At 72.4% G+C, this 57140-nt stretch carries 51 protein-coding genes (1 of these 51 running past the window's edge); 22 read left to right on the forward strand and 29 right to left on the reverse strand.

The genetic code is table 11. From position 1 onward, the window contains the following. The 7 genes from FKN01_RS33185 to FKN01_RS15250 form a co-directional block, all read right to left on the reverse strand. The coding region (locus FKN01_RS33185) for an adenosylhomocysteinase (RefSeq protein ID WP_260696903.1) at positions 1 to 167 on the reverse strand (167 nt) is incomplete at its 3' end. 205 nt (positions 168 to 372) lie between these two features. Further along, on the reverse strand, positions 373 to 1428 hold the full coding sequence (locus FKN01_RS15225) for a cation diffusion facilitator family transporter (RefSeq protein ID WP_143620640.1): 1056 nt from the start codon (positions 1426 to 1428) through the stop codon (positions 373 to 375). Between the two features lie 87 nt (positions 1429 to 1515). Next, a complete protein-coding gene (manA, locus tag FKN01_RS15230) occupies positions 1516 to 2709 on the reverse strand; it encodes a mannose-6-phosphate isomerase, class I (protein ID WP_143620642.1) in 1194 nt (397 codons plus the stop codon). 67 nt (positions 2710 to 2776) lie between these two features. Then, complete coding sequence (locus FKN01_RS15235; protein WP_143620644.1) at positions 2777 to 3913, reverse strand: SIS domain-containing protein; 1137 nt, start codon at positions 3911 to 3913, stop codon at positions 2777 to 2779. A 67-nt stretch (positions 3914 to 3980) separates the two neighbouring features. Then, the gene (locus FKN01_RS15240) at positions 3981 to 4163 is read right to left on the reverse strand and encodes a Trm112 family protein (protein ID WP_018103989.1); all 183 of its coding nucleotides are present in this window, start codon (positions 4161 to 4163) and stop codon (positions 3981 to 3983) included. Between the two features lie 606 nt (positions 4164 to 4769). Beyond that, positions 4770 to 6167 (reverse strand): phosphomannomutase/phosphoglucomutase, encoded by a 1398-nt coding sequence (locus FKN01_RS15245; protein ID WP_143620646.1) that lies wholly within the window; start codon positions 6165 to 6167, stop codon positions 4770 to 4772. Positions 6168 to 6227: 60 nt separating this feature from the next. After that, positions 6228 to 6605, reverse strand: coding sequence for a DUF3499 domain-containing protein (locus tag FKN01_RS15250; RefSeq protein WP_143620648.1), 378 nt, complete (start codon positions 6603 to 6605; stop codon positions 6228 to 6230). Positions 6606 to 6926: 321 nt separating this feature from the next. Here FKN01_RS15250 and FKN01_RS15255 point away from each other — a divergent pair, with 321 nt between their 5' ends. After that, entirely contained in the window at positions 6927 to 7355 is a 429-nt protein-coding gene (locus tag FKN01_RS15255; protein ID WP_143620831.1) for a metallopeptidase family protein, read from the forward strand. Positions 7356 to 7375: 20 nt separating this feature from the next. Here the strand turns inward: FKN01_RS15255 and FKN01_RS15260 are convergent, their stop codons facing one another. The 3 genes from FKN01_RS15260 to FKN01_RS15270 all read right to left on the reverse strand — a co-directional run bounded on the left by FKN01_RS15260 (position 7376) and on the right by FKN01_RS15270 (position 13307). Continuing rightward, complete coding sequence (locus tag FKN01_RS15260; protein WP_143620650.1) at positions 7376 to 8911, reverse strand: DUF5719 family protein; 1536 nt, start codon at positions 8909 to 8911, stop codon at positions 7376 to 7378. Then, entirely contained in the window at positions 8908 to 12741 is a 3834-nt protein-coding gene (locus tag FKN01_RS15265; protein WP_143620653.1) for a glycosyltransferase family 2 protein, read from the reverse strand. The genes FKN01_RS15260 and FKN01_RS15265 overlap by 4 nt, the downstream gene beginning before the upstream one ends. Positions 12742 to 13043: 302 nt before the next feature. Beyond that, a complete protein-coding gene (locus FKN01_RS15270) occupies positions 13044 to 13307 on the reverse strand; it encodes a WhiB family transcriptional regulator (protein WP_018103995.1) in 264 nt (87 codons plus the stop codon). 720 nt (positions 13308 to 14027) lie between these two features. On the opposite strand from FKN01_RS15270, the gene FKN01_RS15275 reads away from it, so the two are divergent. The 3 genes from FKN01_RS15275 to FKN01_RS15285 are packed head-to-tail and all read left to right on the forward strand — an operon-like array spanning position 14028 to position 16884. Beyond that, the gene (locus FKN01_RS15275; RefSeq protein WP_143620655.1) at positions 14028 to 14561 is read left to right on the forward strand and encodes a cysteine dioxygenase family protein; all 534 of its coding nucleotides are present in this window, start codon (positions 14028 to 14030) and stop codon (positions 14559 to 14561) included. Positions 14562 to 14620: 59 nt separating this feature from the next. Further along, positions 14621 to 15577 carry a 2-phospho-L-lactate transferase gene (gene cofD, locus FKN01_RS15280; RefSeq protein WP_143620657.1) on the forward strand — a complete coding sequence of 319 codons (957 nt, stop codon included), beginning with the start codon at positions 14621 to 14623 and terminating at the stop codon, positions 15575 to 15577. After that, on the forward strand, positions 15574 to 16884 hold the full coding sequence (locus FKN01_RS15285) for a coenzyme F420-0:L-glutamate ligase (RefSeq protein ID WP_143620659.1): 1311 nt from the start codon (positions 15574 to 15576) through the stop codon (positions 16882 to 16884). The genes cofD and FKN01_RS15285 overlap by 4 nt, the downstream gene beginning before the upstream one ends. 451 nt (positions 16885 to 17335) lie before the next feature. Here FKN01_RS15285 and FKN01_RS15290 read toward each other — a convergent pair whose 3' ends face one another. After that, entirely contained in the window at positions 17336 to 18319 is a 984-nt protein-coding gene (locus FKN01_RS15290) for a DNA-3-methyladenine glycosylase (protein WP_143620661.1), read from the reverse strand. Between the two features lie 91 nt (positions 18320 to 18410). Next, complete coding sequence (locus FKN01_RS15295) at positions 18411 to 19502, reverse strand: NDP-sugar synthase (protein WP_143620663.1); 1092 nt, start codon at positions 19500 to 19502, stop codon at positions 18411 to 18413. Between the two features lie 195 nt (positions 19503 to 19697). Between FKN01_RS15295 and FKN01_RS15300 the strand changes: the two genes are divergently transcribed. The 4 genes from FKN01_RS15300 (at position 19698) to FKN01_RS15315 (ending at position 25671) form a co-directional block, all read left to right on the forward strand. Continuing rightward, entirely contained in the window at positions 19698 to 20447 is a 750-nt protein-coding gene (locus FKN01_RS15300) for a TIGR03089 family protein (protein ID WP_143620665.1), read from the forward strand. Positions 20448 to 20659: 212 nt separating this feature from the next. Beyond that, the gene (locus FKN01_RS15305) at positions 20660 to 21964 is read left to right on the forward strand and encodes an LCP family protein (protein WP_143620667.1); all 1305 of its coding nucleotides are present in this window, start codon (positions 20660 to 20662) and stop codon (positions 21962 to 21964) included. 256 nt (positions 21965 to 22220) lie between these two features. Continuing rightward, on the forward strand, positions 22221 to 23930 hold the full coding sequence (locus FKN01_RS15310; protein ID WP_260696893.1) for an LCP family protein: 1710 nt from the start codon (positions 22221 to 22223) through the stop codon (positions 23928 to 23930). 256 nt (positions 23931 to 24186) lie between these two features. After that, the gene (locus FKN01_RS15315; protein ID WP_260696894.1) at positions 24187 to 25671 is read left to right on the forward strand and encodes an LCP family protein; all 1485 of its coding nucleotides are present in this window, start codon (positions 24187 to 24189) and stop codon (positions 25669 to 25671) included. 63 nt (positions 25672 to 25734) lie between these two features. On the opposite strand, the gene FKN01_RS15320 is transcribed toward FKN01_RS15315, so the two are convergent. Next, positions 25735 to 26766 carry a glycosyltransferase family 2 protein gene (locus FKN01_RS15320; RefSeq protein WP_143620669.1) on the reverse strand — a complete coding sequence of 344 codons (1032 nt, stop codon included), beginning with the start codon at positions 26764 to 26766 and terminating at the stop codon, positions 25735 to 25737. 283 nt (positions 26767 to 27049) lie between these two features. Here FKN01_RS15320 and FKN01_RS15325 point away from each other — a divergent pair, with 283 nt between their 5' ends. Further along, a complete protein-coding gene (locus tag FKN01_RS15325; RefSeq protein WP_143620671.1) occupies positions 27050 to 28411 on the forward strand; it encodes an LCP family protein in 1362 nt (453 codons plus the stop codon). Positions 28412 to 28523: 112 nt separating this feature from the next. Here the strand turns inward: FKN01_RS15325 and FKN01_RS15330 are convergent, their stop codons facing one another. Further along, positions 28524 to 29072 carry an acyl-CoA thioesterase gene (locus FKN01_RS15330; protein WP_143620673.1) on the reverse strand — a complete coding sequence of 183 codons (549 nt, stop codon included), beginning with the start codon at positions 29070 to 29072 and terminating at the stop codon, positions 28524 to 28526. A gap of 119 nt (positions 29073 to 29191) precedes the next feature. On the opposite strand from FKN01_RS15330, the gene FKN01_RS15335 reads away from it, so the two are divergent. Continuing rightward, positions 29192 to 30490 carry an LCP family protein gene (locus tag FKN01_RS15335; RefSeq protein WP_143620675.1) on the forward strand — a complete coding sequence of 433 codons (1299 nt, stop codon included), beginning with the start codon at positions 29192 to 29194 and terminating at the stop codon, positions 30488 to 30490. A gap of 473 nt (positions 30491 to 30963) precedes the next feature. On the opposite strand, the gene FKN01_RS15345 is transcribed toward FKN01_RS15335, so the two are convergent. Then, complete coding sequence (locus FKN01_RS15345; protein WP_143620677.1) at positions 30964 to 31770, reverse strand: class I SAM-dependent methyltransferase; 807 nt, start codon at positions 31768 to 31770, stop codon at positions 30964 to 30966. Beyond that, a complete protein-coding gene (locus FKN01_RS15350; protein ID WP_143620679.1) occupies positions 31767 to 32258 on the reverse strand; it encodes a hypothetical protein in 492 nt (163 codons plus the stop codon). Before FKN01_RS15350 ends, FKN01_RS15345 begins: the two co-directional genes overlap by 4 nt. Before the next feature lie 458 nt (positions 32259 to 32716). On the opposite strand from FKN01_RS15350, the gene FKN01_RS15355 reads away from it, so the two are divergent. The 8 genes from FKN01_RS15355 (at position 32717) to FKN01_RS15390 (ending at position 37218) form a co-directional block, all read left to right on the forward strand. Beyond that, positions 32717 to 33613, forward strand: coding sequence for a helix-turn-helix domain-containing protein (locus FKN01_RS15355; protein ID WP_143620681.1), 897 nt, complete (start codon positions 32717 to 32719; stop codon positions 33611 to 33613). Between the two features lie 77 nt (positions 33614 to 33690). Next, complete coding sequence (locus FKN01_RS33190; protein ID WP_143620683.1) at positions 33691 to 33882, forward strand: hypothetical protein; 192 nt, start codon at positions 33691 to 33693, stop codon at positions 33880 to 33882. After that, positions 33866 to 34393: a DUF6879 family protein gene (locus FKN01_RS15365; protein WP_143620684.1), complete on the forward strand. Its 528-nt coding sequence runs from the start codon at positions 33866 to 33868 to the stop codon at positions 34391 to 34393. Before FKN01_RS33190 ends, FKN01_RS15365 begins: the two co-directional genes overlap by 17 nt. Then, entirely contained in the window at positions 34390 to 35220 is an 831-nt protein-coding gene (locus tag FKN01_RS15370; RefSeq protein ID WP_260696904.1) for a helix-turn-helix transcriptional regulator, read from the forward strand. Before FKN01_RS15365 ends, FKN01_RS15370 begins: the two co-directional genes overlap by 4 nt. Positions 35221 to 35281: 61 nt before the next feature. Further along, positions 35282 to 35722, forward strand: a complete 441-nt coding sequence (locus tag FKN01_RS15375; RefSeq protein WP_260696895.1) for a hypothetical protein — start codon at positions 35282 to 35284, stop codon at positions 35720 to 35722. A gap of 17 nt (positions 35723 to 35739) precedes the next feature. Beyond that, entirely contained in the window at positions 35740 to 36168 is a 429-nt protein-coding gene (locus tag FKN01_RS15380) for a hypothetical protein (RefSeq protein ID WP_143620688.1), read from the forward strand. A 118-nt stretch (positions 36169 to 36286) separates the two neighbouring features. After that, a complete protein-coding gene (locus tag FKN01_RS15385) occupies positions 36287 to 36550 on the forward strand; it encodes a hypothetical protein (protein WP_260696896.1) in 264 nt (87 codons plus the stop codon). Beyond that, positions 36547 to 37218 (forward strand): DNA alkylation repair protein, encoded by a 672-nt coding sequence (locus FKN01_RS15390; RefSeq protein WP_143620691.1) that lies wholly within the window; start codon positions 36547 to 36549, stop codon positions 37216 to 37218. The genes FKN01_RS15385 and FKN01_RS15390 overlap by 4 nt, the downstream gene beginning before the upstream one ends. A gap of 6 nt (positions 37219 to 37224) precedes the next feature. Here the strand turns inward: FKN01_RS15390 and FKN01_RS15395 are convergent, their stop codons facing one another. Both FKN01_RS15395 and FKN01_RS15400 read right to left on the reverse strand, forming a co-directional pair. Continuing rightward, positions 37225 to 38859 carry a serine/threonine-protein kinase gene (locus FKN01_RS15395; protein WP_143620693.1) on the reverse strand — a complete coding sequence of 545 codons (1635 nt, stop codon included), beginning with the start codon at positions 38857 to 38859 and terminating at the stop codon, positions 37225 to 37227. A 233-nt stretch (positions 38860 to 39092) separates the two neighbouring features. Next, on the reverse strand, positions 39093 to 40250 hold the full coding sequence (locus FKN01_RS15400) for an acyl-CoA dehydrogenase family protein (RefSeq protein ID WP_073968504.1): 1158 nt from the start codon (positions 40248 to 40250) through the stop codon (positions 39093 to 39095). 188 nt (positions 40251 to 40438) lie between these two features. Between FKN01_RS15400 and FKN01_RS15405 the strand changes: the two genes are divergently transcribed. Next, positions 40439 to 41782: a UDP-glucose/GDP-mannose dehydrogenase family protein gene (locus FKN01_RS15405; protein ID WP_143620695.1), complete on the forward strand. Its 1344-nt coding sequence runs from the start codon at positions 40439 to 40441 to the stop codon at positions 41780 to 41782. A gap of 80 nt (positions 41783 to 41862) precedes the next feature. On the opposite strand, the gene FKN01_RS15410 is transcribed toward FKN01_RS15405, so the two are convergent. Genes FKN01_RS15410 through FKN01_RS15420 form a run of 3 tightly spaced genes read right to left on the reverse strand, consistent with a single transcriptional unit; the run spans position 41863 to position 44742 of the window. After that, a complete protein-coding gene (locus FKN01_RS15410) occupies positions 41863 to 43059 on the reverse strand; it encodes a dipeptidase (RefSeq protein WP_143620697.1) in 1197 nt (398 codons plus the stop codon). Positions 43060 to 43066: 7 nt separating this feature from the next. Next, positions 43067 to 43606, reverse strand: coding sequence for a 5-(carboxyamino)imidazole ribonucleotide mutase (gene purE, locus FKN01_RS15415; RefSeq protein WP_143620699.1), 540 nt, complete (start codon positions 43604 to 43606; stop codon positions 43067 to 43069). Further along, the gene (locus FKN01_RS15420; protein ID WP_143620701.1) at positions 43603 to 44742 is read right to left on the reverse strand and encodes a 5-(carboxyamino)imidazole ribonucleotide synthase; all 1140 of its coding nucleotides are present in this window, start codon (positions 44740 to 44742) and stop codon (positions 43603 to 43605) included. The genes purE and FKN01_RS15420 overlap by 4 nt, the downstream gene beginning before the upstream one ends. A 157-nt stretch (positions 44743 to 44899) precedes the next feature. Here FKN01_RS15420 and FKN01_RS15425 point away from each other — a divergent pair, with 157 nt between their 5' ends. After that, entirely contained in the window at positions 44900 to 45421 is a 522-nt protein-coding gene (locus FKN01_RS15425; protein WP_143620702.1) for a GtrA family protein, read from the forward strand. Here the strand turns inward: FKN01_RS15425 and FKN01_RS15430 are convergent. Next, positions 45418 to 46683, reverse strand: a complete 1266-nt coding sequence (locus FKN01_RS15430; RefSeq protein ID WP_143620704.1) for an ATP-binding protein — start codon at positions 46681 to 46683, stop codon at positions 45418 to 45420. The two genes, FKN01_RS15425 and FKN01_RS15430, sit on opposite strands and share 4 nt — an antisense overlap. 59 nt (positions 46684 to 46742) lie before the next feature. After that, positions 46743 to 47420 (reverse strand): response regulator transcription factor, encoded by a 678-nt coding sequence (locus FKN01_RS15435; protein WP_018104033.1) that lies wholly within the window; start codon positions 47418 to 47420, stop codon positions 46743 to 46745. A gap of 425 nt (positions 47421 to 47845) precedes the next feature. Between FKN01_RS15435 and FKN01_RS15440 the strand changes: the two genes are divergently transcribed. After that, complete coding sequence (locus tag FKN01_RS15440) at positions 47846 to 49342, forward strand: peptide MFS transporter (protein ID WP_143620706.1); 1497 nt, start codon at positions 47846 to 47848, stop codon at positions 49340 to 49342. A 37-nt stretch (positions 49343 to 49379) separates the two neighbouring features. Here the strand turns inward: FKN01_RS15440 and FKN01_RS15445 are convergent, their stop codons facing one another. Continuing rightward, on the reverse strand, positions 49380 to 49889 hold the full coding sequence (locus FKN01_RS15445) for an ATP-binding protein (protein WP_143620708.1): 510 nt from the start codon (positions 49887 to 49889) through the stop codon (positions 49380 to 49382). Between the two features lie 256 nt (positions 49890 to 50145). Then, entirely contained in the window at positions 50146 to 50514 is a 369-nt protein-coding gene (locus tag FKN01_RS15450; RefSeq protein WP_143620710.1) for an STAS domain-containing protein, read from the reverse strand. Positions 50515 to 50803: 289 nt separating this feature from the next. Between FKN01_RS15450 and FKN01_RS15455 the strand changes: the two genes are divergently transcribed. Continuing rightward, positions 50804 to 51709: an RNA polymerase sigma factor SigF gene (locus tag FKN01_RS15455; RefSeq protein WP_143620839.1), complete on the forward strand. Its 906-nt coding sequence runs from the start codon at positions 50804 to 50806 to the stop codon at positions 51707 to 51709. A 99-nt stretch (positions 51710 to 51808) separates the two neighbouring features. Here the strand turns inward: FKN01_RS15455 and hutI are convergent, their stop codons facing one another. The 4 genes from hutI to hutU all read right to left on the reverse strand — a co-directional run. Then, entirely contained in the window at positions 51809 to 52981 is a 1173-nt protein-coding gene (gene hutI, locus FKN01_RS15460) for an imidazolonepropionase (protein WP_143620712.1), read from the reverse strand. 53 nt (positions 52982 to 53034) lie between these two features. Next, a complete protein-coding gene (locus tag FKN01_RS15465; RefSeq protein WP_143620714.1) occupies positions 53035 to 54420 on the reverse strand; it encodes a formimidoylglutamate deiminase in 1386 nt (461 codons plus the stop codon). After that, the gene (locus FKN01_RS15470) at positions 54411 to 55622 is read right to left on the reverse strand and encodes an allantoate amidohydrolase (protein WP_143620841.1); all 1212 of its coding nucleotides are present in this window, start codon (positions 55620 to 55622) and stop codon (positions 54411 to 54413) included. The genes FKN01_RS15465 and FKN01_RS15470 overlap by 10 nt, the downstream gene beginning before the upstream one ends. Positions 55623 to 55756: 134 nt before the next feature. Then, positions 55757 to 57140, reverse strand: partial view of a urocanate hydratase gene (gene hutU, locus FKN01_RS15475; protein WP_143620716.1) — the 3' portion only. 278 nt of this gene lie beyond the right edge of the window; the window shows 1384 of its 1662 coding nt (coding positions 279-1662); its start codon lies off the right edge, out of view — the gene reads right to left on this strand; its stop codon occupies positions 55757 to 55759.

Raw genomic sequence — 57140 nt, forward strand, 5'->3', positions numbered from 1 at the left:
AGACCCGGCATCTCGTGCTCGGCAAGCGTGATCTCCTTCCGCCCGAAAGCGGCGAGGGAGAGATCGGCGACCTTGAAGTCCTGTTGGTTGGCGACCGTCGTCATAACGGGCTGCTCCTCGTTGTGGAGTTGTGGGTGGGTAGGGCGGCTCTGCGGCGGCGGGCACACGAATGCCCGGGCGCTCGCAGCGCAGTCCGTCGGAGGCCCTCTCTCCCTCGGCCGGTCCGGCGTACGGACCGATCGACCGCCATCAGCAGCGACGTCTGACACTGCCGTCGAATCTACACCGAACGGCGCAGCCGCTCCCAGTCCACCGGAGCGGGTCCGGGGTGGGAGCGGCTGTGTCGGGTGCGCGATGGCGGGTCCGGTGCGGTCAGTGGCCGGATTCCGCCGGGCCGGTGTCCTCCGTGCCCGCCGGGGTGTCGGCCGCCTCGGAGCCCGGGCCGGCGGCTCCTGGTGCGGGGGTGGCGTGGGTGCCGCCGGGGGCCTTGGCCGGGTTGGTGCCGGCCGCTGCCGCCGCCGCGTTGTAGATGTCCGGCTCCAGATAGATCACCCGGGCGATGGGAACCGCGGCGCGGATGCGGGACTCGGCGGCGTTGATGGCGTTGGCGACCTCGTCGGCGGTGTCGTCGTGCTGGACCGCGATCTTGGCGGCGACCAGCAGCTCCTCCGGGCCGAGGTGGAGCGTGCGCATGTGGATGACCCCGGTGACGGTGTCGCCGTCGACCACCGCGTCCTTGATCTTCTCCACCTGGTCGGCGCCCGCGGCCTCACCGAGCAGCAGGGACTTGGTCTCGGCGGCCAGCACGATCGCGATGGCGATCAGCAGGATGCCGATGCAGAGGGTGCCGATGCCGTCCCAGACGCCGTTGCCCGTGCCGAGGGCCAGCCCGACTCCGCCGAGGGCGAGGACCAGACCGATCAGCGCGCCGAAGTCCTCGAGGAGCACGACGGGCAGTTCCGGTGCCTTCGCGCGGCGGATGAACTCCGTCCAGCTGAGCGAGCCGCGCGACTCGTTGGACTCCTTGATCGCCGTACGGAAGGAGAAGCCCTCGGCGATGATCGCGAAGACCAGGACGCCGACGGGCCAGTACCAGGCCTCCAGCTCGTGGGGGTGCCTGATCTTCTCGTAGCCCTCGTACACCGCGAACATGCCGCCCACGGAGAACAGGACGATGGAGACGAGGAAGGCGTAGATGTAGCGCTCGCGGCCGTACCCGAAGGGGTGCTGCGGGGTGGCCACGCGCTGGGCCCGCTTGCCGCCGAGGAGCAGCAGTCCCTGGTTGCCGGAGTCGGCGAGCGAGTGGACGCTCTCCGCGAGCATCGACGAGGACCCGCTGAACAGGAACGCCACGAATTTGGCCACTGCGATCGCGAGGTTGGCGCCGAGTGCCGCCACGATCGCCTTGGTTCCGCCTGACGCACTCATGGGTGCCTGGTGTCCCTTCTTCGGTCTGCGGCTCCGACGGCCGCGGTGTGGCGGCACATTGTTGCAGCCGTCGTCGCGGACGGTGCGTCAGGCCACCACTGTCGCACGGAACAGCGTGCCCGCTCCGGACACTTGTACCCGCTCGCCCGCCGGTACGAAGACCGATTCGCCGGGTGCGAGGGCGAGGTCCCCGGCGCTCGGGGCGCCCGCCGTGCACAGCAGGATCTGCGGGGTGGGCGCGGTCAGGTCGGCGGGGGCGGCGCCGGGCGACAGGTCGAAGCGGGAGAGGCGGAACTCGTCCACCGGCGTCTCGTACAGCTCCTCGCCCGACGGGGAGGCCTCCGGGCGCAGGATGCCCGGGTCGGTCGCCTCGAAGCGGACGATGCGCAGGAGTTCGGGTACGTCGATGTGCTTGGGCGTCAGGCCGCAGCGCAGCACGTTGTCCGAATTGGCCATGATCTCGACTCCGAGGCCGTCGAGGTACGCGTGCGGGACGCCGGCGCCGAGGAACAGCGCCTCGCCGGGCTGGAGCCGTACGTAGTTGAGCAGCATAGCCGCGATGACGCCGGCGTCCCCGGGGAAGTGGTGGGCGATGCGGGCGTACGGGGCGTAGGCACCGCCGATCCGTTCTGCGGCGGCTGCGGCGGCGGTCACCGTTTCGGCCATCTCGTCCGGGTCCGCGGTGAGGATCGCCGTCAGCACCTCGCGCAGCGCGGCCTCCTCGGGCTGGGCGCGCAACAGGTCCGCGTAGGGCTTGAGGGAGTCGACGCCCAGGCCCTCCATCGCCTCGGCCGCCTCCAGGGGGCGGCGGAATCCGCACAGGCCGTCGAAGGGGGTGAGCGCGCAGATCAGCTCGGGCTTGTGGTTGGCGTCCTTGTACGTGCGGTGGGGGGCGTCGATCGGGACGGACCGGCCCTCCTCGTCCGCGTAACCCGCCTTGGCCTGGTCCAGGTTGGGGTGCACCTGGAGGGAGAGGGGGGCGCCCGCGGCGAGCAGCTTGAGGAGGAAGGGGAGGCGGGGGCCGAACTTCTCGACGGTCGCCGTGCCGAGTTCGCCGGCGGGGTCGGCGTCGATGACGTCGGTGAGGGACTGCTCGGGGGCGGTACCGGTTGCGGTGGTGCCGGCGGTTTTGGTGCGGGTGATCCGGGAAGGGGCGCCCGGGTGGGCGCCCATCCACATCTCGGCCTGTGGCTCGCCGGTCGGGGCGACGCCCAGCAGGGCGGGGATCGCGGTGGTCGAGCCCCAGGCATACGGGCGCACGGTGTTGGAGAGCCGGTCCATGGATCAGTCCTTGTGTTGCTGTGTGCGGTGCGGTGTCGCCGCGCTGTGTTGACGTGGTACGAGGTGGTCAGGCGTCGGCCGACGAGGCGAGCGAGAGGTAGACCGCGGCGAAGTCGGTGACGGCGAGCAGTTCCGCGAGGGATTCGAGGATGCCGCCCTCCTCCGGTTCGAGCTCGCTGATCGCGGTGTCGTGGCCGAGGGCCAGTTCGCGGGCGGCCGGGGCGGCGCTGAGGCCGCCGGTCGGGCGGTCGCGGAGCAGCACCACCCGGGCGTGCAGGGTCTCCGGCTCCTCGACGCGGTCGCGGAAGAAGTCGTCCGGGTCCGCGCCCGCGGCGAAGGCGCCCGCCAGCAGGCCCCCGTGCGCGGGAAGCGCCTCCGGGAGCGCGGCGGCGAGGGCCGGGCGCCCCGCGAGCTCCGCCAGGACCGCGGCGAACCGGCGTCCGACGGGGCCGGCCGCTTCGCCCTCCGTCCAGATCAGCGGGAGGGTGTCCGCGAGTTCGGCGGCGAGGGTCTTGGCCGGGTTGCTGTACGTGGCGATGGCCGGGCCGCAGCGCTCCGCCGTACGGTCCAGGCGGTCGGCGACGCTCTGGAGCGTGTCGGCGGGGGCGGTGACGAGGCCGACGCGGTCGAGCAGGGCGAGGAGCGGGGTGAGCAGGGCCCAGAGGGTGCCGGGGCCTGCGGCCGACGTCTCGGCGTCGTATTCGCCGTGGGGGGCGGAGGCCATGGGTACGACGAGGCCGTGCACCCCGTGGACCGCCTCCCGGAGCGGGGAGCGCAGCGGGGCGACGGCCACGACCGTGCAGCCGCGGCGGTACGCCTGCTCCGCGAGGAGGGCGAGGCCCGGTTCGGAGCCGTCCGCCGTGGCGATGAGCAGCAGGTCCACGGAGCCGGCCCAGCCGGGGAGGGTCCAGCGGAGGGCGCCGGGGGCGGGGGCGACGCCGGTCGGGGGGATGCGGGTGACCGGGGCGGAGGCGCCGGCGAGTGCGGCGATCAGGTCCGCGACGCCGGTCGCGGCGGTTCCGGGGCCCGCGACCAGGACGGCGCGCGGGCGGCCCTCCGGCTTCAGCTCGGTGATCCCGGCCTCCGTCGCGTGCCGCGCGGCGGTACGGACCCGGGCCCCGGCCTCGGCGGCGCCGCGGAGCAGGTCGCGGCGGTCGGCTCGGGCCAGGGCGTCGGGGGCGTCGAGCAACGACTCGTCGAGCATGGGGCGGTCCTCCGATCACATGCCGGTCACCGGCTGGTGCGGGTGCGGTGCGGCCGCTGCGGGCCGGTTACGCCGGGCGGCGGGCCTCGTCGACGAGGAGTACGGGGATGCCGTCCCGGACGGGGTAGGCGAGGCCGCAGTCGGTGCCGGTGCAGATGAGTTCCGGGGTGTCGGCTGCCGTCTGGTCGTCCAGGGGGGCGTGGCAGGCGGGGCAGGCCAGGATCTCCAGGAGGCCGGCTTCGAGCGGCATGGGGTGTCCCTTCGGGCGGTCTGTTGTCGGGGCCCTTGTGGGGGCGTGGTCAGCCTACCGCTGGGGTGGGGTGGGGTGCGTGTCGTGGGGCGGCGGGGGGCGGGGGGCGGGGGGGGCGGTGCGGGAGTGCGGTGCGGGTGCGTTGGGCGGTGCGGGTGCGTTGCGCCTGCGGCGGGCCTGTTCCCCTCCCCGCCCCTTCCCGAAACCGGGGCGCTGCCCCGGGCCCCGCTCCTCAAGCGCCGGAGGGGCTGGGTTTTGGGGCTTCGCCCCGGGCCCCGCGCCTCAAGCGCCGGCGGGGCTGGAGATTCGGGGCGCTGCCCCGGGCCCCGCTCCTCAAGCGCCGGAGGGGCTGGGTTTTGGGGCTTCGCCCCGGGCCCCGCTCCTCAAGCGCCGGAGGGGCTGGGTTTTGGGGCTCCGCCCCGGGCCCCGCGCCTCAAACGCCGGCGGGGCTGGAGATTCGGGGCGCTGCCCTGGACCCCGCTTCCCAAACGCCGGAGGGACTGGGGGTGCGCGGCGGGGCGGGTTTCGGGCGCTGGCCCGGGCCCCGCTCCCCAAGCGCCGGAGGGGCTGGGGTGGGCTTCGGGGCTTTGCCCCGGGTTCCGCGCCTCAAGCGTCGGCGGGGCTGGGGTTCGCGCTGGGGGTGGATCGGATCAGGGCCAGGACCTCGTCCCTCACGCGCCTCATCGTCTCCCCGTCCCTCGCCTCCACGTTCAGGCGCAGCAGCGGTTCCGTGTTGGACGGGCGGAGGTTGAACCACCAGGTGGGGGTGGTCACCGTGAGGCCGTCCAGGGTGTCCGCGGTGGCGTTCTCCTGGTGGGCGAAGGCGGTGGCGACCTTCGCCGTGCTGGTCTGCTGGTCGTCGACCGTGGAGTTGATCTCGCCGGAGGCGGCGTAGCGGTCGTACTGGGCGACCAGGGCCGAGAGGGGCCCCTCCTGGCCTCCCAGGGCGGCCAGGACGTGGAGGGCGGCGAGCATGCCCGTATCGGCGTTCCAGAAGTCGCGGAAGTAGTAGTGGGCCGAGTGCTCACCGCCGAAGATCGCGCCGTGGGCGGCCATCTCGGCCTTGATGAAGGAGTGGCCGACCCTGGTGCGGACGGGGGTGCCCCCGTGTTCGCGTACGACCTCGGGGACGGAGTGGGAGGTGATCAGGTTGTGGATGACCGTGCCCCGGCCGCCGTTGCGGGCCAGTTCCCGGGCCGCGACCAGGGCGGTGATCGCCGACGGGGAGACGCCTTCGCCCCGTTCGTCCACCACGAAGCAGCGGTCCGCGTCGCCGTCGAAGGCGAGGCCCAGGTCGGCGCCCTCGGCCACCACGCGGGCCTGGAGGTCCGTGATGTTCTTCGGGTCCAGGGGGTTGGCCTCGTGGTTCGGGAACGTGCCGTCCAGCTCGAAGTACATCGGGACCAGGTCCACGGGCAGCCCGGCGAAGACCGTGGGGACGGTGTGGCCGCCCATGCCGTTGCCCGCGTCCACGACGACCTTGAGGGGGCGGATCTCCGTCAGGTCCACCAGGGAGAGCAGGTGGGCGGCGTAGTCCGTGAGGGTGTCGCGCTCGGTGACCGTCCCCGGGGCCGCGACCGGTTCGGGGGCGCCCTTCTCGGACCACTCCTCGGCCAGCGCGCGGATCTCGGCGAGGCCCGTGTCCTGGCCCACCGGTGCCGCGCCCGCCCGGCACATCTTGATGCCGTTGTACCGCGCGGGGTTGTGCGAGGCGGTGAACATCGCGCCGGGCAGGTGCAGCGCCCCGGACGCGTAGTACAGCTGGTCCGTCGAGCAGAGGCCGATCATGGTGACGTCGGCGCCGCGTCCCGCCGCGCCCCGGGCGAACGCACCCGACAGGGCCGGGGAGGTGGGGCGCATGTCGTGGCCGATCACGATCGCGTCCGCGCCGGTCACTTCGACGAAGGCCGCCCCGAAGAGTCCGGCCAGCTTCTCGTCCCACTGGTCGGGCACGACTCCGCGCACGTCGTACGCCTTCACGAGCTGCGACAGGTCTGCGGTCACGGGCCGGTCCTCCAGGGGGTTGCTTCGGACCGCCCAACGTACCCGGCGGCCGACGGTCCCTCAGGAGTCGGGTGAGCGCAGGACGCGGAGGTGACCCCTGCGGGCGACCTCCATCGGGTCGGCGGTCCGGCGGCCACCGCCCTGGGCGCCGTCGCCGCGCTCCTGCGGACGCGCGGCTTCCCGTACGGCGTTGGCCAGCGCTTCCAGGTCGTCGCCGCTGGGGCGGCTGGGCGCGGAGGGGTCGGAGAGCCGGACGACTTCCCAGCCGCGCGGCGCGGTCAGCCGCTCGCTGTGCTCGGCACAGAGGTCGTAGCAGTGGGGCTCGGCGTAGGTGGCGAGCGGGCCGAGGACCGCAGTCGAGTCGGCATAGACGTACGTCAGTGTCGCGACGGCAGGGCGGCCGCACGCGGTGCGCGAACAGCGACGTACAGGGCTCACGATGTTGGACGGTACCGCACTCTTGAGCGGGCTGCGACGACTCTCCCCCAGCTCACTCCTCCGTGTCGCCCTGTGACCTCCGGCACATGCGCCCCCCGGGCAACTCCGCTGACCTGCGCGGGAGGAGATGGAGAGGGTCCTGACGGCCATGATTCCGGTCACCGCTGCGCCGCGAATCTTTCAGAAGGCATCGGCCCGGCGGTCGCGAGCGGGGCTGGAAACGGGCTCCGGTGTGACCGGATCGCTCAGGAGCGGACAGGACGGGGTGGGCCCGCTCGTCCTCCGGCCGGGCGGTCCGCCGGGGGTTAGGCTGCGTCGGTGATGGACAGTTCCGTACCGCCCAGCCCGTCCGAGCCGCGTCCGCGGCGCCGGGACCGACACGGCCGAGGCATGCGCGGGCCCGTCGCCCCGCCGCAGGTGCCGCTGTCGACGAGCCGCGCGGACAGCTTCCGCGATCTCGTCCAGGATTCGGTGGAGCGGCTGGAGCGGCGCTGGCCGCAGCTGGCCGAGGTCGACTTCGTCGTCCTGGAGGTGCCGGAGACGGCGGAGGAGACGGTTCCGCTGGGCGACGCGGTCTCCGCCGAGAAGGGCCGGCCCGCCCGCGTCGCCGTCTACCGGCGCCCCGTCGAGCTGCGGACCAAGAGCCGCGACGAGCGCGCCCTGCTCGTCCACGAGATCGTGGTCGAGCAGGTCGCGGAGCTGCTGGGGCTGGCGCCGGAGTCGGTCGATCCCCGGTACGGGCAGGAGTAGCGGCCCGCTCGGCCGCCCGCTCAGTCGTCCAGCACCGACAGGTCCTGCCGGGCCGCCGGGACCTCCACCGTGCCCCGGTCGTCCGGCAGCGTCTGCACCGTGAACATCTGGATGCCGTTCACCGTCTCCGTGAGGGTGCGCGCGGCGTGCACCGGGCCGCCCGACTGCGTTTCGACCGTCAGGGCGTAGGTGCCCTTGAGGCCCGTCGGCACGGGCGGGGTGACCGCCGTGGTCGTGCCCGCCGCGATCTTGTACGTCTTGCTGACCGGCGTACCGCCGCCGCTGCCCGCCGACGCCGTGACCTTGACCGTCGCGGCGGCGCCGGGGGCGGTGAGGGAGAGGACCGAGCCCTTGGACCGGTTGTCCGCGACGGTCGCGCGCGCGCCCACCGGGCCGGTCGCCGGGATGTAGGCGACCTCCCGCTTGTCGCCCTTGCCCCGGACCACGCGCAGGGCGGCGACGACCGGGGTGGCCCTGCCCTTCTCGGAGGGCACCAGCATCAGCGAGCCCGCCTCGCCGCGGGTGATGTCCTTCAGGTCCATTCCGGCGGTCATGTGCGACTTGACGTGCAGCTCCTCGTGGCCGGCCGGGGTGACCGCGCCGGTCTTGCCGAGCAGCTTCAGATCGAGGTCGGCGTCGTCGTCGCCGGGGGCGAAGGCCACCAGGCGGACGGAGGTCGCGTCGGCCGGGATGCCGGGCAGCACGACCGTGCCGGCCGGTTCGGCGGAGGCGGTGAGCCAGTCGCTGCCGGTCTCGTCGTCCGCCGTCCTGACGGCCGCGCCGACCCTGCCCGTGCGGGTGGTGACGTGGACGGTGACGTCGTCGGCGGCCTTGCTGGTGAGCGTCGAGATGAGGACGCGTACGCCGGAGCCCGCCGGGACCGTGATGCCCTCGCCGACGTCGGACTTGAGGGAGCCGTCCGGACCGTACAGCTCGATGTCGGCGACGGCGGCGGTGTCGTCCGGGTTGGTGAGGTGGACGTAGTCCTCGCGGGACTTGGCCGTGCTCGCCGCCGGGAACCAGAAGTCGGTGTCGGGCACGGTGCAGCTGATGCCGAGCAGGCCGCGTCCGTCGCCCGCCTCGATGGTGGTGGTCTGCTGGGCGGTCCAGCCGGGGGCGAAGCGGCCCGTCGCGGTGCCGATGAGGGCGGGCGAGTCCGCGCCCGATGCCTCGCCGGTGGCGGGCTTGCCGGGCTCCTTGAGGGAGACCACCGGCTTGTCCTTCCCGCCCTTCTCGCTCTTGCCCTTCTTCTCCTTGTCGTCGGACTTCTCGTCGGACTTGTCGTCGGACTTCGCGGAGGACAGGAGCCCGGCGGAGCCGGCCGTGGCGGAGCCGCCGCTTCCGCCGGACGGCGTGAAGGCGGTGTACGCCGTCTCCGAGAGGTCGGAGAGGCCGGGCGCCGGGCAGAGCAGGCTGGTGCGTTCGACGGGCAGCCGTGCGGCCGTCTTCGCTTCGGCCGTGCCGCCGCCCGACGGCTCGTTGAGCGCGGCGAACCCGGTGACGGCGGCCAGGGCGACCGCTCCGGCGATGAGGGACAGGGCGCTGGTGGACTTCACTCGGACTCGCCTCGCGATGCGTTGCCGGTCGGCCACGGGTTCTGCCCCGGGGCGGGGTTCTCGGGGTTCTGCGGGTCGTGCGGGTGCTGCTCGCCGTACGGCCCGGCCTCGGGGGCGTACCCGTTGGGGTCATAGGTCCGGGGGTCGTACGCGGGCGGGTCGTACGGCCCCGCGTACTGGCCGTCCTGGTACTGGCCGTCCTGGTACTGGCCGTCCTGATACTGCTGGGGGTAGCCGTACGGGTCGTAGCCACCGGTTTCCGGCTGCTGCCGGCCCTCGGCGTACGGGTCCTGGTAGGGGGCGCCGTCCTGGTACTGCGGATAGCCCGCGTCCTGGTACTGGCCCTGACCGTTGTCCCAGTCGCCGTACTGCTGCCGCGGTACGAAGACGTCGTCGTCCTCCGGGGCCGCCGGACCGGTTTCGGCGCTCTGCTGGGCGGGAACGTACGCGGGCTGCTCGCCGGTCTCCTCGTCCTGGACCGGAGCCGGGTCCGGGGCGCCCTCGGCGTCCTGCCGGCCGGGGGCGGCTTCGGCGGCTTCGGCTGCCTCGGCGGCCTCGCTCTCGGCCAGGGCGGCGGCGCGCAGCCTGCGGGCGCGGCGGCCCTCGCCGGCGACCGGTTCGGCGGCGAGGGCCTCGGCCTCCTCCGGCAGGTCGTCGTCGATCTCGCGGCGGCGGCCGGGCAGGGCCATGACCACGAGGACCACGGCGAGCGCGATCTGCGCCCAGATCCACACGGTGTGGGTGAAGGGCTCCTCGTACGTCAGGTCCAGGGTGCCGCCCTCGGCGGGCAGTTCGAAGCCCTGGGCCCAGCCGTCCACGGTCTTCGCGGTCAGCGCGCGGCCGTTGAGCGTGGCCTGCCAGCCGGGGTCGGCGGCGTCGGCGATCCGCAGCACCCGGCCGTTGCCGCCCGCCGGGATCTTGGTGTGCGCCTCGACCGGCTGGGAGCCCACGGGGAGCGGCTCGTCGCCGGCCTCGGACGGGACGATCATGATCCGGGCGACCTGCCGGTCCACCCGCCACAGGGCGCTGCCGTCGAGCTGGCTGAGCCGGCTCAGGCCCGGGGTCGCGTCGAGCACCCGGCTCATCTGCTTGGGCGCACCGTCGCGCACGAGGACGTAACGGATCGCGAAGCCGCTGAGCTGGCTGCCCTGGTCGGCGCCGGAGCCGGCGACCAGGTTGGCGACGACCTTGTCGAGGTGGCCGTTGCCGCCCTGGGCCTCGGCCAGCTCCGCGTCGCCGAGGCGGGCGCCCGAGCCGCGGACGAGGGTGTAGTCGACGGAGGCGGACGAGGTGCCGCCCAGGACCAGGGTGCGCGGCTGGTCGCGGGTGCCGCTCTCCTCCGCGACGAACGCGGGCACCTGGACCGGGTCTCGGCGTTCCAGCGGGCCCGCCGCGCCGCCGATCATCCAGCCGGCGGCGGCCAGCACGGGGGCCGCGCCCGCCGCGAGGGCGATCAACGCGGCGACCGGCTGGCGCCAGCCGAAGCTCAGTTCGGCGACGCGGATGCGGGCACCGTCGGCGCCGACCAGCGCGGCGGCGATGAGCGCGGCGCCGTAGACCAGGGTCGCGGGGCCCGCCCAGCCGGAGCCGTTGGCGAGGCCGGCGAACGCGAGGGAGACCAGCGCGGCCACCCAGGCCGTCCGGACGGCGAACTGCCGCTCCCCGCGCAGCAGGGCGGCCAGCGCCGCGAGGACGATGCCCAGGAGCAGGACGCCGCCCGCCGCCTTCGGCCCGCCGGGGCTGATGCCGAGCAGGTCCAGCGCGGAGGCGGAGCCCGTACCGGTCTCCAGTCCGGCTTCCTCCAGGAACGCGGACGGGCTGCTCAGCAGCGAGAGCGACCAGGGTGCGAGGACCAGGACCGGGGTGCCGACGGCGGCGAGGAAGCGGAGCCCGTACGCGGTGATGTCGCGGCGCCGCAGCACCAGGACGCCGAGGCCGAGGACCACGGCGAGCGGCCACACGATCGGGGTGAACGCCATGGCGAGGGTGAGGAGCAGGGTGTAGGCCCAGGTGGCGCGCCAGCTGCCGCGGGCGTCACCGGTGGCGCGCATGCCGTGTGCGGAGACGGCGGTGCGCGCGAGCAGCGGCAGCAGGACGGCCAGGACGGCGGTGCCGAGGCGGCCGGTCGCCAGGGCGCCGGTCGCGGCGGGCAGGAAGGCGTACGCGACGCTCGCCCAGGCCCGCAGCAGGCGCGAGGGCAGCAGCGGGCGGGTGACGAAGTACGCGGTGAGTCCGGCGAGCGGGACCGAGCAGACGAGCAGCAGGGTGAGCGCGAAGCCGGTGGAGCCGAGGAACAGCGCGGACAGGGCCGAGATGACCGCCAGGTAGGGCGGGGCGGTCTGGGTGCCGCCGGTGCCCACGGTGTGCCAGCCGTCCGCGTACCGCGCCCAGAGGTCGGAGACGTCTCCGGGGGCGGGCAGCAGGGCGCCGCCGGCCAGTGCGCCGCCGCCGATGAGGTCGCGGCAGGCGACGAGGGAGACGAGGAGGAGCAGGGCGAAGAGGACGGGTCCCGGCTTGCGGCCGACCTTCTTCAGCCGGGCGAACTGGTCGATCTCCAGATAGTCGGCGTCGTCGCCGCCCGGCCCGGACTCGACGGCGCCGTGCCGGGAGCCGCCGGAGTCGGCGTCGGAGCCGCCGCCGAAGTTCCCGGCGACCTGTTCGACGGTGGCGCGGACGGTGGCGCCGGGTGCGGGGAAGAGGCCGCGCAGTTCGGCGGCGTCGACGGCGCCCTTCCCCCGGGCGCGGCGGGCGGCCAGGATGCGGCCGGGGCGCAGCAGGGTGCTCAGGAGGCCGGTGACTTCGTCGATGGCCTGGCCGGGGACCTTGCCGACGAGGTAGGCGAGGGTGCGCAGCAGGGTGCCGAGGACGAGCCGGAGCAGCACCCAGGGCAGCTTCTTGCCGCGTGCGTTGACGAGCATCGTGTAGACGGCGCCGGCCTTGTCCACGCGGTGCGGGCTGGCGACCGTGCGGCCGGCGCAGTCGATCGGGCGGCGTTCCCGCGCGGACGCCTCGGCATGCCGCAGGACGGCGTCGGGGGCGACGAGCACCCGGTGGCCCGCCATGTGGGCGCGCCAGCACAGGTCGACGTCGTCGCGCATGAGCGGGAGCCCGCGGTCGAAGCCGCCCAGCTCCTCCCAGACGTCGCGCCGGACGAGCATGCCGGCGGTGGAGACGGACAGGACGGTGCGGACCTGGTCGTGCTGGCCCTGGTCCTGCTCGCGGCGGTCGAGGCCGGTCCAGCGGCGGCCGCTGTTGGCGATGGAGACGCCGACTTCGAGGAGCTGGCGGCGGTCGTACCAGCCGCGCAGCTTGGGCCCGACGATCGCGGCGTGCCGGTCGTTGTCCACGACGCGCAGCATCTCGGCGAGCGCGTCGGGCGCGGGCGCGCAGTCGTCGTGGAGCAGCCAGAGCCACTGCACCGGCTCGCCGTGCGGCAGCTCGGGCATCTCGTACGCCTCGTCGTGCCAGGTCCGGGTGACCGGGTCCCAGCCGCTGGGCCGCTTCAGGTAGGGCAGGTCGTCCGGGGTGAGGACGCCGGCCGTGCGGCTCGCCTCGTCGACGGCGGTGCCGAAGCTCGTACGCCGCGCCAGGTGCAGGACCCGGTCGGCGCCGAGTGCCTCGGTGACCAGGCGTGCGGAGTCGTCGGCGCTGCCGGTGTCGGCGGCGATGACGTTCTGTACGGGGCGTTCCTGGCCGAGCAGTCCGGCGAGCGCGTCGGGCAGCCAGCGTGCGCCGTCGTGGGAGACGAGCACGGCGGTGACGACATGCCGGGGGAACTCGGGGGCGGCGGCGGCCGCGTACGGCGCCGTTGATTGGCTGTGCACGGACATCGAGGTACGGGCCCTCCGGCCGGGTCCGGGGGACGTCCCCCCGGGGGCTGCATCGGTGTACACGCGCGCTCTGTCGGGTCGTTGGCGCGTCTCGGACGGGGCCCCACACTAACGGTAGGGGTAACCGGGGTGGCGCGGTGCGGTTGAACGAGGGCGCGGGAGGGTAGCGGCCGACGCGCGTTCCGCAGGGGTGCCGGCATGGTGGTGGCGCTTTCCGGGTACGGCGAAGGCCCGCCGCCCGCGGGGGTGCGGGCGGCGGGCCTCGGTGCTCGCGCGCGGTGGGCCGGGCCGGTCGGGACCGGTCAGACGGCCGCCTTCTTCAGGCGTCGGCGCTCGCGCTCGGAGAGGCCGCCCCAGATGCCGAACCGCTCGTCCTTAGAGAGGGCGTACTCCAGGCACTCGGACCGGACTTCACAGGCGAGGCAGACTTTCTTCGCCTCTCGGGTCGATCCACCCTTCTCGGGGAAGAAGGACTCGGGATCGGTCTGGGCGCACAGCGCGCGCTCTTGCCAGCCGAGCTCTTCGTCCGCGTCCTCGACCAGCAGTTGCTGGAACAGCTCGGTCATGTGCGCCCCTCGTCTGTCTCTTGCGTCCCGTGATGCGGCCGTTACCGAAACGGCCGAACGACACGGGTGGAATTACAAGCGTGTAGCTCTGGCTGGTCAAGCCCGGATCTGCTATTGGCCTCGGTATTCACCCTGCGGCACCAACCGTATGCGTTAAGTGTTCAAATCACCAAAAACCTGACATATGCCATGGGCCCTACCGCGTACCCGCCTGCCATGGAGACAAACTGTCGCGGACTCGGACACGTTGCGATTCGATCACCGAAGCGACCAAGATCACATTCGGGTCACGGTGCCGTGCCCATGTTTGGCAGCACGACTGCTGCGCCACCTGTCCCCACCACGGCCCGCTAAAACCTTTCTCCGATCGGAGTAACCGGATGAGGTGAAACATTGCCGCCAAACCGGGCATTGGGTTGACACCGGGCGACCCTCCGGTTCTCCTTGATGGCATGCCAGCGACCTCAGCGACGCACGCGACCCGCGCCCGTGGGTTCCGCAGCGCTGTCCAGGCTCGCTGTCGCTGTTCCAGCTGTCTCAGCTGTTGATGCCGCCGACGCCGTCGTAGCCCTCCCGCTCCGGCCCGGCACCGCCCGTCCCGCCCCGCCCCGCACCCGGAGCCCATGGCCCTTCCGGCCTCCGTTCCCGGTCCACCGGGCCTCGCGACGGACCCACCGCACGCCGCACCCGCACTCGCACCCCGCCGAGGAACCACGCTCCATGAACAGCAGCGACAGCGACCTCCAGATCGCCGGCGACCTCCTGGAGGTCCAGCACCTTCTCCGCCCCGCCCCCGAACACCCCGCCACCGTCGCGGAGTTCGTCGGCCTCGCCCGTACGATCGCGGCCGACCGCGACCGGTGGGCGCCGCTCGTCCGGTACGACGCCACCACCCGCTGGTACCACCGGCTGCGCAAAGTCCCCCGAGGTCTCGGCTCCGCCCGACCGGGGGAGACCCCGCTCGGCTACGAGGTCTGGCTGCTGAGCTGGGTGCCCGGGCAGGGCAGCGGGCCGCACGACCACGGGCCGTCCTCCGGCGTCCTGACCGTCCTCGACGGCGAACTGACCGAACGTACGGAACGGGGGAAGCGGACGCTGGGCGCGGGCGCGCAGCGCGTCTTCGCCCCCGGCTACCGCCACGAGGTCGTCAACGACTCCCTGGAACCGGCCGTCAGCCTGCACATCTACTACCCGGGACTCACCGACATGCCGATGCACGCGGCGCGGTGCGCCCAGGCGGTAGCAACGGCCTGACGCCCCGTCGCCCGCCACCACCCCGACGAAGATCAGGCTTCGCCTGACAGACTGTTTGCATGCGCATTGTGGTTCTGGCCGGCGGTATCGGTGGTGCTCGTTTCCTGCGGGGTCTCAAGGAGGCCGCGCCCGACGCGGACATCACGGTCATCGGCAACACCGGTGACGACATCCATCTGTTCGGGCTCAAGGTCTGCCCCGACCTCGACACCGTGATGTACACCCTCGGCGGTGGCATCAACGAGGAGCAGGGCTGGGGCCGCACCGACGAGACGTTCCACGTCAAGGAGGAGCTCGCCGCCTACGGCGTGGGTCCCGAGTGGTTCGGGCTCGGCGACCGCGACTTCGCGACGCACATCGTCCGTACGCAGATGCTCGGCGCGGGCTACCCGCTCAGCGCCGTCACCGAAGCGCTCTGCGCCCGCTGGAAGCCGGGCGTCCGGCTGCTGCCCATGTCCGACGACCGCGTCGAGACCCATGTGGCGATCGAGGAGGACGGCGAGAGCCGGGCCGTGCACTTCCAGGAGTACTGGGTGAAGCTGCGGGCCGCCGTGCCGGCGCGGGCGGTCGTGCCCGTCGGCGCGGAGCAGGCGAAGCCGGCGCCCGGGGTCCTGGAGGCGATCGCCGGGGCCGACGTCATCCTCTTCCCGCCGTCCAACCCGGTCGTCTCCGTCGGCACGATCCTCGCCGTGCCCGGCATCCGCGAGGCCATCGCCGAGGCCGGGGTGCCGGTCGTCGGCCTCTCCCCCATCGTCGGTGACGCGCCGGTGCGCGGGATGGCCGACAAGGTCCTCGCGGCGGTGGGCGTGGAGTCGACCGCCGCCGCCGTCGCCGAGCACTACGGGTCCGGGCTGCTCGACGGCTGGCTGGTCGACACCGTGGACGCGGGGGCGGTCGAGCGGGTGGAGTCGGCGGGCATCCGCTGCCGGGCCGTACCGCTGATGATGACCGATGCCGCCGCCACCGCCGAGATGGCCCGGCAGGCGCTCGCCCTCGCCGAGGAGGTCCGCGCGTGAGCTCCGCCGACGCCCCCTCCTACCGGGTGTGGGCCCTTCCCGGGCTGCCCGAGGTCCGGCCCGGGGACGACCTCGCGAAGCTGATCGCGGCCGCCGAACCGGGGCTCGCCGACGGTGACGTGCTGCTCGTCACCTCGAAGATCGTCTCCAAGGCGGAGGGCCGGATCGCCGAGGCCCCCGACCGGGAGGCGGCGATAGACGCGGAGACGGTACGGGTGGTGGCGCGGCGCGGTCCGCTGCGGATCGTGGAGAACCGGCAGGGCCTGGTCATGGCCGCCGCCGGTGTCGACGCGTCCAACACCCCCGCCGGAACGGTCCTGCTGCTCCCGGAGGACCCCGACGCCTCGGCCCGGGCGATCCGGGACGGGCTGCGGGCGGCGCTCGGCGTCGAGGTCGGCGTCCTCGTCACGGACACCTTCGGGCGGCCCTGGCGCAACGGGCTGACCGATGTCGCCATCGGCGCCGCGGGGGTGCGGGTGCTGGACGACCTGCGGGGCGGGCGGGACGCGCACGGCAATCCGCTGAACGCGACCGTGATCGCCACCGCCGACGAGCTGGCCGCCGCGGGTGACCTGGTCAAGGGCAAGACGGACGGGCTGCCCGTCGCCGTCGTGCGCGGGCTCGGGCACGTCGTGGACGCGGCGGACGAGCAGGGTGCCCGTGCGATGGTGCGGGTCGCGGCCGACGACATGTTCCGGCTGGGCACCTCCGAGGCGGTGCGTGAGGCGGTGACGCAGCGGCGTACGGTGCGCGAGTTCACGGACGAGCCGGTGGACGCGGGGGCGGTACGGCGTGCGGTCGCCGCCGCCGTGACCGCGCCCGCGCCGCACCACACGACCCCGTGGCGGTTCGTGCTGCTGGAGTCACCGGAAGCGCGGACCCGGCTGCTGGACGCGATGCGGGACGCGTGGATCGCGGATCTGCGGCGCGACGGCAAGAGCGAGGAGTCGGTCGCCAAGCGCGTGCGGCGGGGCGATGTGCTGCGCCGGGCGCCGTATCTGGTGGTGCCGTGCATGGTGATGGACGGCTCGCACACGTACGGGGACGAGCGGCGGGACGGCGCGGAGCGCGAGATGTTCGTGGTCGCGGCCGGGGCAGGCATCCAGAACTTCCTGGTGGCGCTGGCCGGTGAGCGGCTGGGGTCGGCGTGGGTGTCCTCGACGATGTTCTGCCGGGATGTGGTGCGGGACGTTCTGGGGCTCCCGTCGTCCTGGGACCCGCTGGGCGCGGTGGCCGTGGGACACGCGGTTTCGGCGCCCGGGCCGCGGGTGGGGCGTTCCGCGGAGGACTTCCTCGTAGTGCGTTAGGCGCCTGCGGCGCCGAGTTTCGGGGCTCTGGCTCGGTGCCCCTGAGCCCTGAGCGCCGGTGGGCGGTTTCGGGGCTCTGCCCCGGACCCCGGTCCTCAATCGCCGGACGGGCTTGATTTCACCGCCGGACGGGCCCGATTTCGGCAACCGGGCGGGCCTGGCTCCACCGCCGGGCGGGCCTGGCTCCACCGCCGGGCGGGCCTGGCTTCACCGCCCGGCGGGCCCGGTTTCGGCAGGCGGCGGGGCTGATTTCGCAGCCGGGCGGGCCTGATTTCGGCAACCGGCGGGGCCTGGCTTCACCGCCGGACGGGCCCGGTTTCGGCAGGCGGCGGGCCTGGCTTCACCGCCGGACGGGCCCGATTTCGGCAGCCGGGCGCGCCTGGCTCCACCGCCGGGCGGGCCTGGTTTCACCGCCCGGCGGGCCCGGTTTCGGCAGGCGGCGGGGGTGGGGTCACAGTCGGGCGATGTCCCTCGGCTGGAAGCGCGGGGCCCTTCTCGGGGGCGTCGCGCCTGAGAGCAGGATCAGGCGGGTCGCCCGGTGGCGCTGGCCCTCGTACGGGGTCAGGAGGTTCAGCATCTCCTCGTCGTCCGCGTGGCGGTTGCCCGCCAGGGCGTGGCCGACGATGCCGGGGAGGTGGAAGTCGCCCACCGTCACCGCGTCCGGCGCGCCGTTCGAGCGTTGCAGGGTCTCCGCCGCCGTCCAGGGGCCGATGCCCGGGATCGCCTGGAGGCGGGTCAGCGCGTCGGGGAGGTCCATCGCGGCCGCCTCCTCCATGCGGCGGGCGACCCGCACCGTGCGCAGGATCGTCGCCGAGCGCTTGCTGTCGACGCCCGCGCGGTGCCAGTCCCAGGACGGGATCAGCGACCAGGTGCGGGCGTCCGGCATGACGTAGAGGCCGTACTCCTGCGGGCCGGGCGCGGGCTCCCCGTACTGGCGCACCAGGAGGCGCCAGGCGCGGTACGCCTCGTCCGTCGTGACCTTCTGCTCCAGGATCGACGGGATCAGCGACTCCAGCACCAGGCCCGTGCGCAGCAGCCGCAGGCCGGGGCGGCGGTGCTGGGTCTGGGCGAGGAGGCGGTGGCGCGGGGTGAAGGCCGCCGGGTCGTCGCCCGCGCCGAGCAGCGTGGGCAGCTGGTCCAGCAGCCAGGGCGCGCCGGGCCCCCAGGCGGACGCCTCGATCCGGCCGTCGCGGGCGACGACGTGGAGCGTGCCGGGGCCCTCGGGGGTGCGGCTGGCCCGGCGTACGGAGCCGTCGGCGACCATCCGGAACGTGGGGTCGGCGGGGCCCCGGCGCAGCGGGCCGAGTACGAGCCTCAGGTCGAGCGGGCCCGGCGGCGTCCAGACACGGGTCTGCGCCGCCGGTACGGGCGTGGCCGCCGCCTGGTGCGGGACGGGCGCGCGCCGGGCGTTGCGGGGAGCGAATCGTCCTGCCACGGAAGAGGTCCTCGGTCGTCGGGGCTGCCTGTCGAGGGTACGGCGCTTTTCGGCCACTCGGTCCCCGTACGGGCCGGAGTGGCCGGGTCGCTCACTCGTCCGAGGAGAACCGTACCGACGCGTCCGGCAGCCGCGCCCCGCACCAGACGCGGACGCCCTCGCGGAGCTCGTTGTCGGCGCCCACCTCCGCGCCGTCGCCGACGACCGCGCCGGCCAGCACCGTACGGCTGCCGACCCTGGCGCCCTCGCCGACCAGGGAGTCCGTGATCACCGCGCCGGGCTCGACGACCGCGCCCGCGAGCACGGTGGAGCCGTCGATCCGGGCACCCGCGCCGATCACCGCGCCGTCGCCGATGACCGTACCGCCGAAGAGCTTGGCGTCGGGGGCGACCGAGGCGGTCGGCAGGACGAGGCTGTCGCCGCAGCGGCCCGGCACCGCCGGGGAGGGCGCGCGGCCGAGCACCAGGTCGGCGGAGCCCCTGACGAACGCCTGCGGAGTGCCGAGATCCAGCCAGTACGTGGAGTCGACCATGCCCTGGAGGTGGGCGCCGTCGGCGAGGAGACCGGGGAAGGTCTCGCGTTCGACGGAGACGGGGCGGCCGGCCGGAATCGTGTCGATGACCGAGCGGCGGAAGATGTACGCGCCGGCGTTGATCTGGTCGGTGACGATCTCCTCGGGCGTCTGCGGCTTCTCCAGGAAGGCGGTGACGCGGCCGGTGTCGTCGGTGGGCACGAGGCCGAAGGCGCGCGGGTCCTCGACCCGGGTCAGGTGGAGGGAGACGTCGGCGCCGGAGTCGGCGTGCGAGGTGACCAGGGCCCGGATGTCGAGCCCGGTGAGGATGTCGCCGTTGAAGATGAGGACCGGTTCGTCCGGGCCCGAGGCGAGCCGGTGGGCGACGTTGCGGATGGCGCCGCCGGTGCCGAGCGGTTCGCGCTCGGTGACGTACTCGATGTGCAGGCCGAGCGAGGAGCCGTCGCCGAAGTACGGCTCGAAGACCTCGGCGAGATACGAGGTGGCGAGGACGATGTGCTCCACCCCGGCGGCCCGGGCACGCGCCAGCTGGTGCGTGAGGAAGGGGACGCCCGCCGCCGGGACCATGGGCTTGGGCGTGTGCACCGTGAGCGGGCGCAGCCGGGTTCCCTTGCCGCCGACCAGGAGGATCGCTTCTTTTGCCTCTGTCACAGCACTGTCTTCGCTTCCTGCTGGGCCGGGCGTCGTTACGGCTGGCCAGTGTATGCAGCCGCAGGGGGGCGCCTTCGGACGGTGGGGCCCGGCCGGCCCCGGTTCTCTGTAGAGACGCGCTCCCGGCCATTCGGTTGCGCGTCCGGTGAAACGGTGTACGCGGCTGCCGCCGGCCCCGCCACGTACGCTTCCGCCATGAACGCCAGCGACCGCACCCCCGCCGACCTGCTGCGTTCCGCGCTCGCCGCGGACCCGGCCCGCCCCCTGGTCACCTTCTACGACGACGCCACCGGAGAACGCGTCGAACTGTCGGTGGCCACCTTCGCCAACTGGGTGGCCAAGACCGCCAACCTGCTCCAGGGCGATCTGGCTGCCGAGCCCGGGGACCGGCTCGCACTGCTGCTCCCGGCGCACTGGCAGTCCGCGGTCTGGCTGCTGGCGTGCGCCTCGGTCGGCGTGGTCGCCGAGGTGGGGGGCGATCCGGCCGCCGCCGACCTGGTCGTCTCCGGCCCGGACACGCTGGACGCGGCGCGGGCCTGCCGGGGCGAGCGGATCGCGCTGGCGCTGCGCCCGTTGGGCGGGCGGTTCCCGCAGGCGCCCGAGGGCTTCGCGGACTACGCGGTGGAGGTGCCGGGGCAGGGCGACCGGTTCGCGCCGTTCGCCCCGGTGGACCCGGACGCGCCGGCGCTGACGGTGGGCGGGGTCTCCTTCACGGCGGCGGAGCTGGTGGCGCGGGGGCGCGAGGACGGGGCGGCGCTGGGCCTGGGCCCCGGTGCGCGGCTGCTGTCGGGGCGTACGTACGACACCTGGGACGGGCTCAGCGCGGGGCTCTACGCGCCGCTGGCGACCGGGGGCTCCGTGGTCCTGTGCCGCCACCTCGACCGGGTGGGCGCCCAGGCGCTGGCGCAGCGGGTGGAGAGCGAGCGGGTCACGCTGACGGTGTGACGGCGGGGGTGGGCCCGGGGCCGGTATGACAAGAGGCCCGGGGAGGGCACTCGTCCGGCCCATCGTGGGCCGAGTCCCCCGTGTCGGCGCTCAACTCCGGTACATGATCTGCCGTACAGACCAGCCGAGGCACAACCAAGCGTGAGGTTCAGCCGTCTACTTCTGCGACCGGCGGCCCAGCGCGCCGCCGAACGTGAAGGATGGACGCAGACGTGACCGAAAGCGCCGGCACTCCGGGCGACCCCGACGACTCGGCCGCGGGCGAGGACCGGACACCGGACGCGCCACCGCCCGGCGCGGCGGCCGCCCCCGGCGGTGAGACCCGCAGCGGGTCCGGGAGCGGCCCCGGGCCCGCCCCGGAGAAACCCTCGGGGGACGGCGGCGGGGGCCTCGACATCACGGTCAGGCGCAAGCACCACTGGCTGCGCTGGACCGCGCTCGGCGCCTCGTTCGTCGTGCTCGTCGCGGCGGGCGTCGGCTGGTGGCTGTACAAGAAGCTGGACGGCAACATCCGGACGGACACCTCGGCGGCGGCCGAGCTGAAGGCGTACGAGAAGGAGCGGCCGGTCTCCGTCGTGCACGACGCGGAGAACATCCTGCTGATCGGCTCGGACAGCCGGGCCGGCGACAACCGCGAGTACGGCCGCGACGACGGCGGCAGCCAGCGCTCGGACACGACGATCCTGCTGCACCTGGCGGCGGACCGGAAGAGCGCGACCGCGATGTCGATCCCGCGCGACCTGATGGTCGACATCCCGGCCTGCCACCAGGCCGGCAAGGCCGCCACCAGGGCCCAGTTCGCGCAGTTCAACTGGGCCTTCGAGATGGGCGGGACCGCCTGCACCATCCGGACCGTCGAGAAGATGACGGGCATCCGCATCGACCACCACATGGTCATCGACTTCAACGGCTTCAAGGACATGGTCGACGCGGTGCAGGGGGTGGAGGTCTGCCTCAAGGAGCCGGTCGACGACAAGGACGCCCACCTCAAGCTCAAGGCGGGCCGCCAGAAGCTCGACGGCGAGCAGGCGCTGGGCTACGTACGGGCCCGGAAGTCGCTCGGCAACGGGAGCGACACCGACCGCATGGACCGCCAGCAGCAGTTCCTGGGGGCGCTCGTCAACAAGGTGCAGAGCAACGGCGTCCTGCTCAACCCGACGCGCCTCTACCCGGTGCTCGACGCGGCCACGAAGGCGCTGACCACGGACCCGGGCCTGGACAGCCTGAAGGACCTCTACGACCTGGTGCGGGGCATGCGCGACGTCCCCACCGAGAAGGTGCAGTTCCTGACGGTGCCCCGGCAGCCGTACCACCTCAACAGGAACCGGGACGAGCTGGTGCAGCCCGACGCGGACAAGTTGTTCAAACAGCTCCGCGAGGACGAGCCGGTCGCCGTGGTGCCCGCCGGCAAGCTCAAGGGCGGCGACAAGAGCCCGGACCCGGCCGACGCCTCGGGGCCGTCGCCCACACCCACGTATTCGGGGAACAATGCCGCGACCGACCTGTGCGAGCAGTAAAGCAATGGCCAAACAGACACCAACATTCCGCGCGCAATGGGAAGAATGCCCGGTTGTAAGGGGCGTGGAATGTGTCACGCGCGTCGCTGGACGCCGAATGAGACGGATAGTGTGACGCGATCCGGTGCTACCGGCCGTCCGGCCGCGCACTTCCGGAGAGAAAGACTGAGCGCCTTTTCGGGGGAGGCGCCTCGCGTGGCACCGACGGAGGACTCGAGCAACCGTGGATGCGCAAAGCCGTGGGCGGGCGGAAGACATGGATCCCGCAGACCAGTGGGTTCTCAACCCGGACACCGGCGATTACGAACTGCGACTGAACCACTCCGGAGGGAACACCCCCCGGTCCTCGGTCCCTCCGGCCCAGCGCGGCCCGTCGAGCACCCCTCGCCGTGCCCCCGCGGCCGACTCCCCGCGGCGCGCAACCGAGGTGCCGCGCCAGGGCGGGCGCCGGTCGGCGAACGGCCCGCGCGGCCGGCAGCGCCCCGCGCCCGGCGACGCCGGCCCGGGGCGTCGTAAGCGCAAGGCCGCCAAGTCGCGCGGCAGGAAGGCGCTGATGTGGACGGGCGGCGTGATGGCGTTCGTGCTCGTGGGGGTCGCGGCCGGCGGCTACTGGCTGTACCAGCGCCTCAACGGCAACATCAACACCGTGGACATCGGCGACGCCGGCAACAAGGACGTCGTCACCGCCAACGCCCCGATCAACATATTGATCATCGGTACGGACAAACGCACCGGTAAGGGCAACGAGGGCTACGGCGACAAGGGCAGCGTCGGCCACGCGGACACCAACATCCTCTTCCACGTCTCCGAGGACCGCACCAACGCCACGGCGATGAGCATCCCGCGCGACCTCATCACCGACATCCCGGACTGCACCTCCAAGCAGGAGGACGGCTCGGAGAAGGACATCCCGGGGCTGAAGCACGTCCGGTTCAACCGGAGCCTCGGCGAGGAGGGCCGCGACCCCGGCTGCACGATGAAGACGGTCACGGAGCTGACCGGGGTGAAGATCGACCACTTCATGATGGTCGACTTCAACGCGGTGAAGACCCTGTCCACGGCGGTCGGCGGCGTCAACATCTGCCTCGACCACGCCATCAACGACCCCAAGTCCCACCTGAATCTGCCCGCGGGCCCGAACAAGGTCCAGGGCGAGGACGCGCTGGCGTTCGTACGGACGCGGCACGCCTACAGCAACGGGAGCGACCTCGACCGGATCAAGGGCCAGCAGCAGTTCATCGGGTCGATGATCAAGCAGGCCAAGTCGGACGACACGCTGACCAGCCCGACGAAGCTGTTCAAGCTGGCGGACGCGGCGACCAAGGCCCTGACGGTCGACAAGGCCATCGGCGACGTGAAGAAGCTCAGCACGCTCGCCAAGGAGATCACCAAGACGAACACGAAGAACATCACGTTCGTCACCATGCCCGTGATCGACAACCCCGACGAGCCCAAGCCCGTCACGGTCGTCCCGCACCCGACACAGGCCGAGCAGCTGTTCTCGATGCTGCGCGACGACACCTCGCTGACCGAGGTCGCCGCGCAGAAGAAGAAGGCCAAGAGCAAGCAGGACGCGCTGCTCAAGGGAACCAAGGCCGCGCCGGCCGACGTCCGGGTCGATGTGTACAACGGTGGCGAGGTCCCCGGCGGAGCCCAGCAGACGGTCACCTGGCTGCAGAACACCAAGGGCGTCCTGAAGTCCACGAACAAGGCCAACGCGCCCGAGAAGATCGCCAAGACGACGCTGGAGTACGCCCCGAACCAGGCGGACCAGGCCCGTGCCCTGGCCGAGATGATGGGGCTGCCCGGCTCCGCGATGAAGCCGGGCACCACCGACGCCGAGGGACTTCAGGCGATGGTGCTGACGCTGGGCAAGGACTTCCAGGCGGCCGGCACGCCCATCACGGCGCCGAAGAAGATCGACATTCCGAAGTCCAGCGCCGAATCCGCGGGGTGCTCCAAGTGACACCGGGCCACCGCGCCATACGAGTCTGAGCAGCAGGGGGGACCTGGTGGGACGGAGCAGCACAGCCGGGGAGGGGACGCGGTCGCGGACGCACTCCCGCCGGAAGGCCGGGGACGGGGGCGACGGCGACCGGGCCGGCGCGCACCCCGGTGACACCGGGCCGGGCGGCGACGGCGGCGGGCGGTCGGGCCATCGGCGTGCCAAGCCGCGTAAGCGGGCTGCGAAGAAGTCCCGAAGACGCCGGGTGCTCCGGTGGATGGCGATATCCATGGCGGTGCTGGTCCTGGGCACCGCCACCGCCGGATACCTCTACTACCGGCACCTCAACAACAACATCCGCAGCAGCGCCCGCACCGGCGGCGACAGCGGTGTGAAGAAGGCCGCGCCGAACGCCCAGGGCGATACGCCGCTCAACATCCTGCTGATCGGCTCGGACAGCCGGAACACCGCGGAGAACGTGAAGCTCGGCGGGAGCAGGGACACGGTCGGGGACAAGCCCCGGGCCGACGTCCAGATGCTGCTGCACATCTCGGCGGACCGGAAGAACTCCTCGCTGGTCAGCATTCCGCGCGACACGATCCTCGAGATCCCCGAGTGCACGGACTCCGAGACCGGCCAGAAGTACCCGGCGACCGACAACAGGCCCATCAACGAATCCCTCCAGCGCGGTGGCCCCGGCTGCACGCTGACCACCTGGGAGAAGCTGACCGGCGTCTACATCGACCACTGGATCATGCTCGACTTCGCGGGTGTGGTGGCCATGGCCGACGCGATCGGCGGCGTGGAGGTCTGTGTGAAGACGGGAGTGTGGGACAAGCCCACGCGCCTCGTTCCCGGCGGCTCCGGTCTGAAGCTGCCCGCCGGCAAGAACACGGTGCAGGGCGAGCAGGCGCTGCAGTGGCTGCGTACCCGGCACGCGTTCGGCAACGACCAGAACCGGGCCAAGGCACAGCACATGTACATGAACTCCATGCTGCGCACGCTGAAGAAGCAGAACCTCTGGTCGGACGCGGGCCGGCTGATGAACCTCGCGGAGACGGCCACCAAGGCCCTCCAGGTCTCCGACGAGATCCGTTCGGTCAAGAAGCTCTACGACCTGGCGATGCAGCTCAAGAGCGTGCCGATCAACCGCATCACCATGACGACGATGCCGACGGCCGAGTGGTCGCAGGACAAGAACAAGCTCGTCCCCGTCGAGAAGTCCGCGGACGCCCTGTGGCGCCTGGTCCGCGAGGACGTCGCGTTCGACAAGAACGGCAAGGAGAAGAAGAAGCCCTCGTCCTCCGCGTCCCCCTCCGGCCCGCCCGCCGCGGATCCGGCGACGCTCGGCGTCTCGGTGGTGAACGGCACGGGTGTCGGCCAGGCGCCCAAGGACGGGCGGGCCTCCGAGGTCGCCGGCATCCTGCACGACAAGGGCTTCGCCGAGGCGGAGACCTCGCAGACCGCCGAGCCGGTCAAGGACACGGCGGTGCGGTACGCGAAGGAGGACGGCGACCAGGGCAGGTCGGACGCGCTGTCCGTCGCCAAGGCGCTGGGCCTCCCGACGACCGCGGTCAAGGCCGACCCGAAGGCCGGCGGGCTGACCGTCGTCGTCGGCGCGGACTGGCGCGAGGGGACCGTGTACAAGGCCCCCAAGGTCGAGGCGGGTGATCTTCCGGAGGGCGCGGACGACCTCAACGCCGCGGACGAGGGTCAGTGCATGGACATCTACTCCGTCTACAAGTGGGACGGAAAGAGCTGACAGGCGGTACGCGAGAGGGGGCGCCCGGTCCGGCCGGGCGCCCCCTCTCGTCGTCCGCGCGGGTCAGGCCACCGGCGCGCCCGGCTCGGCGATCGCCGGGCGGCGGCTCGCGATGACCTTCCTCGCCAGCGAGCGCGGGCTCGTCAGGAAGCCGTAGCCCCAGGACATGTGCATGGTCGCCAGCGCGACCGGGATCTGCGCGCGGGCCTTCAGCGACAGGCCCTTGCCCGCCGGGAGGGAGCCCGCGACGATCGCCGCGACGTACCCGCCGGGGACGATCAGCGCCCACGGGGTGACCGCCGCGCCCACCACGAGGCCGGCCGCGATGGCGACGACGGCGGTCGGGGGCGCCAGGTAGCGCAGGTTGATGGACCCGGCGTGGTAGCGGGCGACGACGTGGCGCCAGCGGCCGTAGTCCTTGTACTGCTTGGCGAGCGCCCGGACGGAGGGGCGGGGGCGGTACTGGACGCGCAGCTCGGGCGAGAACCAGATCAGGCCGCCGGACTCGCGGATGCGGAAGTTCAGCTCCCAGTCCTGGGCGCGGATGAACTCGACGTTGTACCCGTCTGCCTTCTCCAGCGCCTCGCGGCGGAAGACGCCCAGGTAGACGGTCTCGGCGGGGCCCGCCTGGCCGCCGGTGTGGAAGGCCGCGTTGCCGACGCCGATCTTCGAGGTCATGGCCGCCGCGACGGCGTCCTCCCAGGCGTTCTCGCCCTCGGCGTGCATGATGCCGCCGACGTTCTGCGCGCCCGTCTCCTCCAGGAGCCGGACGGCGGTCGCGATGTAGTTCGGCGAGAGCATGCCGTGGCCGTCGACGCGGACGACTATCGGGTGGCTCGACGCCTTGATCGCGGCGTTGAGGGCGGCGGGGGTGCGGCCGGTCGGGTTCGGCACGGTGTGGACACGGGGGTCCTCCGCGACCAGCTCGGCGGCGATCTCGTCCGTACGGTCCGTGGACGGGCCGAGCGCGATCACGACCTCCATCTCGCCCGCGTACTCCTGCTCCAGGATGTGGCGTACGGAGTTACGGAGATGGCGCTCCTCGTTGAGCACCGGCATGATCACGGAGACGGCGGGAGGCTGCGCGGCAGACATGTGGTCCTCGGGTGGTCCTCGGGGGCGCCGGGGGCTCGTACCCCACCAGGCGGTATTCGGCCGCCACGTTACCGCGAACGGGGGACAGCGGCGCGCGCCGCCGGGTGGCCTACCGGGATGAGGATCATATGGGCCTACCGTGCGAACGGTCCCCCTCGCATCGCGGAGGTGTCTCCCCGTGCCCACGCCGCACCGCTCCCCCCGCCCCGTCCGGCCCCGCCCCGCGCCCGCGCGGCGCCGGCGGCCGAGAAGGCAGGGCGGACGGCCGCGCTGGGGCACGCGGGTGGCGACCGGCCTCTCGGTCCTGGTGCTCGGGGCGGGCGGGATCGGGCACGCGGTCGTGACGAATCTGGAGAGCGGGATCGACCGCGTCGACCCGTTCAAGGACATGAAGAACCGGCCTGCGGGCGGGCGCGGCTTGAATCTGCTGCTGGTCGGCACCGACGGCCGCGAGAAGATCGGCGAGGACGAGAAGCGGAAGTACCGGCTGGGCGGTGAGCCCTGCCACTGCACGGACACGATCATGCTGGTCCACCTGTCGGCCGACGAGGAACGCGCCAGCGTCGTCAGCCTCCCCCGCGACAGCTACGCGGAGGTCCCGGCCCATCGGGACCGTACGACCGGCAAGGAGCACGCGGCGCATCCGGTGAAGCTGAACGCGGCGTACGCGGAGGGCGGGCCGGCCCTGACCGTGCGTACCGTCGAACACATGACCGGCGTCAAGATCGACCACTATCTGGAGGTCGACTTCACCAGCTTCATGACCACGGTCGACACCCTCGGCGGTGTGAAGATCTGCACGCCCCGCCCGTTGAAGGACTCCTACACCGGCCTGGACCTCGCGCCCGGGCCCCACACGCTCGACGGCGGCCAGGCGCTCCAGTACGTACGGTCCCGGCACATCGACGGGGCCGCCGACCTGGGCCGGATGCAGCGCCAGCAGAAGTTCCTGGCGTCGTTGATCAAGCAGGCGACGAGCAGCGGGGTGCTGCTGAACCCGGTGAAGTTCCGCGAGGTCGCCTCGACGACGCTGAAGTCCGTACGGGCCGACCGGGGCTTCGACACGGAGCGGATGCTCGCCCTCGGCCAGGCGATGCGGGGCTTCTCCCCCGCGTCGTCGGAGTTCGCCTCGGTGCCGATGGGCGATGTCGCGTACCAGGTCAAGGGCATCGGCTCCACGGTCAAGTGGGACCCGGTCAAGTCGAAGCAGCTGTTCACCGCCCTGCGCGAGGACAAACCCCTCACCACCGCCCGGCCCGCCGAGCAGGACCCCGCGAAGAAGGTGGACGTGCCGCCGCGGCAGATCCGCGTCCAGGTCTACAACGGCACCGCCAAGGACGGCCTGGGCTCCGAGGTCGACGCCGCGCTGCACGCGACCGGCTTCGACACGACCCGGGCCCCGCTCACCGCACCGCAGCACGACCTGAAGCGCACCCTGGTCACGTACGACCCGCGCTGGGACCGGTCCGCGAAGACCCTGGCGGCGGCACTGCCGGGCGCCGAGCTGCGGGCGGTGCCGGGACAGGGGGCGACGATGCGGGTGACGGCGGGCACGGAGCACCACACGGTCGAGCGGGTCCACGCGGAGGAGCCGGAGCCGGGGAGGTTCGGCGCGGTGAGGGGGGACGAGGTGGTGTGCCCGTGAGACGGGGAACCCCAGCCCGTCCGGCACGTGAGGACGGAACCGGTCGGGGGTGAGCCCCGCGCGCCTCGGCCGGCCTCGCGCCTTCAGCCGCCCCTCGCGGAGGCCCGCGACCTCAGTCCTCGATGCCGTCGGCCAGCCGCTTCTCGCGGAGCTCCCTGATCGCGCGGCGCCGTGCCAGGCGGTGGGTGCGGCGGATCTGCGCCTCCTGGTAGCGCCGCTTGTCGCGTTCCGTCTCCGGGATCACCGGCGGCACGGGGCGGGGCCGGCCGTCCGCGTCGACCGCAGCGAACACCAGGTACGCGCTGCCGACCTGGGTGGCGGGCGTCGACTCGTTCCAGCGCTCGGCCATGACCCGGACGCCGACCTCCATGGAGGACCGCCCGGTCCAGTTGACCTGGGCGCGCACGTGCACGAGGTCGCCGACGCGGACCGGCTCCAGGAAGACCATCTCGTCCATCGAGGCCGTGACGGCGGGCCCGCCGGAGTGCCGGCCGGCCACGGCGCCGGCCGCGTCGTCCACCAGTTTCATGATCACGCCGCCGTGCACCGTACCCAGCAGATTGGTGTCGCTGCCGGTCATGATGTGGCTGAGGGTGGTCCGGGAGGCCGCGGTGGGCTTGCCCGGAATGTCGCTCTCCGGGCGCGGAGCCTGATCTGTCATACCGTCCACCTTATGCGTGGGCCCGTAGGCCGTCGCAATGCATCAGCTTCGCAACAGCCCCGGTGCGATTTTCCTCGCACCCTGTAAGCGGGACGGCCCCGGCCTGCACACTGGTCCGTATGAACGATTGGCCCGACGGCTGGACCGACGACAACCGCAGCGGCAACCGCTACGGGCAGGGCAGCGCGAGCGAGCGACCCGAGAGCGCCCGCTCGATGCCGCACGTCCAGCGCCGCCCGGCCCCGCCCCAGCAGCGCCCCGCGCCGCCGAGGCAGCGCCCGGTGCCGCAGCAGCCCTCGGGCTACGACGGTGGTTACCCGCAGTACGACGAGGGTTACGACAGCGGGTACAACACCGGCCAGGTCTACGGCACCGGCAGCGGCGGCCACGGCCCGGGCTCCGGCGGTGGCAGGGGCCCGGCGCAGGGCCGCCCCAGACCCGCGCCCAACTGGGGCCGCCGGATCAAGATCGGCGCGCTGGTCCTGGTCGTCGCGCTGCTCGGCGTCTCCGTGGGCACGTACTTCTGGGCCGACTCCAAGCTGAACCGCGCCGTGGACCTGTCGAAGGTCATCGAGCGGCCGGAGGCGGGCAAGGGGACGAACTACCTGATCGTCGGCTCGGACAGCCGCGAGGGCATGACGTCCGAGGACAAGAAGCGGCTCCACACGGGTTCGGCCGAGGGCAAGCGGACCGACTCGATGATGATCCTGCACACCGGCGACAACGGCCCGACGCTGGTCTCGCTGCCGCGTGACTCGAACGTCGAGATCCCGTCGTTCGTCGGCTCCGAGTCCGGCAAGAAGTACCCGGCCACGGGCAGGACGACGAAGCTGAACGCCGCGTACGCCTCGGACGGGCCCGAGCTGCTGGTCCGCACGGTCGAGTACAACACCGGTCTGCACATCGACCACTACGTCGAGATCGGCTTCGGCGGCTTCGCCAAGGTCGTGGACGCGATCGGCGGGGTGGAGCTGGACATCCCGAAGGCGTTCAAGGACAAGTGGTCGGGGGCCGACTTCGAGGCCGGCAAGCAGACCCTGAACGGCCAGGAGGCCCTGGCTTTCGTCCGCACCCGCCACGCCTTCACCTCGGACCTGGACCGTACGAAGAACCAGCAGAAGTTCCTCGCGGCCCTGGCGAGCCAGACGGCGACCTTCTCCACGATCGCCAACCCGTTCAAGCTGTACCCGACGATGGGCGCGGGGCTGGACACGCTGATCGTGGACAAGGACATGTCGCTCTGGTCGCTCGGCAAGATGTTCTTCGCGATGAAGGGCGTCACCGGCGGCGAGGGCACGTCGATGAACATCCCGATCGCGGGCAACGTGGGCTCCAATCTGGCCTGGGACAAGGCGAAGGTGAAGCAGCTGGTGGAGCAGCTGAAGAACGACGAGAAGGTCACGGTCACGGAGAACTGAGGGGGCGCGCGGGCGCGCCTCTTCCCCTTACGCGGCGCCGCCATGCCCGTCCGGATCGTGTACGAGTCGCACGCCACGACCACCGGCAACGAGGCGGGTACCGCCACGGGACGGCTGCCGGGCCGCGTCTCTGCCACACCGGACGGCTGCCGCCGGCTCTCCCTCGCCGGACGCCTGCCCGGACCGGCTCTCCCCGCCGGACGCCTGCCCGGGCCGGCTCTCCCCCGCCGGACGGCTGCCCGGGCCGGCTCTCCCCCACCGGACGCCGCCGGGCCGCCGAACCGGGCGACCGGCGGCGCGGCACCGGGCTCGACGCCGTCTGGACCTTGACCCGGCGCGCGCCGTGGAGACGGCCCGCATCGCATTCGCCGGTGAGCCGTCCCCGGTCCTCCCGCAAGGACGCACGCTGCGGGAATGCGCGCCCGGCTGGAGAGCGTCGTCGCGGACCCGCCGCCGTGGCGGCCGGGCCTCTCCTACACCCTGCCCTGAGCGAGCACCGCCGCGTGCGGCAGGGTCAGCAGACCGTCGTCCGCGAGGAATTCGCGGCACAGCACGTCGTACTCGCGTTTGGCCGCCGCCACGCCCTCCGGGCCGGCGCCGGTCACCATCCCGCCGATCGCGCCGATCCCCGCGGCGGGCCCGGCCCACCACTCCTCCGGATCGACCCGGTGGTCCCAGGCGTGGGTGGCGCTCCGTACGTCCGCGAACCCGGCCGACGCGAGCAGCGCGCTCAAGCCGTCCGGGGTGCGCGCGAAGTCGCGTTCCTCGTCCACCGTGGCCACCCAGTCGGGGCGGGTGAGTCCGGCGGCCTGGGCGGCCCGCCCGACCAGCGCCTGCCCCGGGGTGCCCGGCAGCTGCCAGACGGTGACGGCGACGGTCCCCCCGGGGCGGGTGACCCGGCGCATCTCGGCCAGCGCCTCCAGGGGGCGGCCGACGTGGTTGAGCACGAAGTTGCCGACGACCGCCTCGAACTCCCCGTCGGGATACGGCAGCCGGGGCAGCGTCCCGGAGCGCACCTCGGCCCCGGGCGCCGCCCGCCGGGTCGCCGCGACCATGTCCGGCTCGGCGTCGACCGCCCGGACGGCGGCGCCCCGGGCCAGGGCGGCTACGGTCACGTTCCCGGTGCCGCACCCCACGTCGAGCAGGCGCGTACCGGCGCCGACGCCGGCCGCGTCCAGCAGGGCGGGCACGGTGCGGACACAGAGCAGGGCGGCGGTGCGGGCGAAGGCATCGGCCTGCCCGTCCCATATCCGCCGCTCCATCACGTCGAACGCGGTCATCCGGTGTCTCCTCCGGTACGGCTGGTCGGGGTCTGCGGTTCCGTCTCGTTCAGGTCCTCGTGCAGGGCGCCGAGGACGCGCCCGGTGGGCTCGGCGCGCGCGGACAGCTCCGCGAGGGCCCACCCGGGCAGCCGGCCGGCCACCTCCTCCGGCTCGTCGCCCCGTTCCGGATCGTCCAGCGCCTGGAGCAGGGCGAACGCGGTCTCCCTGGCCACCTCGCGGGCGATCTCGCCCAGTTCCTCGGCGGTGAGCCCGAGGCGCACGGCGCGCTCGACGGCGCCCCCGGCCGCGCCTGCCCGGCGGTAGGCGGCGACCCAGTCGGACGCGGTGGTGCTCCAGGCGTCGATGTCCTGCCACACCGTCCGCAGGAACCGGAACCGGGCCAGCTGCGGCAGCCCCTCCTCGGCCTCGGACTCGGCCCACCCCTCGGCGTCCTCGGCCCCGAGCGCGTCGAACAGCCGGGCCAGCCGCGTCGTGTCCTCCTCCACCGCACTCCCCTCAGCCGCTGCGCGCGTATCGCGCGAGAGCGATGGCCGATGCCGGTCATCGTGCCACGGTCAGCCCTCCCCGGGGCCCCGGGGAGGAGTACAGGACGAGCACGGGAGCGGGCCCGCGGCCGGAGGGGCGGACCGCCTTCGCGGAACCGATGCAGCGCCACCGGGTCGCGGGAAACCACGACGCGGTGCGCCAGGACACGGAGCCCCGCGACCCGGTGCGCCACGACGCCAAACGCTTTGAAAGAACCCGGGAAAGAACCCAACCCCACCCCACCCGAACCCGGTACGAACGCTGATCACTCGCGCGGGTGACAAATGGCAACTGAGCTGGATTTGGGGCCGGTTGTCGGGCATATGCTCGCGGCACCAACCACAGACACGAGTCGGCCCCGACCGGGACAGCGAATCCCGGACGGGGCCTGACCACCGAGGAAGAAGAGACCTTCCCGATGACTGCCCAGCAGGCTATCGCGCCCCAGTGCGCCCCGCCCGGTTCCACCGGCGGCGTCACACCGACCTCCGGTGTCATCCACGTCAACTCCCGCCACACGTCCGGCTTCACGGTCATCGGCAACCACCTGGCCCAGCACGGCGACCTCTCCCTCCTCGCGATCGGTCTCGCCGTCCACATCCAGTCGCTGCCCGAGGGCGCGAAGATCGGCGTCAAGGTGCTCGCCGCGCGCTTCCCGGAGAGCGAGATGCGGATCGCCGCCGCACTGCGGGAGTTGGAGGCGGCGGGCTATCTGCGCCGCATCCGCGTCCGCCTGCGGGACGGCCGCGTACGCACGCGTACGGAGTCGCACAACCGGCCGTACGCCACGGCTCCGCCGGCCCCGGTGCCACGCGACGCCCCGCGCGAGACGGACCCGCCGCCCACCGCGCCGTACGACTGCACCGCCACCCCCGCCCCGACGCCCCCGCCCCGCGAAGCACGCCCCGAGCGGAAACCCGGTGCCGCACGCGTGCTGAAGCCGCTCCCCCGGCCCCGCACCCCCGCACTCCACGAGACCGCCGCCCTGCTCCTCGCGGACCTCCGCCGCCACGCACCCGTGCTGACGCTCTCCGAGGCGGACGTGGCCGCCCTCGCCCCGGGGGTGGCCGCCTGGCTGGAGCGCGCGCACCCCGACGCCATCCGCCGGGCCCTCACCGCAGACCTCCCGGCGCCCCTCGCCCACCCGGCGCGCCTCCTCCGCCACCGGATCACGGCCCTCCTGCCACCCCCACTCCCGGCCCCGGCCGCAACGCCCGCCGTCATCCCCCTCCAGAACTGCGACGACTGCAACCGCGCCTTCCGCGCCCCGGAACCGGGAGCCTGCCGCGACTGCCGGACGGGCGGTTTCCAGTAACGGAAACTCCACCCTCTTGCTCCCGAGCAACGCGACAGCAAGCATCGGATCGCCGCACTCGTCCGTAAGGAGACTCCGTGAAGCTGACACGACTGGTTGGCCAGTGCGACGAGGGCGAGTGCCCTGCGATCTACATGACGGACCGGGGGACACTCGCCGTCCAAGGAGGCCGTTTAGCCGACCACGGACTGGATATTCCCGCTCACGAGACACTGGTGGAAGTCCCCGTCGAGCTCATCCGAAAGGCCGTGCGTGACAACCTCATCTAAGTCCCTTGGAGAGTGGCTCGAAGGCTTCGAACGGGAAGCGTTCCGGCTTGAGACTCTGGACGATTACAGCAAATCAGGCGGAGTGGAGGCTTACCAAGCTTTTCTGGCGGGAGAGCCGCAGCCGGAGAGCTACAAGAAATCCGGCTGGATCACCACGGTCGGAGACGCAGTTCGGTCAGGAAAGCGCATCTATCGCGTACACATCCTCGCTCGCCCACTGACGGACTATCTACGTTTCGAGCTGTCCTGGGGATACCGCCGCAACATGGCTGCCGGTGAGGAGTTGTACATCCTGGACACCACCACACAGGGCAACCCCATCGCGGATGCACCGGACTTCTGGATGTTCGACGAGCGAGCCGTCGGGAAGATGCGCTACACACGGGACGGCCGGTACACCGGCTCCGAATTCCTCGGAGAGGACCAGCTGTCGGCATACCTGACGTTCAGGGACAAGGCGATGGAGCACGCCATCCCCTTCACCGAATGGTGGGCGAAGTACGGCGAGTGAACAAACACAGCCTCGGACCTGCGCTGCGGGAACTGCGCGAGGCTTCCGGACTCGAAGCCAAAGCAGTTGCCCGTGGCGCTGCCATGTCCCGGTCCAAGCTGTCGAAGATCGAGAATGCGAACACGGCTCCGAGCGTCACCGACGTCGACTGCATCCTCACCGCGATAGGCGTATCGGATGAAGTGAAGGCCGAGTACATGGTCGCAGCCAGAGAAGCAGCGACGGAAGCCACAGCATGGCGGCTGATTCGACGGCTGGGCTACAGCCGCAAGCAGCAGCAGGTGCAGGCCCTCGAATCACAGACCACGCTGCTGCGCCTGTTCCAGCCTTCTCTGGTCCCCGGCCTGCTCCAGACACCTGAGTACGTGCGGGCAGTCTTCGCTCGACGACACTTGAGCGAAGCACAGTTGGAACGAACGATCGGCGCAAGACTGGCGCGGCAGAGTGTCCTGTACTCAGAAGGAAAGACATTCCGTTTCGTCATCACGGAGTCGGTTCTCCGATGGCGGATCGTTCCACCCCTGGTGCTCGTCGGGCAGCTCGATCGGCTGATTTCAGCGTCCCGGCTACCCAACGTGGACATCAGAGTCATCAGGTCATCGGCCCCGCAACGCGATTTTCCGGGGCACTCGTTCTCGATCAAGGATGACCGCATTGTCACCATCGAGACAGTCCACGCAGAAATGGTGGTTACTGATCCCAGGGACATCGCCCTATACGTTTCCAAGTTCGAAGGATTCAGCGCGTCCGCTTGTTCCGGTGAGGAAATGAGAGCGCTGATCGGGCACCTCCGGGACGAACTTTTGCGCGAACAGGAAACCACCTAGGAATCGGCCCCGCACCCAGTCACGATGAGGTGACGAATCCCGAAGTGACGAAGGGTGCACCATGGCAACCACGGTCAAATCCCCTGTCGCCCTGCGACGCGGACGGGACCTCCTCGATCCCGAACTGTTCGAGAAGGTGTCCGAGTTCTGCGCCACGGAGTACGGCCACGAGATGTGCACGGCACGAAATGTCGTGGACCAGGCCCTCGCCTTTCTCAAGGTCATGGGCGATACCCGAGCGTTCGACATGTCGCCGTCCCGGATCGTTGACCCGGGCTGGCACTCGTTCGCGCTCCATACGCGCGCCTACGCCGCCTGGTGCCAGGAGCAGTTCGGCTACTTCCTGGACCACGAACCCGGGGCCGCCGTCCGCACACGCCCGCTGATCGGCTCCGTGGTGGAGCGAGTCAGGGCAGCCGGCTTCTACGTGGACGAGCGGATGTGGGGCGTGGCGAAGGAATGCAACGCTCCGGCCTGCTGCGGCGACGGCGACGGTTGCTGAGCGAAGGCGCGCCGCCCGTGGCCTCCGGCGGCGCGCTCACCGGCAGCAGCCGAGTGACCGTGTACGTCATGTTCGGCGTGGTCTTCGGGTACGCCACCCACCACCGCGACGAACGGCGGCTCGGGGACATTGCCGTTGTCGGCCCCCTGACGCCCGGGGTCGAGTGGGGCCGCCTGTGGCAGATGGCCCGCCACTGCGGACGGCCCAGTGCGGGCGAAACAGAACTTGCCCAGTGGGTACTGGCGCAAGCCACGCGGGCGTTCGTGTGCGGCAGCGGCCGCATCGCACAATTGCGTGAACGCGGGTGGAAATTGCAACCTGGCGGCAAGCGCGTTCGGTTCGAGTCGACGTACGCCAATCGTGACCACCTCTGGACGGGAAACCTGTCCGTCGACGGACTCACCCCCGACCAGATCGCGGAACGGCACACGCTCTACCCCGCCTGACGGCGACTTCCGCGCCCAGGTCCTGGCCCGCGCCGACCATGCCGGCATCGCTGCCATACTCACCGCACAGGGCCTGGGCAGTCGTCCGGTCGCACAACAGTGGAGGAACCTGGTGGCCGTGGACACCTCTTTCTACAAGTCCGCCATGTCGGAGGAGATCCGGGACGAGGGCCGGGCGGAAGGCCGGGCGGAAGGCCGGGCGGAAGGCCGGGCGGAAGGCCGGGCCGAAGGTCTCCTCCTGCTTCTCGGTGTACGTGGCATCGCCCTCACCGACGCGGACCGCGACAAGATCACCACCTGCACCGACCCCCAGCTCCTGCACCAGTGGCTCCAGCGCGCCGCGACGGCCGCCTCCGCCGAGGAAGTGTTCCGCGCCCCGTGACCGATCCGACCGCCACCGACGTCCTCACCGAGCTCGCCGCGCTCGACGACCCCAAGGCCCGCGCCGTCAACGCGCGGCACGGGGACGACCACGGGGTCAACCTCACCAAACTGCGCGCCCTCGCCAAGCGGCTGGGGAAGCGGCAGGAGCTGGCCGTCGAGCTGTGGGAGACGGACGACACCGCCGCGCGGCTCGTGGCGCTGCTGGTCTGCCGGCCGAAGGCGTACCCGCGGGACGAGCTGGACCGCATGCTGCGCGAGGCGCGGGCGCCGAAGGTGCACGACTGGCTCGTGGGGTACGTGGTGAAGAAGAGCCCGTACGCGGAGGAGCTGCGTCTCGCCTGGACCGCGGACGCCGATCCGGTCGTCGCGAGCGCCGGGTGGGCGCTCACCGCCGACCGGGTCGTGAAGAAGCCCGACGGGCTCGACCTGGGCGGGCTGCTCGACGTCATCGAGGCGGAGATGCGCGACGCCCCCGACCGCCTCCAGTGGGCCATGAACACCTGCCTCGCCCAGATCGGCATCGAGCACCCGGAGCACCGCGCCCGTGCCCTCGCGATCGGTGAGCGGCTGGGCGTGCTGAAGGACTATCCGACGCCCCGGGGCTGCACGTCGCCGTACGCGCCGGTGTGGATCGGCGAGATGGTGCGGCGCAAGGGCGGGGCCTGAGCCACGCTAGGCCGCGTTGCGCCAGACCGTCAGGTCTCCCGTGACGAAGGCCAGCTCCGGCAGCGCGGTCGACTTCGTCGCGATCACGTACAGCGCGATGTCTCCCGAGGCGTTCTTGACGCAGATCTCGCTTCCGTTGGCCGAGGTGGCCAGCGGCAGGTTGTGACTCTTGGTGTGGTTGAGAAACAGGCGGCACTCGTCGAGCGTGGCGCCCGGCTTGCCGGGCATCGCCATGAAGACGCTCGTGTCGCTCTTGAGTTCGCAGCCGACCGACTCGCAGCTGAAGCGGATGTCGCCCGTGCGGCCGTCCAGTTCCTTGTCCGGCTCCGCGAGGTTCACCGAGTGCTTCGCGTCCACCATGACCTGGGGGTGCGGCTCCGCCTGCGGCTCCCGGGGCGAGGGTGACACGCTCGGAACGGTCAGCGCGTCGGCGGCCCGGCCCGCCGCCGAGGAACCCGCGGGCTCCGGCGTGGTCCTCCCCGCCCCAGCGGGCGGGGTGGCGGACACCGACGCCGGCGCACCGGCTTCGTTCCGGTGTTCTCCCCCGCCCATGGACCCCATCGCCTGCCAGGCCAGACCGAGGGCCAGCAGCGCGCTCACCACGCCGACGCCCGACACCAGCGCGACGCGCCTCCTGCGCGCCCTTCGCTCGGCCGGGTCCACGGGCCGGGGCTCAGGCGCGGCCCAGGGGTTCGTCCGCACCAGGGTGGAATGGGCCACCGGGACCGGAACCGGAGCCGAGACCGGGGACGGGACCGCGACCTCCGGGCCGCCGATCTCCCGCCACGCGGCGGGCGCCCCGTCCGCCTCGGCCTCCGCGCCCAGCCGCTGCCGGCACCACTTCGCGATCCCCGCCGGGGCGGGCCGCTCGGCCGGGTCGGCGGCCAGGCAGCGGGCGAGGAGCGGGCGCAGGGGCTCGGGCAGCAGGGTCAGGTCGGGCTCGGAGTGGATGATCCGGTACAGCACGTAGACGCCCGGGCCGTCACCGTAGAGCGGCTTGCCCAGCGCCGCGTACGCCGCGGTCTGGGCCAGGGCGAAGACGTCGCTCGCCGCCGTGGCCCCCTCCCCGGACGCCTGCTCCGGGGCCATGTACGAGGGGGTGCCGATCGGGTGCCCCGTCGTGGTGTACGAGGACGCGTCGGTGGCCAGGGCGATGCCGAAGTCGATCACGCGCGGCCCGTCGGCGGCCAGCAGCACATTGGACGGCTTCAGGTCCCGGTGCACGATGCCCTCGGCGTGGATGGCCCGGAGCGCCTCGGCCATCCCGGCCATCAGCCACAGCACCGCGGACACCGGCAGGGGGCCCCGCCGGGCCACGGCCTGGGTGAGGGACGGGCCGGGCACGTACAGCGTGGCCAGCCAGGGCGTCGGGGCCTCGGCGTCGGCGTCGACCAGCTCGGCCGTGTACGCGCCGCGCACCCGCCGGGCCGCCCGGACCTCCCGGCCGAACCGCTTCCTGAACGCCGGGTCGTCCGCCAGCTCCGGACGTACGACCTTGATCGCCACGGCCCGGCCGTCCTCGGTGTGCGAGAGGTAGACCCGGCCCATGCCGCCCGCGCCGAGCCGGGCGGCGAGCCGGTAGCCCGCGACCTCGGCCGGATCGGTCGTCTGAAGTGGCTCGAAGACATCCGTCACGTCCATCGGCCCGCTCCCCCACTGTGATGCACCGGCCAACGCCCGCAGCCTAACAACGGCTTCGGGGGCGTTGATCAACGCACGCACACGACGGCCCCCGGCATCGCGGCCGGGACAGTTCCCGGCCCAGGGTTCCCCGGCACGACGGCCGGGAACAGCCCGGAACGGGCTCGGGCGGTCCGGGAGCCGTTCAGGGCTCCCGGACCGCCCGGAAGGGCCATTGGCCCGTGCGAGTTCTGCTACGGCAGGTTGCGCGCCATCACGATGCGCTGGACCTGGTTCGTGCCCTCGTAGATCTGCGTGATCTTCGCGTCGCGCATCATCCGCTCCACCGGGTAGTCCCGCGTGTAGCCGTAGCCGCCGAGGAGCTGGACCGCGTCCGTGGTGATCTCCATCGCGACGTCCGAGGCGAAGCACTTGGCGGCGGCGCCGAAGAACGTGAGGTCGGCGTCGACGCGCTCGGACTTGGCGGCGGCCGAGTACGTGAGCTGGCGGGCGGCCTCCAGCTTCATGGCCATGTCGGCGAGCATGAACTGCACGCCCTGGAAGTCCGCGATCGGCTTGCCGAACTGCTTGCGCTCCTGGACGTAGCCCTTGGCGTAGTCCAGCGCGCCCTGGGCGACGCCGAGGGCCTGGGCCGCGATGGTGATGCGGGTGTGGTCCAAGGTCTTCATGGCGGTGGCGAAGCCGGTGCCCTCCTCGCCGATCATGCGGTCGGCGGGGATGCGGACGTTGTCGAAGTAGACCTCCCGGGTCGGGGAGCCCTTGATGCCGAGCTTCTTCTCGGGGGCCCCGAAGGAGACGCCCTCGTCGGACTTCTCCACGACGAAGGCCGAGATGCCCTTGGAGCGCTTCTCCGGGTCCGTGACGGCCATGACCGTGTAGTACTCGGAGACGCCCGCGTTGGTGATCCAGCGCTTCACACCGTTGAGGACCCAGAAGTCGCCGTCGCGCACGGCGCGGGTCTTCATGCCGGCGGCGTCGGAGCCCGCGTCCGGCTCGGAGAGGCAGTACGAGAACATGCCGTCGCCCTTGGCCAGCGGGCCCAGGTACTTCTTCTTCAGCGCCTCGGAGCCGGACAGGACGACCGGGAGCGAGCCGAGCTTGTTCACGGCCGGGATCAGGGAGGAGGACACGCAGGCGCGGGCCACCTCCTCGATCACGATGACCGTGGCGAGCGCGTCGGCGCCGGCGCCGCCGTACTCCTCCGGTACGTGGACCGCGTGCAGATCGGCGGCGGTGAGGGCGTCCAGCGCCTCCTGCGGGAAGCGGGCCTCCTCGTCGACCGCGGCCGCGAACGGGGCGATCTTCGCCTCGGCGAGCGCACGCACCGTCTCACGGAGCATCTCGTGCTCCTCAGCCGGACGGTACAGGTCGAAATCGGTCGAACCCGCCAAGACGCTCACTCCCCAGGGTGCTAACTACCGTTAAGTAACCCAATTTTAGGTGTTCCACCCACCCCCGGCATACGCGCTCGGGCCGTGAGCTGCGCGACAGCCGGAAATGGGAGGTTTCACGGGCGGGACTATGCTCGTTCACCGCGTCACCGCACGCATTTTCTGCCCGCGTCTCACAGGAGCACTTCATGGCCCTCAGGATCACCGTGATCGGCACCGGCTATCTGGGCGCCACGCACGCCGCGGCCATGGCGGAGCTCGGCTTCGAGGTCCTGGGCCTCGACGTCGTGCCCGAGAAGATCGAGATGCTGTCCGCCGGACGGGTCCCGATGTACGAGCCGGGCCTCGAGGAGATGCTCCAGCGACACGTCGCGGGCATCGAGGGCTCCACCGGGCGGCTCCGGTTCACCACCTCCTGGGAAGAGGTCGCCGACTTCGGCGACGTGCACTTCGTCTGCACCAACACTCCCCAGAAGCACGGCGAGTACGCCTGCGACATGACGTACGTCGAGAGCGCCTTCGACTCGCTCGCCCCGCTCCTGACCCGCCCCGTCCTCGTCGTCGGCAAGTCCACCGTGCCCGTCGGCTCCGCCGCCCGCCTCGCCGCCCGCCTCGCGGAGCTGGCCCCCGCGGGCGCCGACGCGGAGCTCGCCTGGAACCCGGAGTTCCTGCGCGAGGGCTTCGCGGTGGACGACACGCTCCACCCGGACCGGATCGTCGTCGGCGTGACGAGCGAACGGGCCGAGAAGGTGCTGCGCGAGGTGTACGCCGGCCCGGTCGCGGAGGGCTCCCCGTTCGTCGTGACGGACTACCCGACCGCCGAACTGGTGAAGACGGCCGCCAACTCCTTCCTGGCCACCAAGATCTCGTTCATCAACGCCATGGCCGAGGTGTGCGAGGCCGCCGACGGCGACGTCGCGAAGCTGGCCGAGGCCATCGGCCACGACGAGCGCATCGGGAAGAAGTTCCTGCGGGCCGGCATCGGCTTCGGCGGCGGCTGCCTGCCCAAGGACATCCGCGCCTTCATGGCCCGCGCCGGTGAGCTGGGCGCCGACCAGGCGCTGACGTTCCTCCGCGAGGTCGACTCGATCAACATGCGCCGCCGGGGCCACATGGTCGAGCTGGCCCGCGAGGCCGTGGGCGGCGGCTCCTTCCTCGGCAAGCGGGTCGCCGTGCTGGGCGCCACGTTCAAGCCGGACTCGGACGACGTACGCGACTCGCCCGCGCTCAACGTGGCCGGCCAGATCCACCTCCAGGGCGGACAGGTCACCGTCTTCGACCCGAAGGGCATGGAGAACGCCCGCCGCGTCTTCCCCACCCTCGGTTACGCGGAGAGCGCGCTCGACGCGGTGCGCGGCGCGGACGTCGTGCTGCACCTGACGGAGTGGCGCGAGTTCCGCGAGCTGGACGCGGAGGCGCTGGGCGCGGTCGCGGGCCACCGGATCATCCTCGACGGGCGCAACGCCCTCGACCCCGCCGCGTGGCGCGAGGCCGGCTGGACCTTCCGCGCGATGGGCCGCCCGACGGCCTGACCCGGCCCGGCGCACGCGGGCGGCCTGCCCGGCCCGGCGCGCGCGGGTGGCGCGGCTCGGGACGAACGCGCCCCGGTGGCTCAGGCCGCCGGGGCGTCCAGCTGCTCGATCGTGGCGTGCGACGGGCCGCGCCGGGTGCGCAGGTCCCGCGCCACGTCCTCGGCGGCGCGCAGCACCCGTACGGCGTTCTGCCAGGTGAGCTTGGCCAGGTCGGCGGCGGACCAGCCCCGGCGCAGCAGCTCCGCGATCAGGTTCGGGTAGCCGGCGACGCTCTCCAGGCCCTCCGGGAGGAAGGCGGTGCCGTCGTAGTCGCCGCCGATGCCGATGTGGTCGACGCCCGCGACCTCGCGCATGTGGTCGAGGTGGTCGGCGATGGTGGCCGCGGTCGCGACCGGGCGGGGGTTGGCCGCCTCGAACGCCGCGTGCAGCTTCATCGCGCGCTCGGTGGTGTCCAGGTGGTGCAGCCCGTGCGCGCGCAGGTTCTCGTCGGCCGCCCGCGTCCAGGCGACGGCCTCGGGCAGGACGAACTTCGGTACGAAGGTGGCCATGGCGATGCCGCCGTTGGCCGGGAGCTGGGCGAGGACGTCGTCGGGGATGTTGCGCGGGTGGTCGCAGACGGCGCGCGCGGAGGAGTGCGAGAACATCACCGGCGCGACGGAGGTGGCGAGCGCGTCCCGCATGGTCGTCGCCGCGACGTGCGAGAGGTCGACCAGCATGCCGGTGCGGTTCATCTCGCGGACGACTTCGTGGCCGAACGGCGAGAGGCCGCCCACTCCCGGCTCGTCGGTCGCGGAGTCCGCCCAGGCGATGTTGTCGTTGTGGGTGAGCGTCATGTAGCGGACGCCCAGGGCGTGCAGGCCGCGCAGGGTGCCCAGCGAGTTGGCGATGGAGTGGCCGCCCTCGGCACCCATCAGGGAGGCGATCCGGCCCTCGGCGCGGGCGGCCTCCATGTCGTCGGCGGTCAGCGCGCGCCGGAGGTCGCCCGGGTAGCGGTCGAGCAGTTCGGCGACGGCGTCGATCTGTTCCAGGGTCGCGCTGACGGCGGCGTCGCCCGCGAGGTCGGAGCGCACGTAGACGGACCAGAACTGGGCGCCGACGCCCCCGGCGCGCAGCCGGGGGATGTCGGTGTGCAGGTGGGCCGACTGGTCGGTGGCGATGTCGCGTACGGCCAGGTCGTAGCCGACCTGCTCGCGCAGCGCCCACGGGAGGTCGTTGTGGCCGTCGACGACGGGGTACTCGGCGAGGAGCTCCCGTGCCCGGTCCAGTCGGTCCGTCATGGTGTGCCTACTTCCCGAAGCCGAAGGACTCCGCGCCCGCCGCCTTCTGGCGCAGCCGCTTGCCCTTCTCGGTGGCCTGGTCGTTCAGGTCCCCCAGGAACTTTGTCATCCGGCCCTGGAGCCCGGGGTCGACGGCGGCCAGGACGCGGACGGCCAGCAGTCCGGCGTTGCGCGCGCCGGCGATGGAGACCGTGGCGACGGGGATGCCGGCGGGCATCTGGACGATGGACATCAGGCTGTCCATGCCGTCCAGGTACTTCAGCGGGACCGGTACGCCGATGACCGGCAGCGGGGTGACCGAGGCGAGCATGCCGGGCAGGTGGGCGGCGCCGCCCGCCCCCGCGATGATCGCCCTGAGGCCGCGGCCCGCCGCGTTCTCGCCGTAGGCGATCATCTCGCGGGGCATGCGGTGGGCGGAGACGACGTCGACCTCGTACGGGATGCCGAACTCGTCCAGGGCCTTGGCCGCCGCTTCCATGACGGGCCAGTCGGAGTCCGAGCCCATGACGATGCCGACGACCGGGGCGGCGGAGGCGGGGGAGGTCATTCGGTGATCGTTCCTCGCAGGTAGTCGGCCGCGTGCCGGGCGCGCTCGCGCACGTCCGCCAGGTCGTCGCCGTAGGTGTTGACGTGTCCGACCTTGCGGCCGGGCTTCACGTCCTTGCCGTACATGTGGATCTTGAGCTGCGGGTCGCGCGCCATGCAGTGCAGGTAGCCCTGGTACATGTCCGGGAAGTCGCCGCCCAGGACGTTGCACATGACCGTCCAGGGGGCGCGGGGGCGCGGGTCGCCGAGGGGGAGGTCGAGGACCGCGCGGACGTGGTTGGCGAACTGCGAGGTGATCGCGCCGTCCATGGTCCAGTGGCCGGAGTTGTGCGGGCGCATGGCCAGCTCGTTGACCAGGATGCGGCCGTCGCCGGTCTCGAAGAGCTCGACCGCGAGGTGTCCGACGACGCCCAGCTCGGAGGCGATGCGCAGGGCGAGCTGCTGGGCCTCGCCCGCCAGCGCCTCGTCCAGCTCGGGGGCCGGGGCGATGACCGTGTCGCAGACGCCGTCGACCTGGACGGACTCGACGACCGGGTAGGCGACGGCCTGGCCGTGCGGCGAGCGGACGATGTTGGCCGCCAGCTCCCGTACGAAGTCGACCTTCTCCTCCGCGAGGACCGGGACACCGGCCCGGAACGGCTCGGCCGCGTCCGCCTCGGAGCGGACCACCCAGACGCCCTTGCCGTCGTAGCCGCCGCGCACGGTCTTGAGGACGACCGGGAAGCCCGTGCCCTCCTCGGCGAAGGCCACGACGTCGGCCGGGTCCTTCACGATGCGGTGGCGGGGGCAGGGCGCGCCGATCTCGGTGAGCTTCGCGCGCATCACCCCCTTGTCCTGGGCGTGCACCAGGGCGTCGGGGCCGGGGCGCACGGGGATGCCGTCCGCCTCCAGGGCCCGCAGGTGCTCGGTGGGCACGTGCTCGTGATCGAAGGTGATCACGTCACAGCCGCGCGCGAAGGCCCTCAGCGTCTCCAGGTCGCGGTAGTCGCCGACGACGACCTCGCCCGCCACCTGCGCCGCGGAGTCCTGAGCGGTGTCGCTGAGGAGCTTGAACTTGATGCCGAGGGGGATGCCCGCCTCGTGGGTCATACGGGCGAGCTGACCGCCACCGACCATGCCGACTACCGGGAACGTCACGCTCCCAGGGTATCCGCACCGCCTGCCCACGCCCGTGGGCGGGGGCCGGGCCCGCCACACCCGTCCCCCGTACGCACAGGCGTCCGGCGGGTGTCCTGGTTAGCATGGCCGGGTTGACGGAACATGGAGCGGGACCTACGGACGGACGAGCGATCACATGAGCGAGCGAGGCGCACTGCGGGCCCGGCTGGAGCTGCTGGCCCGGGAGATCGCCAAGTTCGGCGTGGTCGGCGCGGTCGGCCTCGTCGTGAACATCGCCGTGTCGAACCTGCTGTGGCGCTACACCGATATCCCCACCGTGCGGGCCGGGCTGCTCGCCACGTTCGTCGCGATCCTCTGCAACTACGTGGGCTTCCGCCACTGGACCTACCGCGACCGCGACAAGACCGGCCGCACGCGTGAGCTGACCCTGTTCCTGCTGTTCAGCGCGGCGGGCGCGGTGATCGAGACGGGCGTGCTGTACGTGGCGACGTACGGCTTCGGCTGGGACACCCCGGTCCAGAGCAACGTCTTCAAGATCGTCGGGATCGGCGTCGCGACGCTGTTCCGCTTCTGGTCGTACCGGACGTGGGTCTTCAAGGCGCTGCCCGCCCCCGCGGAGGCGGCCCCCGGCAAAGGGGCCCTCGTGACCGTGCCGGCGCCGGCCGTACGGGTCGAGCCCGATCCCGCGCGACGCTAGCGCACCGGGCGTTCCGGTTCCGTCCGGTCCTGGCCCGTGCGGCTCAGGAAGAGGGCGAAGACCGGGGGCTGCTGCTGGAGGAGTTCCAGGCGCCCGCCGTCCGCCTCGGCGAGGTCGCGGGCGACCGCGAGGCCGATGCCCGTGGAGTTGCGGCCGCTGATGGTCCGCTCGAAGATCCGGGCGCCCAGGTCCGCCGGGACGCCGGGGCCCTCGTCCGTGACCTCGATGACCGCCTGGTTGCCGGTGACCCTCGTGCGCAGCGCGACCGTACCGCCGCCGTGCATCAGGGAGTTCTCGATCAGCGCGGCCAGGACCTGGGCGACCGCGCCCGGGGTGCCGACGGCGCTCAGCCCGTGCTTGCCGGAGCAGACGATGGCGCGCCCCTCGCCCCGGTAGGCCGGCCGCCACTCCTCGATCTGCTGCTTGACGACCTCGTCCAGGTCGAAGACGACCGCCGAGCCGGTCCGGGGGTCCCGGGCGTTGGTCAGCAGCCGCTCCACCACGTCCGTGAGCCGTTCGACCTGGGCGAGGGCGATGTGCGCCTCCTCCTTGACGGTCTCCGGGTCGTCGGTCAGCGAGATCTCCTCGATCCGCATGGACAGGGCCGTGAGCGGCGTACGCAGCTGGTGGGAGGCGTCCGCGGCGAGCCGGCGTTCGGCGGTGAGCATCCGGGCGATCCGCTCGGCGGAGGCGTCCAGGACGTCGGCGACGCGGTCCAGCTCGGGCACCCCGTACCGCTTGTGGCGCGGACGGGGGTCGCCGGAGCCCAGGCGTTCCGCGGTCTCCGCGAGGTCGGTGAGCGGCGAGGCGAGCTTGTTGGCCTGGCGTACGGCGAGGAGGACGGCGGAGACGATGGCCAGCAGCGCCACCGCGCCGATGATCATCAGCGTGCGGCCGACCTCGCGGGTGACGGCGGAGCGGGACTCCTCGACGGTGACCGTCTCACCGTGCTCACCCGTCTCCGTGGCGGTGATCACACTGCCGCGGGGGCGCTCGCCGACCTCGATGGGGGCGCGGCCGGGCATCTTGACGAGGGCGTAGCGCCTGTCGTCGATCTGCTCGTCCAGCACCTCGGGGTTGATCCGCTCGGAGCCCAGGAGCCGGCTCTCGATGACGCTGATCAGCCGCAGCGCCTCGGAGTCGACGCTCTCCTGGGCGCTGCTGCTGATGGTGCGGGTCTCGACGAGGACGAGGGACACGCCGAAGACGGCGATCACCACGAGCACGACGGCGAGGGTCGAGTTGATCAGTCGTCGGCGCATGCCTGCTTCTGTACGTCAGTCGGCTCGGGCGGAGGGCTGTGCGCCCCGGCGCGTGTCCTTCAGCTCTTCTCGAAGCGGAATCCGACGCCCCGGACCGTGGCGATGTAGCGCGGGTTCGCCGCGTCGTCGCCGAGCTTCTTGCGGAGCCAGGAGATGTGCATGTCGAGCGTCTTGGTGGACGACCACCACGTGGTGTCCCAGACCTCGCGCATCAGCTGGTCGCGGGTGACGACCCGGCCCGCGTCCCGGACGAGGACCCGCAGGAGGTCGAACTCCTTCGCGGTGAGCTGCAGCTCCTCCTCGCCCATCCAGGCCCGGTGCGATTCGACGTCGATGCGGACGCCGTGCGTGGCGGGCTGGGGGGCGGGCTCGGTGGCGCCGCGCCGCAGCAGGGCCCGGACCCGGGCGAGGAGCTCGGCGAGGCGGAAGGGCTTGGTGACGTAGTCGTCGGCGCCCGCGTCGAGCCCGACGACCGTGTCCACCTCGTCCGCGCGGGCGGTCAGGACCAGGACCGGCACGGTGTGACCCTCGGCACGCAGCCGGCGGGCGACTTCCAGGCCGTCCATCCCGGGCAGCCCCAGGTCGAGCACGACCAGGTCGATGCCGCCCTGGAGGCCGGCGTCGAGCGCGGTCGGTCCGTCTTCCCGCACCTCGACCTCGTAACCCTCCCGCCGCAGGGCGCGGGCCAGCGGCTCCGAGATGGATGCGTCGTCCTCGGCGAGCAGTACACGGGTCATGCACTGATGGTAGTCCGCGAGGAGGACAGCTCGGGAGGTGATCCAAGAGCCCTGCGGGACTGGGCGCCGTTACCGGTAGGACCTTCGAATATGGGAGCGTGGTTGCACCTGGACCTGTGATCCATCTCTCAAGTCCTTTCATATCGGGCTCTGTCGTGTCGTATGGTGTTTCAACGCCTATTGCACTACTCAAGGACCCTTGGGCAGCTCTGAGCACCGAGGGTCTCTTTTGTGTGCGGGGCCGGTACCCGCCGGCCCGGAATTCTCAGTGAATGACCTGTGGGCCGGGCCCGGACCGCCGATGAGGGCGCTCCGGGTGTGGATCCCGTCGCGGAAGGGCGTGCCCGCGGCGGTGCCGGCCTCCCCCCACCGGGCGCGTACCCGCTTCGTCGAGGCGCCGCGTCCCGAGCACACAAGGATCGATCATGGCGTCCAGCCTGACGAAGGACTCGTCGAGCACCGCTGGTGGCGAGAAGACCTTCTTCGGCCACCCCCGGGGCCTGGCCACGCTCTTCATGGCCGAGATGTGGGAGCGTTACAGCTTCTACGGCATGAAGGCGCTGCTCCCGCTGTACCTGATCGCGCCCGGCGGCCTGCACATGAGTGTGACCACTGCGACGGCGATCTACTCGGTCTACATGGCGATGGTGTACCTGCTCGCCATGCCCGGCGGCTGGATGGCCGACCGCTTCTGGGGGCCGCGCAAGACGGTCGCCGTCGGCGGCGCCGTCGTCATCCTCGGCCACATCACGCTCGCCGTACCCAACTCGGCGACCTTCTTCGCGGGCCTGGCGCTCGTGGCGCTCGGCTCCGGGCTGCTGAAGGCGAACATCTCCACGATGGTCGGCCACCTCTACGACGGACCGCAGGACCCGCGCCGCGACGGCGGCTTCACGCTCTTCTACATCGGCATCAACCTGGGAGCCTTCCTGGCCCCGTTGACCATCGGTACGGTCGGCGAGAACGTGAACTGGCACCTCGGCTTCGCGCTCGCCGCCGTGGGCATGGCGCTGGGGCTCGCCCAGTTCCTGCTCGGCTCGCGCCACCTCAGCCCGGAGAGCGACGTCGTCACCACGCCGGCGACGGAGCCGGAGAGGCGCTCCGTCCTGCGCAAGGGCCTGGTCTGGCTCGTCGTCGCGGTCGTCTTCTACAGCCTGCTCGGTGTCACCGGCAACTTCGCCGACTGGGCTCTGCTGCCGATCACGATCGCCGGCCTGATCATCCCGATCGCCGTCCTCGCCCGCATGAAGCGCGACAAGGAGCTGACGGCCACCGAGCAGTCCAAGGTCTCGGGCTACATCTGGTTCTTCGTGGTCGCCGCCGTCTTCTGGATGATCTACGACCAGAACGGCTCGACCCTGTCGATCTTCGGCGAGAACTCCACGACGAACAGCCTGCTCGGGTTCGGGTTCCCGACGTCCTGGTACCAGTCCCTGAACGCGATCTTCATCATGGCGCTGGCTCCCGTGGCCGCTTCGCTGTGGCTGTGGCTGAACAAGCGCGGCAAGGAGCCGAGCACCGCGGTCAAGTTCGCATCCAGCCTCATCCTGATCGGGATCTCCTTCGTCGTCTTCCTCATCCCGCTGCTCGACACCGCTGCGAACGGCGGCAGGGTCAGCCCGATGTGGCTCGTCGCGATCTACTTCATCCAGACGGTGGCGGAGCTGTGCCTCTCCCCGGTCGGCCTGTCCGTCACCACGAAGATGGCCCCGGCGAAGTACAGCTCGCAGATGATGGGCGTCTGGTTCCTCGCCGTCACCGCCGGTGACTCCGTGGCCGGCCTCCTCACGTCCCCGCAGCTCAACGTCGATCTCAACACCACCGGGGCGGTCGCCGTCGAGGCGGTCCTCGCGGTCATCGCCGGTGTGGGCATCTGGATGTACCGCAAGAAGGTCTCCCAGCACATGGGCGACGTGCGCTGATCCGGCGGCCCCTTCCGTACGCCGTGCTGGTGTGCCGTTACGCCGGGGCGGCCAGCTCCGCCCACACGGTCTTGCCGGGCTCGCCCGGCACCCGTACGACCCCCCAGTCCAGGCAGAGCCGCTGCACGATGAACATGCCGTGGCCGCCCGGGCGCCCGGCCCGGTGCGGCGTACGCGGCGCGGGCTGGCCCGCGCCGCCGTCGGCGACCTCCACGCGGAGCGCCTTGGCGCTGCGGGCGATCCGGATCTCGTCGGGGCCGCCCGCGTGCAGGCACGCGTTGGTGACCAGCTCGGAGACGACCAGCAGGACGTCCTCCGCGGCGGCACGGCGGTCGGCGCCGGCCGCGGGGAGCCAGCCCCAGTCGTGGAGCGCCTGGCGGGCGAAATCACGGGCCGTCGGCACGATGCCGGTGGCCTCCCGCAACGACAGCGTGCGCCACTGCCGCTCGGCGGCCTCGGGCGGCCGGACGGGCTCGGCGGAGGAAACGCCCGCGCCCTCCGGCTCGCGGCCGAGGTCGCCCGGCGGATGCTGCCGGGTGGTGCTCATCAGCGCTTCACCTCACCGATTCACCATGTCGCCCTTGGACGGACACGAACCATTGAACAGATACGACTACCCATACCGGTACGAATACCGATACGGACACTGATACAGGAACCTCACAGGCACGGAGGGCCGGGCCGCCCGGGCTCGCCGGAAGATCTCCTGCCCGGCCGAACCGGGACGACACCCCTTACCGCTTCGCGTATCGCGTAACCCACGCGACGCGCGAGGCGGCCGGCCACACCGGAACGCGGCGCGGTCAGGTCTCCAGGGCCTCGGCGAGGGTGGCGTGCACGGCGAACACCGCCTCGGCCCCGGTGATCTCGAAGACCCGTGCCACCACGGGCTGCATCGCGGCCAAATGAACCCCTCCCCCGGCTGCCTCCGCCTTGAGGCGTGCACCGAGCAGCACGTTCAGCCCGGTGGAATCACAGAAGTCGAGTCGCGAGCAGTCGACCACCAGGCGCGCACGCCCCTGGTCGACCGCGCTCTCCAGCGGCTCGCGCAGCAGATCCGCCGTGTGGTGATCGAGCTCACCCACGGGCGTCACCACCTCGCTGCGCCCCTCGGTCCGGACCTCGACCTGAAGCCGACCCCGGTTCGCACTGCCGACCGTCCCGCGGTCCATGCCCGTCCCTCTTCACCGCTCGTCACTGTCCGCATCACCACACCTGCGGATGCGTGTCCAGCTGTCACTGATGTTCTTGGAACACTACGCGTTCCCTGGGCCACGCGGTAGCCGGAGACCTCAACAAAGCGGACATAGCTGGTCAATTGGTGGTTGTACCGAGTCATGGCGAGCGGGTAAGGGTAGAGGGACCCCAAAAAAACGCGACCGGCTTCGGAGGCGCCGCTTCACCGCAGGAACACGTATGGGCATCGGCAGCCATATGCCGAGAACGATGGAGGAGACCCTCATGTCACCCCGGCTCGACGTACCGCGTACCCACAACGCGCCGTCGGCATGTCCTCAGGGACTGACCGAATCACACACCGAAGCGCTCGACGGACTCGAAGGACTCGAAGGACTTCCCGAGATCCCGCCCTACACCGAGGTGGGGGCGCTGGACGCCAGGGCCCTGTCGAAGACGCTCTTCACCCGGCTGGAGAACCTCGAAGAGGGCACGCCGGAGTACTCCTACGTACGCAACACCCTCGTCGAGCTGAACCTGGCCCTGGTCAAGTTCGCCGCCTCCCGGTTCCGCTCCCGGAGCGAGCCGATGGAGGACATCGTCCAGGTCGGCACGATCGGCCTGATCAAGGCGATCGACCGCTTCGAGCTCAGTCGGGGCGTCGAGTTCCCGACCTTCGCGATGCCGACCATCGTCGGCGAGATCAAGCGCTTCTTCCGCGACACCAGCTGGTCCGTGCGCGTCCCGCGCCGCCTGCAGGAACTGCGGCTCGACCTGGCCAAGGCGGGCGACGAGCTCGCCCAGCGGCTCGACCGGGCGCCCACCGTGGGCGAGCTCGCCGACCGCCTCGGCCTCACCCGTGACGAGGTCGTGGAGGGCATGGCCGCGAGCAACGCGTACACCGCGAGCTCGCTCGACGCCAAGCCCGAGGAGGACGACCACGAGGGCGCGCTGGCCGACCGGATCGGCTACGAGGACCACGGGCTCGAAGGCATCGAGTACGTCGAGTCCCTGAAGCCGCTCATCGCGTCGCTGTCCGGCCGCGACCGCAAGATCCTCTCGCTCCGGTTCGTCGCCAACATGACGCAGTCGGAGATCGGCGAGGAGCTGGGCATCTCGCAGATGCACGTGTCGAGACTGCTCTCGCGCACCCTGGTCAAGCTCCGCAAGGGCCTGACGCTGGACGAGTGAGCCGCCTCCCGCGCCGGGCGCACGGACAGCGCGGACAGCCGGAAAGGACCTGCCCCGGACGGGGGCGGGTCCTTCCGCGTTCCCGGGCCCGGCCGGGGGTCAGACCACGCGTGCGCCCGCGCGCCACACCTCGCGCACGAGCGGCACGCCCGGCCGGTACGCGAGGTGGACGTGGCTGGGCGCGTCCAGGATCACCAGGTCGGCGCGGGCGCCCGGGACGAGCCGGCCGATGTCGTCCCGCCGCAGCGCCGCCGCCCCGCCCGCCGTGGCGGACCAGAGGGCCTCGTCCGGGGTCATGCCCATGTCGCGCACGGCGAGGGCGACGCAGAACGGCAGGGACGAGGTGAACGAGGAGCCCGGGTTGCAGTCCGTGGACAGGGCCACCGTGGCGCCCGCGTCGAGCAGCCGGCGGGCGTCCGGCCAGGGGGCGCGGGTGGAGAACTCGGCGCCGGGCAGCAGCGTGGCGACGGTGTCCGACTGGGCCAGGGCGTCCACGTCCGCGTCGGTGAGGTGGGTGCAGTGGTCGGCGGACGCGGCGTCGAGCTCCACGGCGAGCTGGACGCCGGGGCCGTGGCCGAGCTGGTTGGCGTGGACCCGGGGGTGCAGGCCCCGGGCGCGGCCGGCGGTGAGGATCGCCCGCGCCTGGTCGCCGTCGAAGGCGCCGCGCTCGCAGAAGACGTCGATCCAGCGGGCGTACGGGGCGCAGGCGTCGAGCATCGGTCCGGTGACCAGGTCCACGTATCCGGCGGGGTCGTCGGCGTAGTCCGGGGAGACGATGTGGGCGCCGAGGAAGGTGACCTCGTCGGTGTGGCGGGCGGCGACGCGCAGGGCGCGGGCCTCGTCCTCGACCGTGAGGCCGTAGCCGGACTTGGTCTCGAAGGTGGTGGTGCCCTGGCGCAGCGCCTCGGCGAGGTAGCGGGCGACGTTGGCGGAGAGCTGTTCGTCGGTGGCCGCTCGGGTGGCGGCGACGGTGGTGCGGATGCCGCCCGCGCTGTAGGGGCGGCCGGACATCCGGGCGTTGAACTCCTGGGTGCGGTCGCCCGCGAAGACCAGGTGGGAGTGGGAGTCCACGAAGCCGGGGAGCACGGCCCGGCCGCCCGCGTCGACGGCGTTGTCAGTGGCGGGTGCTTTGCTGGAGGCACCGGTCCAGACGACGCGGTCGCCCTCGATGACGACGGCCGCGTCCTGGATCAGTCCGAGGGGGGACTCGTCGCCGAGGGAGGGGTCGTTGGTGACCAGTGCGGAGATGTGGGTGATGGCGGTCGTCGTCATGGGGGGACTGCTCTCCTTGCGGTGGGAGCCGGGGGAGTACGCCGGACTGCTGGTCAGGGGCGCAGGGCGGCGATGGCCTGGGCGAGCGCTCGCGGGACGTCGTCCACCAGCGTGTGCCGTCCGTCGCGTACGAGGTGGCGCCCCGCCACCACGGTGTGGCGGACGTCCGCCGCGGAGGCGGCGAATACGGCGGTCTCCGCTGCCAGCCGTGGCACCGGCCCCGCGGTCCTGACGGAGTCGAGGGCGATGGTCACCAGGTCGGCGGGGGCGCCCGGTTCGAGGACGCCCGCTCCGGGCCGGCCGAGCGCGGCGTGGCCGTCGGCGGAGGCGGCGCGCAGCAGGGCGGCGGCCGTCCAGTGGCCGCGCCTGCGGGTGCGCAGGCGCTCGTTCAGCTCCATCGCGCGGGCCTCCTCGAAGAGGTCGATCACCGCGTGGCTGTCGCTGCCGAGCGAGAGCGGGGAGCCGGCCTGCTGGAGGGCGGCGGCGGGGCCGATGCCGTCGGCGAGGTCCCGTTCGGTGGTCGGGCACATGCAGGTGCCGGTGCCGGTCGAGCCGATGAGGGCGATGTCCTCGTCGGTGAGGTGGGTGTTGTGGACGCCGGTGGTGCGGGGCCCGAGGACGCCGTGGTCGGCGAGGAGCCGGGCCGGGGAGCGTCCGTGGGCGGCGAGGCAGGCGTCGTTCTCCGCGGTCTGCTCGGAGAGGTGGACGTGCAGGGGGGCCTGCCGCTCCTCGGCCCAGCGGGCGACGGTCGCGAGCTGCCCGGCCGGGACCGCCCGCACGGAGTGGACGGCGGCGCCGATGACGGTGTGGTCGTCGCCCTTGAGGAGGGCGGCGCGTTCGGCCCAGGCGTCGGCGGTCCCGTCGCTGAAGCGCGCCTGGTGCCGGTCGGGTTCGCGGTGGTCGTCGGGCCCGGAGCCGAATCCGGCGGAGAGGTAGGCGGTGTCGAGCAGGGTGATCCGGATGCCGGCCGCGCGGGCGGCCTCGATCAGGGCCTCGCCCATGGCGTTGGGGTTGTCGTAGGGCGTGCCGCCGGGCGCGTGGTGCAGATAGTGGAATTCGCCGACCGCGGTGATGCCCGCGAGCGCCATCTCCGCGTACACGGCGCGGGCGAGCGCGTAGTAGGTGTCGGGGGTGAGCCGGGACGCGACCTGGTACATGGTCTCGCGCCAGGTCCAGAAGGTGCCCGAGCCGACCTGGACGGTCGAGCGCAGGGCGCGGTGGAAGGCGTGCGAGTGGGTGTTGGCCAGGCCCGGCAGGGTGAGCCCGCGCAGCGCGGTCGCGCCGGGCGGCGCGGCGTCCACTCCGGTGCGTACGCGGGCGATCCGCCCGTCGGACACGTCCAGGGCGACGCCCGGCTCGACATGGGTGCCGAGCCAGGCGTGGGACAGCCAGTACGTCTCGGTGACGGGTGTGCCCGTCGCCTCCGTGGTCAGCGGCACGCGAGACCTTCCAGTACGTCGGCGAGTGCGGTGACCCCGGCCGCGCAGTCGTCCTCGGCGGCGTGTTCGGCCGGCGAGTGCGAGATCCCGGTCGGGTTCCGTACGAACAGCATGGCGGTCGGGACCGAGGCGGACAAAATGCCCGCGTCGTGCCCGGCGCCGGTGCCGAGCACGGGGACCGGGCGGCCGGTGCCGTGCTCGGAGCCCTTGAGCAGGGCGGCCAGCTCGTCGCGCAGGGCGTGCCCGAACTCGACCACGGGCGTGAACGACTCGCGGACGACGTCGAGGCCGATGCCGGCCCGCTCCGCGTGCTCCCGGGCGGCGCGCTCGACGGCGGCGACGACGGTGTCCAGGGTGCCCTGGTCGGCGGCGCGGGAGTCGAGCCAGCCGCGCACGAGGGAGGGGATCGCGTTGACCCCGTTGGGCTCGACGGCGACCTTGCCGAAGGTGGCGAGGGCGCCCGCGAGTTCCGCCACCCTGCGGGCGGCGACGACGGTCTCGGCGTACGTGAGCATCGGGTCCCGGCGGTCGGCGAGCCGGGTGGTGCCCGCGTGGTTCGCCTCGCCCCGGAAGTCGAACCGCCAGCGTCCGTGCGGCCAGATCGCGGAGGCGATGCCGACGGGGTCGCCGGTGAGGTCGAGGGCCCGGCCCTGCTCGACGTGGAGCTCCACGAACGCGCCGATCCGGGCGAGCCGTTCGGGGTCGGGGCCGATGGCGTCGGGGTCGTGCCCGGCGGCGGCCATGGCCTCGGGAAGGGTGACGCCGTCCGCGTCGCGCAGCCGGTGCGCGGCCTCGACGGTCAGCTGCCCCGCCGCGAGCCGGGAGCCGACGCAGGCGAGGCCGAACCGGGCGCCCTCCTCGTCGCCGAAGTTGGCGATGGCCAGCGGCTTGGTGAACTCCGCTCCCCTGCGGCGGAGTTCATCGAGCGCGGCGAACGAGGAGACGACGCCGAGCGGCCCGTCGAAGGCGCCGCCGTCGGGCACCGAGTCGAGGTGCGAGCCGGTGACGACGGCGTCCCCGGCGAGCGGGTCCCCGAGCCACGCCCACTGGTTGCCGTTCCGGTCGGTCTCGACCGCCAGTCCGCGCGCCTCGGCCTGCGCCCGGAACCACGCCCGGCACTCGGCGTCGGCCCCGGTCCAGGCGTACCGCCGGTATCCCCCGCTGCCGGGGTGCCGTCCGATGGGGGCCAGCTCGGCCCACATGGCCTGGAAGCCGGGGCGCGGGCAGTCGTTCCGTACGGCGGAACTGGTGGGCGCGGCGGCTCGCGCACCCGGCGTCGGGCCCGCGCCCCCCACCGGGCCGCTGCCGCCGTCCGGGCCCCCCGGCCGCCCGGCCGTCACGCGTCGCCCTCCCGCATCGGCACCCGCACGCCCTTGTCCGAAGCGACCTCGTCCGCCGCCTCGTACCCCGCGTCCACGTGCCGGATCACGCCCATGCCCGGGTCGTTCGTCAGGACCCGCCGGATCTTCTCGCCGGCCAGCGGCGTGCCGTCGGCGACGGTCACCTGTCCGGCGTGGATGGACCGGCCCATGCCGACCCCGCCGCCGTGGTGCAGGGAGACCCAGGAGGCGCCCGACGCCACGTTGACCATGGCGTTCAGCAGCGGCCAGTCGGCGATCGCGTCGGAGCCGTCGAGCATGGCCTCGGTCTCGCGGTACGGGGAGGCCACGGACCCGCAGTCCAGGTGGTCGCGCCCGATCGCCAGCGGCGCCGCGAGTTCGCCGCTCGCCACCATGTCGTTGAAGCGCTCGCCGGCCCGGTCGCGTTCGCCGTAGCCCAGCCAGCAGATGCGGGCGGGCAGGCCCTGGAAGTGGACGCGCTCCCCGGCCATGTCGATCCAGCGGCGCAGGGACTCGTTCTCCGGGAAGAGGTCGAGCAGCGCCTTGTCCGTCTTGCGGATGTCGGACGCCTCGCCGGACAGGGCGGCCCAGCGGAAGGGACCCTTCCCCTCGCAGAACAGCGGCCGGATGTAGGCGGGGACGAAGCCGGGGAAGTCGAAGGCCCGCTCGTATCCGGCGAGCCGCGCCTCGCCCCGGATCGAGTTGCCGTAGTCGAAGACCTCCGCGCCGGCGTCCATGAAGCCGACCATCGCCTCGACGTGCCGGGCCATCGACTCGCGGGCCCGGCTGGTGAAGTCGGCGGGCTTCTCGGCCGCGTACGCGGCCATGTCGTCGAAGTCGACGCCGACCGGGAGGTAGGCCAGCGGGTCGTGCGCGCTGGTCTGGTCCGTGACGATGTCGATGGGGGCGCCCTCGGCGAGCATCCGGGGCAGCAGCTCCGCCGCGTTGCCCAGGAGGCCGATGGAGAGCGGGCGGCGGGCGTCGCGGGCCTCGACGGCGAGCCGGAGCGCGTGCTCCGGGGAGTCCGCCTGCACGTCCAGGTAGCGGTGCCCGATGCGGCGCTCGATGGCGCGCGGGTCGCAGTCGACGCAGATCGCGACGCCGTCGTTCATGGTCACGGCGAGCGGCTGGGCGCCGCCCATCCCGCCGAGCCCGGCGGTCAGGGTGATCGTCCCGGCGAGGGTCCCGCCGAACTTCTTGGCGGCGACGGCGGCGAACGTCTCGTAGGTGCCCTGGAGGATGCCCTGGGTGCCGATGTAGATCCAGGAACCGGCGGTCATCTGGCCGTACATGGTGAGCCCGAGCGCCTCCAGGCGGCGGAACTCCTCCCAGTTCGCCCAGTCGCCGACCAGGTTGGAGTTGGCGATCAGGACGCGCGGC

This window comes from Streptomyces sp. 130 (assembly GCF_007096885.1).
Lineage (GTDB): Bacteria > Actinomycetota > Actinomycetes > Streptomycetales > Streptomycetaceae > Streptomyces.

Coding starts and splice junctions, on each gene's coding strand:
- FKN01_RS15225 (WP_143620640.1), bottom strand. CDS start 1,428: ATGAGTGCGTCAGGCGGAACCAAGGCGATCGTGGCGGCACTCGGCGCC.
- manA (WP_143620642.1), bottom strand. CDS start 2,709: ATGGACCGGCTCTCCAACACCGTGCGCCCGTATGCCTGGGGCTCGACC.
- FKN01_RS15235 (WP_143620644.1), bottom strand. CDS start 3,913: ATGCTCGACGAGTCGTTGCTCGACGCCCCCGACGCCCTGGCCCGAGCC.
- FKN01_RS15240 (WP_018103989.1), bottom strand. CDS start 4,163: ATGCCGCTCGAAGCCGGCCTCCTGGAGATCCTGGCCTGCCCCGCCTGC.
- FKN01_RS15255 (WP_143620831.1), top strand. CDS start 6,927: ATGGACAGTTCCGTACCGCCCAGCCCGTCCGAGCCGCGTCCGCGGCGC.
- FKN01_RS15265 (WP_143620653.1), bottom strand. CDS start 12,741: ATGTCCGTGCACAGCCAATCAACGGCGCCGTACGCGGCCGCCGCCGCC.
- FKN01_RS15270 (WP_018103995.1), bottom strand. CDS start 13,307: ATGACCGAGCTGTTCCAGCAACTGCTGGTCGAGGACGCGGACGAAGAG.
- FKN01_RS15275 (WP_143620655.1), top strand. CDS start 14,028: ATGAACAGCAGCGACAGCGACCTCCAGATCGCCGGCGACCTCCTGGAG.
- cofD (WP_143620657.1), top strand. CDS start 14,621: ATGCGCATTGTGGTTCTGGCCGGCGGTATCGGTGGTGCTCGTTTCCTG.
- FKN01_RS15300 (WP_143620665.1), top strand. CDS start 19,698: ATGAACGCCAGCGACCGCACCCCCGCCGACCTGCTGCGTTCCGCGCTC.
- FKN01_RS15310 (WP_260696893.1), top strand. CDS start 22,221: ATGGATCCCGCAGACCAGTGGGTTCTCAACCCGGACACCGGCGATTAC.
- FKN01_RS15315 (WP_260696894.1), top strand. CDS start 24,187: ATGGCGATATCCATGGCGGTGCTGGTCCTGGGCACCGCCACCGCCGGA.
- FKN01_RS15320 (WP_143620669.1), bottom strand. CDS start 26,766: ATGTCTGCCGCGCAGCCTCCCGCCGTCTCCGTGATCATGCCGGTGCTC.
- FKN01_RS15330 (WP_143620673.1), bottom strand. CDS start 29,072: ATGACAGATCAGGCTCCGCGCCCGGAGAGCGACATTCCGGGCAAGCCC.
- FKN01_RS15335 (WP_143620675.1), top strand. CDS start 29,192: ATGAACGATTGGCCCGACGGCTGGACCGACGACAACCGCAGCGGCAAC.
- FKN01_RS15345 (WP_143620677.1), bottom strand. CDS start 31,770: ATGACCGCGTTCGACGTGATGGAGCGGCGGATATGGGACGGGCAGGCC.
- FKN01_RS15355 (WP_143620681.1), top strand. CDS start 32,717: ATGACTGCCCAGCAGGCTATCGCGCCCCAGTGCGCCCCGCCCGGTTCC.
- FKN01_RS15375 (WP_260696895.1), top strand. CDS start 35,282: ATGGCAACCACGGTCAAATCCCCTGTCGCCCTGCGACGCGGACGGGAC.
- FKN01_RS15395 (WP_143620693.1), bottom strand. CDS start 38,859: ATGGACGTGACGGATGTCTTCGAGCCACTTCAGACGACCGATCCGGCC.
- FKN01_RS15405 (WP_143620695.1), top strand. CDS start 40,439: ATGGCCCTCAGGATCACCGTGATCGGCACCGGCTATCTGGGCGCCACG.
- FKN01_RS15410 (WP_143620697.1), bottom strand. CDS start 43,059: ATGACGGACCGACTGGACCGGGCACGGGAGCTCCTCGCCGAGTACCCC.
- purE (WP_143620699.1), bottom strand. CDS start 43,606: ATGACCTCCCCCGCCTCCGCCGCCCCGGTCGTCGGCATCGTCATGGGC.
- FKN01_RS15425 (WP_143620702.1), top strand. CDS start 44,900: ATGAGCGAGCGAGGCGCACTGCGGGCCCGGCTGGAGCTGCTGGCCCGG.
- FKN01_RS15430 (WP_143620704.1), bottom strand. CDS start 46,683: ATGCGCCGACGACTGATCAACTCGACCCTCGCCGTCGTGCTCGTGGTG.
- FKN01_RS15435 (WP_018104033.1), bottom strand. CDS start 47,420: ATGACCCGTGTACTGCTCGCCGAGGACGACGCATCCATCTCGGAGCCG.
- FKN01_RS15440 (WP_143620706.1), top strand. CDS start 47,846: ATGGCGTCCAGCCTGACGAAGGACTCGTCGAGCACCGCTGGTGGCGAG.
- FKN01_RS15445 (WP_143620708.1), bottom strand. CDS start 49,889: ATGAGCACCACCCGGCAGCATCCGCCGGGCGACCTCGGCCGCGAGCCG.
- FKN01_RS15450 (WP_143620710.1), bottom strand. CDS start 50,514: ATGGACCGCGGGACGGTCGGCAGTGCGAACCGGGGTCGGCTTCAGGTC.
- FKN01_RS15455 (WP_143620839.1), top strand. CDS start 50,804: ATGTCACCCCGGCTCGACGTACCGCGTACCCACAACGCGCCGTCGGCA.
- hutI (WP_143620712.1), bottom strand. CDS start 52,981: ATGACGACGACCGCCATCACCCACATCTCCGCACTGGTCACCAACGAC.
- FKN01_RS15470 (WP_143620841.1), bottom strand. CDS start 55,622: ATGTGGGCCGAGCTGGCCCCCATCGGACGGCACCCCGGCAGCGGGGGA.